Source organism: Paenibacillus sp. FSL P4-0127 (assembly GCF_038007325.1).
Classification (GTDB): Bacteria; Bacillota; Bacilli; order Paenibacillales; family Paenibacillaceae; genus Fontibacillus; species Fontibacillus macerans.
Genome location: NZ_JBBOWY010000001.1, coordinates 2,314,215 through 2,371,885 on the forward strand (window position 1 = coordinate 2,314,215; position 57,671 = coordinate 2,371,885).

General features: G+C 49.4%; 50 protein-coding genes and 1 riboswitch (1 of these 51 only partly in view). Of the genes, 43 read left to right on the plus strand and 7 right to left on the minus strand.

Annotation, left to right across the window (positions count from 1 at the left end; all coding sequences use genetic code 11):
* Positions 1 to 50 precede the first annotated feature (50 nt).
* From sdhA to NYE74_RS10330, 3 genes are all read left to right on the plus strand, one after another.
* Positions 51 to 1,796, plus strand: a complete 1,746-nt coding sequence (gene sdhA, locus NYE74_RS10320) for a succinate dehydrogenase flavoprotein subunit (protein WP_036620146.1) — start codon at positions 51 to 53, stop codon at positions 1,794 to 1,796.
* Positions 1,797 to 1,814: 18 nt separating this feature from the next.
* A complete protein-coding gene (gene sdhB, locus NYE74_RS10325) occupies positions 1,815 to 2,594 on the plus strand; it encodes a succinate dehydrogenase iron-sulfur subunit (protein WP_036627639.1) in 780 nt (259 codons plus the stop codon).
* A gap of 875 nt (positions 2,595 to 3,469) precedes the next feature.
* Positions 3,470 to 9,388: an S-layer homology domain-containing protein gene (locus tag NYE74_RS10330; protein ID WP_341004780.1), complete on the plus strand. Its 5,919-nt coding sequence runs from the start codon at positions 3,470 to 3,472 to the stop codon at positions 9,386 to 9,388.
* 83 nt (positions 9,389 to 9,471) lie between these two features.
* Here the strand turns inward: NYE74_RS10330 and NYE74_RS10335 are convergent, their stop codons facing one another.
* Positions 9,472 to 10,173, minus strand: coding sequence for a response regulator (locus tag NYE74_RS10335; RefSeq protein ID WP_036620148.1), 702 nt, complete (start codon positions 10,171 to 10,173; stop codon positions 9,472 to 9,474).
* A complete protein-coding gene (locus NYE74_RS10340; RefSeq protein WP_341004781.1) occupies positions 10,160 to 11,713 on the minus strand; it encodes an ATP-binding protein in 1,554 nt (517 codons plus the stop codon). The genes NYE74_RS10335 and NYE74_RS10340 overlap by 14 nt, the downstream gene beginning before the upstream one ends.
* Before the next feature lie 444 nt (positions 11,714 to 12,157).
* Positions 12,158 to 12,323, plus strand: a riboswitch (cyclic di-AMP (ydaO/yuaA leader).
* A 107-nt stretch (positions 12,324 to 12,430) separates the two neighbouring features.
* Here NYE74_RS10340 and NYE74_RS10345 point away from each other — a divergent pair.
* From NYE74_RS10345 to NYE74_RS10425, 18 genes are all read left to right on the plus strand, one after another.
* Positions 12,431 to 12,835 (plus strand): hypothetical protein, encoded by a 405-nt coding sequence (locus NYE74_RS10345; protein ID WP_341004782.1) that lies wholly within the window; start codon positions 12,431 to 12,433, stop codon positions 12,833 to 12,835.
* Positions 12,836 to 12,961: 126 nt separating this feature from the next.
* Complete coding sequence (gene kdpF, locus NYE74_RS33315; RefSeq protein WP_082208019.1) at positions 12,962 to 13,039, plus strand: K(+)-transporting ATPase subunit F; 78 nt, start codon at positions 12,962 to 12,964, stop codon at positions 13,037 to 13,039.
* A 76-nt stretch (positions 13,040 to 13,115) separates the two neighbouring features.
* Positions 13,116 to 14,795, plus strand: a complete 1,680-nt coding sequence (gene kdpA / locus NYE74_RS10350; protein ID WP_341004783.1) for a potassium-transporting ATPase subunit KdpA — start codon at positions 13,116 to 13,118, stop codon at positions 14,793 to 14,795.
* Between the two features lie 24 nt (positions 14,796 to 14,819).
* A complete protein-coding gene (kdpB, locus tag NYE74_RS10355; protein WP_341004784.1) occupies positions 14,820 to 16,853 on the plus strand; it encodes a potassium-transporting ATPase subunit KdpB in 2,034 nt (677 codons plus the stop codon).
* Positions 16,854 to 16,900: 47 nt separating this feature from the next.
* Positions 16,901 to 17,515 carry a potassium-transporting ATPase subunit KdpC gene (gene kdpC / locus NYE74_RS10360; RefSeq protein WP_036620153.1) on the plus strand — a complete coding sequence of 205 codons (615 nt, stop codon included), beginning with the start codon at positions 16,901 to 16,903 and terminating at the stop codon, positions 17,513 to 17,515.
* 66 nt (positions 17,516 to 17,581) lie between these two features.
* Positions 17,582 to 19,918 (plus strand): histidine kinase, encoded by a 2,337-nt coding sequence (locus NYE74_RS10365; protein WP_036620154.1) that lies wholly within the window; start codon positions 17,582 to 17,584, stop codon positions 19,916 to 19,918.
* Positions 19,919 to 20,101: 183 nt separating this feature from the next.
* Positions 20,102 to 22,216, plus strand: a complete 2,115-nt coding sequence (locus NYE74_RS10370; protein WP_341004785.1) for a BglG family transcription antiterminator — start codon at positions 20,102 to 20,104, stop codon at positions 22,214 to 22,216.
* A gap of 22 nt (positions 22,217 to 22,238) precedes the next feature.
* On the plus strand, positions 22,239 to 22,547 hold the full coding sequence (locus NYE74_RS10375) for a PTS sugar transporter subunit IIB (protein ID WP_124333064.1): 309 nt from the start codon (positions 22,239 to 22,241) through the stop codon (positions 22,545 to 22,547).
* A 27-nt stretch (positions 22,548 to 22,574) separates the two neighbouring features.
* A complete protein-coding gene (locus tag NYE74_RS10380; protein ID WP_155619609.1) occupies positions 22,575 to 23,864 on the plus strand; it encodes a PTS sugar transporter subunit IIC in 1,290 nt (429 codons plus the stop codon).
* A gap of 33 nt (positions 23,865 to 23,897) precedes the next feature.
* Positions 23,898 to 24,296, plus strand: a complete 399-nt coding sequence (locus NYE74_RS10385; RefSeq protein WP_155619610.1) for a tetratricopeptide repeat protein — start codon at positions 23,898 to 23,900, stop codon at positions 24,294 to 24,296.
* Positions 24,297 to 24,316: 20 nt separating this feature from the next.
* Complete coding sequence (locus tag NYE74_RS10390; RefSeq protein ID WP_036620166.1) at positions 24,317 to 25,183, plus strand: class II fructose-bisphosphate aldolase; 867 nt, start codon at positions 24,317 to 24,319, stop codon at positions 25,181 to 25,183.
* A 5-nt stretch (positions 25,184 to 25,188) separates the two neighbouring features.
* Entirely contained in the window at positions 25,189 to 25,812 is a 624-nt protein-coding gene (locus NYE74_RS10395; protein ID WP_036620167.1) for an AAA family ATPase, read from the plus strand.
* Between the two features lie 277 nt (positions 25,813 to 26,089).
* Complete coding sequence (locus NYE74_RS10400; protein WP_036620169.1) at positions 26,090 to 26,335, plus strand: hypothetical protein; 246 nt, start codon at positions 26,090 to 26,092, stop codon at positions 26,333 to 26,335.
* A 95-nt stretch (positions 26,336 to 26,430) separates the two neighbouring features.
* Positions 26,431 to 26,676 (plus strand): hypothetical protein, encoded by a 246-nt coding sequence (locus NYE74_RS10405; RefSeq protein ID WP_155619612.1) that lies wholly within the window; start codon positions 26,431 to 26,433, stop codon positions 26,674 to 26,676.
* Positions 26,677 to 26,986: 310 nt separating this feature from the next.
* Entirely contained in the window at positions 26,987 to 27,253 is a 267-nt protein-coding gene (locus NYE74_RS10410) for a nucleotidyltransferase family protein (RefSeq protein ID WP_269059074.1), read from the plus strand.
* 73 nt (positions 27,254 to 27,326) lie between these two features.
* Positions 27,327 to 27,452 (plus strand): nucleotidyltransferase family protein, encoded by a 126-nt coding sequence (locus NYE74_RS10415; RefSeq protein ID WP_276323237.1) that lies wholly within the window; start codon positions 27,327 to 27,329, stop codon positions 27,450 to 27,452.
* 315 nt (positions 27,453 to 27,767) lie between these two features.
* Positions 27,768 to 28,106: a DUF3024 domain-containing protein gene (locus tag NYE74_RS10420; protein ID WP_082207687.1), complete on the plus strand. Its 339-nt coding sequence runs from the start codon at positions 27,768 to 27,770 to the stop codon at positions 28,104 to 28,106.
* Complete coding sequence (locus tag NYE74_RS10425; protein WP_196427467.1) at positions 28,103 to 28,255, plus strand: hypothetical protein; 153 nt, start codon at positions 28,103 to 28,105, stop codon at positions 28,253 to 28,255. The genes NYE74_RS10420 and NYE74_RS10425 overlap by 4 nt, the downstream gene beginning before the upstream one ends.
* A gap of 945 nt (positions 28,256 to 29,200) precedes the next feature.
* Here the strand turns inward: NYE74_RS10425 and NYE74_RS10430 are convergent.
* From NYE74_RS10430 to NYE74_RS10440, 3 genes are all read right to left on the minus strand, one after another.
* Positions 29,201 to 30,115 (minus strand): IS1595 family transposase, encoded by a 915-nt coding sequence (locus NYE74_RS10430; RefSeq protein ID WP_341004786.1) that lies wholly within the window; start codon positions 30,113 to 30,115, stop codon positions 29,201 to 29,203.
* A 606-nt stretch (positions 30,116 to 30,721) separates the two neighbouring features.
* Positions 30,722 to 31,987 carry an MFS transporter gene (locus NYE74_RS10435; RefSeq protein WP_316561014.1) on the minus strand — a complete coding sequence of 422 codons (1,266 nt, stop codon included), beginning with the start codon at positions 31,985 to 31,987 and terminating at the stop codon, positions 30,722 to 30,724.
* A gap of 421 nt (positions 31,988 to 32,408) precedes the next feature.
* A complete protein-coding gene (locus tag NYE74_RS10440) occupies positions 32,409 to 32,783 on the minus strand; it encodes a hypothetical protein (protein ID WP_082207688.1) in 375 nt (124 codons plus the stop codon).
* Between the two features lie 338 nt (positions 32,784 to 33,121).
* On the opposite strand from NYE74_RS10440, the gene NYE74_RS10445 reads away from it, so the two are divergent.
* The 19 genes from NYE74_RS10445 (at position 33,122) to NYE74_RS10535 (ending at position 54,700) form a co-directional block, all read left to right on the plus strand.
* Positions 33,122 to 34,924 (plus strand): sensor histidine kinase, encoded by a 1,803-nt coding sequence (locus tag NYE74_RS10445; protein ID WP_036620179.1) that lies wholly within the window; start codon positions 33,122 to 33,124, stop codon positions 34,922 to 34,924.
* On the plus strand, positions 34,917 to 35,672 hold the full coding sequence (locus tag NYE74_RS10450) for a response regulator transcription factor (protein WP_036620180.1): 756 nt from the start codon (positions 34,917 to 34,919) through the stop codon (positions 35,670 to 35,672). The genes NYE74_RS10445 and NYE74_RS10450 overlap by 8 nt, the downstream gene beginning before the upstream one ends.
* 57 nt (positions 35,673 to 35,729) lie before the next feature.
* Positions 35,730 to 36,683, plus strand: a complete 954-nt coding sequence (locus tag NYE74_RS10455; RefSeq protein WP_036620181.1) for an ABC transporter permease — start codon at positions 35,730 to 35,732, stop codon at positions 36,681 to 36,683.
* Positions 36,684 to 36,699: 16 nt separating this feature from the next.
* A complete protein-coding gene (locus tag NYE74_RS10460; RefSeq protein WP_316561015.1) occupies positions 36,700 to 37,554 on the plus strand; it encodes a carbohydrate ABC transporter permease in 855 nt (284 codons plus the stop codon).
* Between the two features lie 257 nt (positions 37,555 to 37,811).
* Positions 37,812 to 39,350 carry an extracellular solute-binding protein gene (locus NYE74_RS10465; RefSeq protein WP_316561016.1) on the plus strand — a complete coding sequence of 513 codons (1,539 nt, stop codon included), beginning with the start codon at positions 37,812 to 37,814 and terminating at the stop codon, positions 39,348 to 39,350.
* 19 nt (positions 39,351 to 39,369) lie between these two features.
* Positions 39,370 to 41,442, plus strand: a complete 2,073-nt coding sequence (locus NYE74_RS10470; protein WP_316561017.1) for an alpha-glucuronidase family glycosyl hydrolase — start codon at positions 39,370 to 39,372, stop codon at positions 41,440 to 41,442.
* A 41-nt stretch (positions 41,443 to 41,483) separates the two neighbouring features.
* Entirely contained in the window at positions 41,484 to 44,939 is a 3,456-nt protein-coding gene (locus tag NYE74_RS10475; protein ID WP_316561018.1) for a glycoside hydrolase family 2 TIM barrel-domain containing protein, read from the plus strand.
* A gap of 24 nt (positions 44,940 to 44,963) precedes the next feature.
* Complete coding sequence (locus NYE74_RS10480) at positions 44,964 to 46,586, plus strand: glycoside hydrolase family 43 protein (RefSeq protein ID WP_316561019.1); 1,623 nt, start codon at positions 44,964 to 44,966, stop codon at positions 46,584 to 46,586.
* 41 nt (positions 46,587 to 46,627) lie between these two features.
* A complete protein-coding gene (locus NYE74_RS10485) occupies positions 46,628 to 47,683 on the plus strand; it encodes an NAD(P)-dependent alcohol dehydrogenase (protein WP_316561020.1) in 1,056 nt (351 codons plus the stop codon).
* 653 nt (positions 47,684 to 48,336) lie between these two features.
* Positions 48,337 to 48,597, plus strand: a complete 261-nt coding sequence (locus NYE74_RS10490) for a hypothetical protein (protein ID WP_124333071.1) — start codon at positions 48,337 to 48,339, stop codon at positions 48,595 to 48,597.
* A gap of 137 nt (positions 48,598 to 48,734) precedes the next feature.
* Positions 48,735 to 49,217: a DUF6933 domain-containing protein gene (locus NYE74_RS10495; RefSeq protein WP_124333072.1), complete on the plus strand. Its 483-nt coding sequence runs from the start codon at positions 48,735 to 48,737 to the stop codon at positions 49,215 to 49,217.
* Positions 49,218 to 49,582: 365 nt separating this feature from the next.
* On the plus strand, positions 49,583 to 50,230 hold the full coding sequence (locus tag NYE74_RS10500) for a FusB/FusC family EF-G-binding protein (protein ID WP_316561021.1): 648 nt from the start codon (positions 49,583 to 49,585) through the stop codon (positions 50,228 to 50,230).
* Positions 50,231 to 50,683: 453 nt separating this feature from the next.
* Entirely contained in the window at positions 50,684 to 51,151 is a 468-nt protein-coding gene (locus tag NYE74_RS10505; RefSeq protein ID WP_124333074.1) for a hypothetical protein, read from the plus strand.
* Between the two features lie 65 nt (positions 51,152 to 51,216).
* Positions 51,217 to 51,822, plus strand: a complete 606-nt coding sequence (locus tag NYE74_RS10510) for a hypothetical protein (RefSeq protein ID WP_316561022.1) — start codon at positions 51,217 to 51,219, stop codon at positions 51,820 to 51,822.
* 29 nt (positions 51,823 to 51,851) lie between these two features.
* On the plus strand, positions 51,852 to 52,592 hold the full coding sequence (locus NYE74_RS10515) for an ATP-grasp domain-containing protein (protein WP_124333076.1): 741 nt from the start codon (positions 51,852 to 51,854) through the stop codon (positions 52,590 to 52,592).
* A 22-nt stretch (positions 52,593 to 52,614) separates the two neighbouring features.
* Entirely contained in the window at positions 52,615 to 52,965 is a 351-nt protein-coding gene (locus tag NYE74_RS10520; protein WP_124333135.1) for a VOC family protein, read from the plus strand.
* A gap of 49 nt (positions 52,966 to 53,014) precedes the next feature.
* On the plus strand, positions 53,015 to 53,542 hold the full coding sequence (locus tag NYE74_RS10525; RefSeq protein WP_124333077.1) for a hypothetical protein: 528 nt from the start codon (positions 53,015 to 53,017) through the stop codon (positions 53,540 to 53,542).
* A 113-nt stretch (positions 53,543 to 53,655) separates the two neighbouring features.
* Complete coding sequence (locus NYE74_RS10530; protein ID WP_124333078.1) at positions 53,656 to 54,093, plus strand: GNAT family N-acetyltransferase; 438 nt, start codon at positions 53,656 to 53,658, stop codon at positions 54,091 to 54,093.
* 52 nt (positions 54,094 to 54,145) lie between these two features.
* On the plus strand, positions 54,146 to 54,700 hold the full coding sequence (locus NYE74_RS10535) for a histidine phosphatase family protein (protein WP_341004787.1): 555 nt from the start codon (positions 54,146 to 54,148) through the stop codon (positions 54,698 to 54,700).
* Between the two features lie 554 nt (positions 54,701 to 55,254).
* On the opposite strand, the gene NYE74_RS10540 is transcribed toward NYE74_RS10535, so the two are convergent.
* Both NYE74_RS10540 and NYE74_RS10545 read right to left on the minus strand, forming a co-directional pair.
* The gene (locus NYE74_RS10540) at positions 55,255 to 55,620 is read right to left on the minus strand and encodes a hypothetical protein (RefSeq protein ID WP_036626027.1); all 366 of its coding nucleotides are present in this window, start codon (positions 55,618 to 55,620) and stop codon (positions 55,255 to 55,257) included.
* A 141-nt stretch (positions 55,621 to 55,761) separates the two neighbouring features.
* Positions 55,762 to 56,181: a helix-turn-helix domain-containing protein gene (locus NYE74_RS10545; protein ID WP_051985701.1), complete on the minus strand. Its 420-nt coding sequence runs from the start codon at positions 56,179 to 56,181 to the stop codon at positions 55,762 to 55,764.
* Between the two features lie 331 nt (positions 56,182 to 56,512).
* On the opposite strand from NYE74_RS10545, the gene NYE74_RS10550 reads away from it, so the two are divergent.
* The 3 genes from NYE74_RS10550 to NYE74_RS10560 form a co-directional block, all read left to right on the plus strand.
* Complete coding sequence (locus tag NYE74_RS10550; RefSeq protein WP_036626025.1) at positions 56,513 to 56,728, plus strand: helix-turn-helix domain-containing protein; 216 nt, start codon at positions 56,513 to 56,515, stop codon at positions 56,726 to 56,728.
* A gap of 13 nt (positions 56,729 to 56,741) precedes the next feature.
* Positions 56,742 to 57,086 carry a hypothetical protein gene (locus tag NYE74_RS10555; RefSeq protein WP_036626023.1) on the plus strand — a complete coding sequence of 115 codons (345 nt, stop codon included), beginning with the start codon at positions 56,742 to 56,744 and terminating at the stop codon, positions 57,084 to 57,086.
* Positions 57,087 to 57,258: 172 nt separating this feature from the next.
* A protein-coding gene (locus tag NYE74_RS10560; protein ID WP_082207936.1) for a Mu transposase C-terminal domain-containing protein crosses the window boundary here: on the plus strand, positions 57,259 to 57,671 show its 5' portion. 1,654 nt of this gene lie beyond the right edge of the window; only the first 413 of its 2,067 coding nucleotides appear in the window; its start codon is at positions 57,259 to 57,261; the stop codon falls past the right edge of the window.

A 57,671-nucleotide genomic window follows, 5' to 3' on the forward strand; every position in this document is an offset into this window, starting at 1 on the left:
GAGCATAGCAAATCGTAACGCTATACAAAACTTTTAGGAGTTGAAATACAATGGCTAAACAAAGCGTAATTGTCGTTGGCGGCGGTCTGGCCGGGCTGATGGCTACGATCAAATCGGCCGAGGCGGGCGTGCCGGTGCATCTGTTTTCGCTTGTGCCGGTGAAACGTTCCCACTCGGTGTGCGCGCAGGGCGGCATTAACGGGGCCGTGAACACGAAAGGCGAAGGCGACTCCCCATGGGAGCATTTCGACGATACGGTATACGGCGGAGACTTTCTGGCCAACCAGCCGCCGGTCAAAGCGATGTGCGAAGCGGCGCCCGGCATCATTCACCTGATGGACCGGATGGGCGTTATGTTCAACCGCACCCCGGAAGGCTTGCTGGATTTCCGCCGGTTCGGCGGGACCAAGCATCACCGGACCGCTTTTGCCGGAGCGACGACGGGACAGCAGTTGCTGTACGCCCTCGACGAGCAGGTGCGCCGTCATGAAGCGGCGGGGCTGGTCACGAAATACGAGAACTGGGAATTCCTTTCGGTCGTGCTGGACGATGATGGCGTATGCCGCGGCATTACCGCGCAAAACCTGCGTTCCATGGAAATCGTAACGTTCGCTTCCGACGCGGTGATTTTGGCGACGGGCGGACCGGGGATTATTTTCGGCAAAACGACCAACTCGGTGATCAACACCGGCACGGCCGCCAGCGCGGTATACCAGCAGGGTGTCCATTACGCCAACGGCGAGTTCATCCAAATTCACCCGACGGCGATTCCGGGGGACGACAAGCTGCGGCTGATGTCGGAGTCGGCGCGGGGCGAAGGCGGACGGATTTGGACGTACAAAGACGGCAAACCGTGGTACTTCCTCGAGGAAAAATACCCGGCTTACGGCAACCTGGTGCCCCGCGACATCGCCACCCGGGAAATTTTCCACGTTTGCGTTGATCAGAAGCTGGGCATTAACGGCGAAAACATGGTGTATCTCGATTTGTCGCATAAGGACCCGAAGGAACTGGACGTCAAGCTCGGCGGCATCATTGAAATCTATGAAAAATTCATGGGCGACGATCCGCGCAAAATTCCGATGAAAATCTTCCCGGCGGTCCATTACTCGATGGGCGGCATGTGGGTCGATTACAATCAAATGACCAACATTCCCGGGTTGTTTGCGGCAGGGGAATGCGAATATCAATACCACGGCGCGAACCGGCTCGGGGCCAATTCGCTGGTCTCCGCCATCTACGGCGGCATGGTGGCCGGACCGAAAGCGGTGGAATATATCCGCGGCTTGAAAAAATCGGCCGACGACATCCGTCCGGACGTGTTCGATCGCTATCGCAAAGCGCAGGAGGACAAATTCGAAGGCCTGCTGAACATGAACGGGTCGGAGAACGCCTACGTTCTTCATAAAGAGCTGGGCGAATGGATGACGGACAACATGACGGTCGTCCGTTACAACGACCGGCTCGAAGCGACGATCAACAAGATTAAGGAACTGAAGGAACGCTACAAGAAAATCAACATCAACGATACGTCTCGCTGGAACAATGCCGGGGCCGCGTTTACCCGTCAGCTGTGGAACATGCTGGAGCTGGCCGAAGCGATGACGCTGGGCGCGCTGCTGCGCAACGAAAGCCGGGGCGCGCATTATAAACCGGATTTCCCGAACCGGAACGACGAGGAATTTTTGAAGACGACGAAAGCGACATGGACGCCGGACGGCCCGCAAATCTCGTATGAGGACGTGGACGTCTCTTTGATCCCGCCGCGGATTCGCGATTACTCGAAGGATAAATAGGAGGGGATAGCCATGGCGATGGCGGAAACGGAAGCAGCCGTAAAACAAAAGTCAGGCAAAAAAGTCAAATTCATCATTACGCGCCAGGACGACCCGAACTCCCAGCCTTATACCGAGGAGTTTGAGCTGGACTATCGGCCGAACATGAACGTGATCAGCGCTTTGATGGAAATTCAGCGCAACCCGGTAAACCAGAAGGGCGAGCACACCGCTCCGGTATGCTGGGAGTCGAACTGTCTGGAGGAGGTTTGCGGCGCCTGCTCGATGGTCATCAACGGCAAACCGCGCCAGGCATGCGCGGCGCTGATCGATCAACTGGAGCAGCCGGTGCGCATCGAACCGATGCGGACGTTCCCGGTCGTGCGCGATTTGGTGATCGACCGCAGCCGGATGTTTAACGCTCTGAAGCGGGTGAAAGCGTGGATTCCGATCGACGGTACGTACGATTTGGGGCCGGGTCCGCGCATGCCGGAGAAAAAACGCCAATGGGCGTATGAGCTGTCGAAGTGCATGACCTGCGGCGTCTGCCTGGAGGCTTGTCCGAACGTCAACGAGAAAACGGACTTCATCGGCCCGGCGGCCATTTCCCAAGTACGCCTGTTCAACGCGCACCCGACCGGCGCCATGAACGCCGACGAGCGCTTGGACGCGCTGATGGAAGACGGCGGCATCGAAGGCTGCGGCAACTCGCAAAACTGCGTTCGCGCCTGCCCGAAAGGCATCCCGCTGACCACTTCGATCGCCGAGATGAACCGGGACACCACGAAGCGTATGTTTAAGCGTTGGCTGACGGAATAGGGGAATTATTTATAGGTATTATAATAAAGCAGGGGAGCCATGAGAGTGGTTCCCCTGCTTTATTATTAATAATATTTCCAAGATTCCGGGAAGCTTTCCCGTAAAAGCATCCCGTAGAAGCTTCCCGTGCAAGCTTCCCGGAAATCTAACGGTTGCAGCAGCGGCTATTTTCCGAAAAAAGGCCCTTTCTAAATTCTAACGGTTATGAGCGTCGTTATTTGCCTGAATCTAAGCAAAAATAGCCGGATTTCAGTGAAATAAGCACGATGGCAACCGTTACAATTTTAAATCCGCGTTTTTGGAACAAATAGCGCTTGTGGCATCCGCTAGATTATTGGTGTGGCTAGAAAATATATCTTGTCAGATCGGATTTGATGCAACGCTAGTGCCGTTAGCGTCCGCAGATTTGGCCGGATGGGTGGTAAAAGTGTGCTTGACCGCTTGGCACTAACCACTAATTGCAAATCATACAACTAACTTTACATTCTTTACTCAATCATTCGTTTAATTGCATTTCATACAATGTTTTCCTCGCTTCTTTGCCTCTTCTGTAAAAGATAGCAGAATAACTGCGGGTTTTACACTTAATCAAGTGCTGTGGCAGCATTTCCGGATAAGTAAATGTACATTTTGCAGCTATTTCATTCAACAATGGACAAAGAAAGCCGGAGCAGGCAGCAGGTACACTCGGGTGGGGAGCCCCCTTTACTATAACTACTGAACGAGATAAATTTTCAGCGTAACTGAACAATTTTATCATAAGGCGTTTTTCGTATTTCAATCTGTATATTTACAAAACCTATGAATACATTTCATATTCAGCTTACCTTTTGCCTTTAGTCTTTATTAGGATAAAGACTAACAAGGAGGAACTCATGAAAAAGAAGGTGATAGCCGCTGTTTTAGCGTGCGGCATGCTGATGTCCAGCTTTAACTTTACCGGTATCATTGTGCCGGCGAAGGCGGATGCATCAGATGAAATGAAAATATTTATCTCCGAGATTTACCCGGATGACAAATCCAATCAGAATGTAATTGAGGGAGCGGGCGGGGCGGACCTGTTCGAGTATGTAGAGATCTACAATCGCTCCGGTCAGCCTCTGGCCTTCAACGAGGAATATGCAATTCGGTATAACTACAACAGCGGCGTCAAAAATCTGACGGTAACCGATACGGTATACGATGATCCGAATACCGTAGTTATTCCGGCAGATAGCCCGGCGGTACTGTGGGTGAAGCGGACAAGCTCCTCCATTACCGGGGCGGCCGCCAATCTGACCGCAGCCGATTTCAGGCAGTATCATTCCGTGCCGGATAACGTGCCGGTTTATGTGCTCAAGGGGCAGGACGGATTAAACAATACGGACCGGGGACTTCTCATTACCCGCAAAGGGGATGCCTCCGTGGTCATCAGTGAGTATTACTACACCGCCGACGATGTCGGTGACGGAAAGAGCGTGCATCTGCAGCTTCCTTCGCGCGGAACGGCGATGGTCCCGTTGGCCCGGGAAGCGGCTCCATCGGCCGGCCGGGTCGAGCCTGCGCAGCTCACGGCAACAAACAATCGCATTCCCCAAATCGATCATACGCCAATCGCAACGGCGGACCGGTCCCGGCCCTTAACCGTGACGGCCGGCGTGTACGATGAGGATGGGGATTCGCTTACCGTCAAGCTGTATTATAAAACGGCGGCGAACGGTTCTTACAGCGAGCTGCCGATGGAAGACCGGGGGAGCGGCTTGTTTGCCGGCGAAATTCCTTCGGCCCGCCTTGGAGGGGACAAGCTGTACTATGTGCTGGAGGCGGGCGACGGCATCGAGTGGGCCAGATCTCCGGAATATGAGACCGTCCTTACCGGAGAAGTGTCCGATGCGGATATTCCCCGCATTTTGATCACCGAGCTTCTGCCGAATCCTGCCGGCGATTACCGGTATGGAAGCGGGAACCAGTACGAGTATCTGGAGTTATACAATAATTCCGCTCAAACTCTTGACTTGAAAGATTACACGATATGGTACCTTTATCCGGGAACGACGGCTCCGAAGAAATGGGTCATTCCGCAGCACACCAGCATTGAGCCCTACAGCGCGGCCGTCATCTGGTTTGCCAAGGAAGCGGTGGCCAACGGCAAAGGCTATACCACAACCGCCGATTTCAACCTGCATTTCAACAGTACGCTGGCGGACAGCGACATTATTTTTTACGACAATTCGCAGCCTTCGGACTTCAATCTTCCGAACGCTACGCACCGCGGGCTGGCCCTGTCATCCCCGGACGCTCCGGACCAGTACATAGTGGAAGCCTGGTATGATTCAACCGCCACCGGCAGCCCGGACCGTCTCGTAAACGATGTCCGCAATGCGGTGATCCGCTATGCGTACCCGCTAACCGGAACGGCTATGGTGAGGTTGGATAACCGGATGTACGCCAATCCCGGCAGCATTGATCCTGGTCAAGTGCCGGCCGTGGACGGTGTGGATATGGTCGCGCCTACGCTGCAGCACGAGCAGACCGTATACAATCTGGGAAAAGGACAGGCCTACAACGCTACGGTAACGAGCGACGAACCGCTGGCTTCCGCCCAAATCTTGTATGGAGCGTCAACGGAGGAGCCGATGCTGTTCACGGGCACGCAGCCTCTTACGCTGACAGGAGAGGACGGAGGCAAGTATATCTATAAAGGCAGTCTGTCGTTCGATGAGCCGGGCGTTTACCGTTATATCATCGATGCGGCGGATGCTGCGGGCAACCGGACAAGAGTGCCTTATAATTCCAGAGGCGGCATGCTGACCGTAAATGAGAGCGGGACAGGCACTGAGCTTCCGGACCCGGGCTTATCCATAGAGGGCGGAAGCATGCTGAAAGGAAAAGCTTCCTTCTATGCGTACGGCCGTCAGGCTGCCGAGAGCATCGAGGTCCTTTTTAACGGCCAGCCGGTGCCCCTGCGCAAAACATTGCCGGGCAAAGCAAGCCTAGGCATGCAGACCCGCGGCGTCGACCAAATCTATCAGGCTTCGGTCAGCGCGCTGGACCCGGCAGGGGAACCGAGCTTCTTCAGCCGCATTCTGCCGAAATACACCAATGACGCCTGGTCCATGTTCGACATGCCGGCGGATCTGTTTGTGACCGGCACCGTCGTTTCGGTGCATACCGGCAACGAAAACGCGCCTTATCAATTAAAGGATCATGACAAGGTGTTCGGCAGCAACAATCATGATGACTTTGAGGTGAAAAATGTTCACCTGGTGCTGCCGGACGGCAGCGTTGTTAAGCCCGATAAGGTATTGAACTATTTGGGGAACCTGACGCAAACCACCGTGGATTACAGAGAAGACACGTATTACGGCTTCGGCGACGCGGATTATGGGAGCAACCCCAACAAACCGATGATCAGCGATTTTCATTTCCCGGTCCCGGACGACAAATTCACGGCCCGGTATGCCGAATTGGACACTGCAGCCGTCCAGGACGGAGTTTATCCGTTGACGATGACGATCGGCGGACAGGAGATCGACGCTGTTCAGGTTATGGTGGACAACACGGCGCCGGTGATTGAGGGGATTTCTTACGGTGACGGACAGCTGCTGGAAAACTCCATGTTTCTCAAAGGGCCGTTTACGCTGAATGTGCTGGCTTCGGACAATTTGAGCGGCGTAGGCAAAATTGAAGCCGAACTTGACGGAAAAGCCGTTGAATTGCCGTATGATTCATCCTCGACTCTGCTGAGCGCAGGCGAGCATCGGCTGAAGGTGACTGTCTACGATGGAGCGGGGAACACGGCCGTCCTGGAAAAATCATTCCAAATCGAGGACGAGAAGCCGCTTGCGCCCGGCGAGGTATCGCCGGTTGACTTTACGGACAAAGTGCCGACGAACGCCAGACTCCGGGCCAATGTCAGCGATCCTGGCGGCGATGCCATGGATGTCCGCTTCCTTCAAGGGGACAAATACGATTTTGCCAGACCGGAGGGAATCAGCGGCTATACCGATGTTGCGGACCGTGAGCCTCCGTTGGTGCTGAACCCGGACGGCGAGACTGAAATCGGAGCGGCCGAGGCCGGTGAGATCGCCTTTGCGGACGGAGAGTATCTCGTAACGGACACCGACTCCGGATTTCCGTACCACCGCTTTGAAATTGAATTGAAGGAAGAGATTCAACCCGCGGACAAGGTGGAGGTCTATTGGAAGGGCCGGACTCTGCCCGGACGCATTGTAACCTTGTATGCCTGGGATTACGATGCGGGCAAGTGGACTGCGCTGAAAGCGGAGACCGGCCAGAACGCCGAGGCCGATATCATCCTGACCGCCGAAATTGAGGCCGGACGGTATGTCCGTGACGGGCGGATTCAGGCCATGGTGCAGGATGAGGTCAAGGGCGCCAACGATCCTTTTACGATGCTGTGGTTTACGGATACGCAGTATTATGCCGAGTCCTACCCCGAAATTTTTGACAGGCTGGGCGACTGGATTTCCGAAGAGTATAAAAAAGGCACTTTTGCTTACGCCATTCATACGGGCGATATCGTCAACGTTGCGAACGATGAGCGGCAGTGGGCGGTAGCCGACCGCAACCTGAAAAAGCTGGATGACGCGGGCGTGCCGTACGGAGTCCTTGCAGGCAATCACGATGTCATCATCGACGGTGTCAATTATTCTTATTACGGCAAATATGCAGGAGCCGACCGGTATAAGGATAATCCTTGGTACGGCGGGGAAATGGACAACAACCGGAATCACTATGACCTGTTTTCGTTCGGCGGCCATGATTTTATTTTCCTTTACATTGGCTTTGGCTTGGAGGATACGCCGGAGACCGTGGCGTGGGCCAACGAAGTACTGCGAAAGCATGCGGACCGGATTGCGGTCGTCGGCATGCATGCTTATCTGGAATCCAACGGTACCTTATCCAATATGGCGCAAAATGTATTCGATCAGGTGATCGCGCCCAATAAAAATGTACAGCTTGTGCTGAGCGGACATTATCATGCGGCTAAACGGGTCGTGAAGACGGTGACGCATCCGGACGGTACAAGCAGACAGGTGATCGAGATGCTGGCGGACTATCAGGGAGGGCCAAACGGCGGCAACGGCTATCTCCGGCTTCTGAAGTTTGATCCGGCAGCGGGTACGCTGGATGTGGATACCTATTCGCCGTATCTGGATGACTATAATTTCTTCGATGATGCGACCGAGGACTTTACGGAGCCATTTGCGTTCAGGGATATCCAAAAACGGGTGGCTACCGATTATTTTGCGGTTAATGTGTACAAAGATGCGCTGATCGGGGAGCAAAAGGGAGTAATCTCCGGCGATGTTGCTTCCGTGCCGTGGAACGGGCTTGCGCCAGGCAAAACCTATTATTGGTACATGGACATTACGGACGAATACGGCGCCTCGACGCGCAGCCCGATTTACCGCTTTACTACAGTCAATAATGGAACTACCCCAACGGTTCCGGGCGGCAACAACGATGATGACGACGACGATGATGACGACAGAGGCAACGGCGGTAGTGGAAACGGAAATCACGGAAAAAGTTCCGGAAGCACGGGCAGCGGTGGGGCCGTTAGCTCAGCGGGCAATGTCAAGCCTGCTCCATCCGGCTCCGGCACGATCATTGCTCAAGCGGCTATCGACGGAAACAAGGCTGTTGTCTCCATCACTGAAGAGGAGCTCAGCGCAGCCTTTTCCAATGCCGGCGCAGACGCAAGAGGGGTTAAAAAGGTGTCCGTTGTACTGAGCGACAGCGGCAACCGTTTCGACGGCGAATTTATCACGCAGCTTCCGTCCGCCTTCTTCAGCGAAACGGATGGACGGAGCCGGATTGAGCTTGTTACGCCGCATGCCCGCGTGACTCTGCCCGCGGGGATGCTGAGCCGTACCGGTACGGCCGGTCCGATCGTGGAACTGGTTGTCCGTCCCGGCGTTCCGGCCGGATTATCGCCGGAAATGCTGGGGCTGATCGGCGGCAGACCGGCCATCGAGCTGGCGCTGCGCATGGACGGCAAGGACATCGACTGGCAAGGGAGCGTGGCGGATGTTGCGGTGTCCGTTCCTTATACTCCTGGTGAACACGAGCAGACCGACGGTCTTGCGGTGTGGGAAATTGACGCAGGAGGCCCGGCAAAAGCGGTGCTGAACAGTCATTACAACAAGGATTTGCAGGCGGCAGTATTTCATACCGGCCGGTTGGGCCATTTTGTCCTTGGGGGCAAGACGGTATCCTATCAGGATGTGAGCCCTTCAAGCTGGTATGCCCAAGCCGTTAATTACCTGTCGGCAAGGGACGTCGTCAAGGGAAGCGGGGAAGGACGTTTTCTGCCGCGAAGCGACATTAGCCGCGCGGAGTTTCTCGTGATGACCATGAACGCTTTCGGAATGGAGCCGGCGGCAGGCGAGGACGCAAGCAATTTCGCGGACGCAGGCAACCGGTATTACAGCCCGTATTTGGCGGCTGCAAAGAGCATGGGACTGGTTAAGGGAACAGGGGATAACCGGTTCAGGCCGGAAGCGAAAATTACCCGCCAGGATATGGCCGTGATTCTTCATTCTATCATGGCAGCGGCGGGAACCGAGCTGCCGGCGGATAACCCAAGTACGGCTCGGAGCTTTAGCGATGCCGGAGATATTGCCGATTATGCGCAATCAGCCATCAACGATATGCTGGGGACCGGCCTGATGCAGGGAACCGGCGACGGCCGTCTTTCTCCGCAGCGCTTTACTAACCGGGCGATGGCGGCGCAGGTCATTTACAATTATCTTATTAAAAGCAGAGAAGCCATTTCATTGGAATAACTCTTTTCCAGTGGAAGAAACGCCCTGCAGGCCAGTAGCTTGCGGGGCGTTTCCTGTTTTTTTCAGGGGCAGATACGGGTGAATTATTCCCCGGAAAGCAGGCGATATCCGATTCCCGGCTCCGTAACGATTAACTTGGGCTGGGTCGAATCTTCTTCTAGTTTCTTGCGCAAATGTCCGATATAGATTCTCAGGTAGTGACTTTCGGACTCATCATGATGGCTGCCCCATACTTCTTGAAGCAGCTGCCGCTGCGTTACGATCCTCCCGGCATTCGAGGCGAGGACTTTCAGCAGGTCATATTCTGTTGGGGTCAATTTTACCCGCTCTCCATTCATTTCCACAATCCGTTGTGCCAAATCGATGGTTAGTCCACCAATCCGAAGCACGGGTTCGTTTGCCGATTTGGCGGCATGGCGCAGCGCCACGCGAATTCTGGCCACCAGTTCTCCCATGCTGAACGGTTTGGTAACATAATCGTCGGCACCGCTGTCCAAGGCCGCGATTTTGTCTTCTTCTCTGTCTTTAGCCGTTAGTACAATGATTGGCACGTTTGACCAGTCTCGTATGCGATGCAACACCTCCATACCGGAGATGTCCGGCAATCCGAGATCCAGCACGATCAGGTCCGAATGAATCAATGAGGCTTGCAGCACTCCTTCCTCCCCCGTGGACGCTTCATAAGTTGAATACTGATGAGCCAGTAAAGTCACCGTCAGCAGCTTGCGAATTTGGGGTTCGTCATCGACAATTAGGATACGAGCTCCAAGCTTACTTATGGTCATCCTCCTCCATTTCTTCAAAATGCCCTTCGCGCGGCTTGCTAAGGGGAAGTGTAATTGTAATGACGGTGCCTTGCGGCTGATTCGGCTTGGCCGTAATGGTTCCATTGTGCAGCTCCACGATTCCCTTGCAAATGGCAAGTCCCAATCCCGTGCCCGTCACTTGCTTGGCGGCGGCCGAACGGTAAAACTTTTCGAAGATCCGGCCGTAATCGTCACCGGCAAGTCCGATTCCCGTATCGGAAACAAGGATAACAAGCTTGTCGTCCTCGGGCCTTACCGTTATGAAAATCTCGCTGTAATCCGGACTGTATTTGATCGCGTTGCTGACCACATTAACCAGCACTTGCTCGAGCAAAACTTCATCCCCCATTACCATAGGAACGGACGCCGGCAGGTTTACCCGCAGTTTTCGATGCTGCTGAAAATCTTTGACCTGAGCCAAGGTGACGCCGATCAGATCTTCCACATCGCACCAATTTTTTCTAAGACGCAGCATGCCGCTTTCCAATTGCACCATGCTGAGCAGGTTTTTGACCAACCGATTCATACGGAGGGCACCGTCCCGAATGGTAAGCAGCAATTCCATGCGATCCTCCGAAGAAAAAAGAGAATTGCCTTCAATAAGGCTGGTCGCCGAGCCGATAATGGCCGCTAACGGAGTACGCAACTCATGAGAAACAGAATCTAGAATCGCGGTGCGAAGCCGTTCCGATTCGGCCGTCAAATGAGCGATTTTGGCTTCCTCCGCCAGCTTCATGCGGGCGATGGCGGTGGCCGCCAGACCGCCCAGTGCGTCCAGCATCCGCTGTTGCTCGGTGGTGAGCCCGCTTTTCCGATCCTGCAGATTGAGCGCCAATACCCCATGCACGCGGTCCTCGGTTCTGAGCGGCAGGTAATGGGCTGGAGAGTCTCTTAAGGTACGGGTTCCATTTCCGACAGCTTCGCCATGATCAAACGCCAGCTTCGCCATCACTTTTTCCGTTTCGCCCTGTCCCCAATCGCTATGAACCGAAGAGCAGTGGGCTAGCACTAAATTATTCCGTTGATCCGGCAAAAAAATCGCAATTTCCGTACCGATGGTTTGCGAAACTTGCCGGGAAACATTATTGAGCAGGGAGTGAATGTCCGCGATATCGCTCATTTGCCGGCTGAGCACGTAGAGCGCGGCGGTATGCTCCTCCCTCTGCTTGGCGTATAGCAACTGCCGTTTCAGCTTTACCGCCAGGCTGGCCGTTAACGCGGCTACCGCCAAAAAAACGCCGAACGAGATCAGATAGCGCAAGTCCGCGATCGTAAAACTCAGAATTGGAGAAACGAAAAAGAAATCAAAGGCCAGGACCCCCATCATTGCTGCATAAAGAGCAGGGCGCAGGCCCCAGACGACGGAACTCCAAAGCACGGGCAGCAGATAGAGAAGTGCTATATTGACCGAATCAAACGCTAGTCCGAACGGGTGCATGGCGGCGGTCATGATTGCGATGAGCAAAGTGATGCTTGCATAAGGCTTCCATAGCATCCACATCGATTTCAACTTATCCATTAAACCACTCCTGTCCGTCTATGCTCCCGTTACTACTATAGTTCAGGGTAATGTAAAAAAGGAATAAAATAAACCGTTTATAGGCGTAAAAATTCCGTAAAAATCCACGAAATGCCATATAATCACGAGTATTTGCGAGGAAAATGAAGCTCTAATATTTTGAGAGCGCTAACTTCATCTTAAAGTTTCTTTTTTTTACGGATATGCCGGCTGCGTCGTTTTACAACCATTTAGCTAAGGAGTAAGATACGATCCATGAATTGAATGGCCATTCGATTCTAAATGGATATGCCGATCGACGAAACCAACGTGCCGAAGCTTGTGTGAGAGCAGAACGATCGGAACGGTTGGAGCGGAATCATCGGTCATGACTCATTCGGCGAAGACGAGGGCGACTCTCACCGCCTGAATCGTCAGCTAACTGTAATATTTATTGAATGATGATTTCATTAAACGCTGAATCCTTGAAAGACACAAGGAACGGGGGAACCAACGGAAGCCGTTAGCCGGCTTCATGGGGTGAATCACCCGGCACTTTCAAATGCCGGGTGTAGGGCGACTCTCACGCCCGAATCCGTCAGCTAACCTCGTAAGCGTGTGGAGAGGCAACATTTTGTCGCGGGCCGGTCAGGATGACTGCAAGAAGCCGCGGAAAAGGTTCCTCTTTTCCAAGGCTTCTTTTTTGTTGCCTTCTTTCTTGATCCGGGGGAGGAGTGTATGGAGAAGAGTCGTATTTTAGTGGCCGCTTCAAATAAAGCGGGGAGAAACTTCGTTCAATTGCTGCTGTACCGAAAAGTCCCGGTAGCTGCCCTAACCAATAACAAAAGGGAAGAAAAGTTGCTGAAGGAACTCGGAGTGGATGAGATTTTACGTGTAAATACCACCCGTAATAAAGTGAGCGGGGTACCTGCATTTCCGATCGGGCGCGTGTTTATTTTTGAGACCAGCTTGCCGCTGAGTTGCCAGTATTTGCAATTCATTGCCCGATGGCCCTGCAAAGCGGTAACTGTCGTGACGACCGCGTGGTACCCCGATGTGATTTATAAAACACTCGGTGCTTCCTACGTGGTACACACAAAAAACGGGGAAGTTGGGTTTCTGCTCAGCCGCCTGACTGATTAACCATTGGAGGAGTGTCGTGATGCTGGATATTTGGATGGTGCTAACGTTGACCGTTGCCTTAGCGCTTATAGTTGGATTTGTCGTTTGGTGCGGTAAAACGGTGGAGGATACGGGAGGCGAACGCGAATGACTATCGTGTTGATTTTTACGTGTGGATTGCTGGTCTATCTAATCTATGCGTTGCTTCATCCGGAAAAGTTTTAACGAGTTTTGTTTATAGTGCGAGTTCAAAAAGGAAAGATGGCTTTTTGAACAACCTCTAATAGTGGGAGGAACAGTCATGGATATACTGCAAATCGTAATTGTGATCGGTATTTTGATGCTGATCGCCAAACCGCTCGGTAATTATTTGTACCACGTTTTCTCTAACGAGCCCAATCGCACGGATAAAATATTCTGTTGGGCCGAGAAACCCATTTATGCGGTCATCGGGCTGAAGCATCGCGCAGGCATGAGCTGGAAGCGGTACGCGATCAGCTTCATCGCAACCAACTTCGTGCTCGCCGCGGTAAGTTACTTGCTGCTGCGGGTGCAGAGCGGCTTGCCGTTGAACCCGAACGGTATCGGCAATATGGAGCCGACGCTGGTGATGAACACGGTGATCAGCTTTATTACGAACACAAATCTGCAGCATTACAGCGGCGAGACGGGGCTTTCGTACTTCTCGCAAATGGCTGTGATCATGATGATGATGTTTACGTCGGCGGCTACGGGTCTTTCGGTCGCGGTCGCGTTTGTCCGGGGCGTTACGAGCAAGGGAAAAAGCTTGGGCAACTTCTTTGAGGATTTCGTCAAGGCGCATACGCGGATTTTCTTTCCGCTGGCGTTGATCGTCACGCTCGTGCTGGTCGCGCTGCAGGTGCCGCAGACGCTTGGGTCTACGCTCTCGGTAACGACCTTGCAAGGGGCGACGCAGCAGATTGCGATCGGGCCTGTCGCTTCGCTGGAGTCGATCAAGCATCTGGGCACCAACGGCGGCGGCTTTTTCGGCGCCAACTCGGCGCATCCGTTTGAGAATCCGAGCCCGCTGACCAATGTGATCGAGATCCTGTCGATGTGGTCATTGTCCGCGGCGCTGCCCTTCATGTACGGCAGATTTGCGAAGAGCCGCAAGCAGGGTTGGGTCATTTTTTCGGCGATGATGGTTTTGTTCCTGGTGTTCCTGACCGTTGTCTATACCGCGGAAAAGAGCGGCAACCCGGTGATAAACGCGCTGGGCATCGACGCTTCGCAGGGCAGCATGGAGGGGAAAGAGGTACGCTTCGGCATCGCGCAATCCGCGCTGTTCACTGCCGTGACGACGGCGGCGACGACCGGCACGGTCAACAATATGCACGATACGCTGACCCCGCTTGGGGGGCTGGTGCCGCTGGCGGAGATGATGCTGAACGTCGTATTCGGCGGAAAAGGCGTCGGGCTGGTCAATATGCTGATGTACGCGATACTCGCCGTATTCATCTGCGGACTGATGGTCGGCCGTACGCCGGAGTTCCTTGGCCGCAAGATCGAGCCGCGCGAGATGAAGCTGATCGCGATTGCGATTCTGGCGCACCCGTTCATAATCCTGGCGCCGGCGGCGATCGCCTTCCTGACCGATCTCGGCAAGGGAGCGATTTCGAATCCCGGCTTCCACGGCATCACGCAGGTGCTGTACGAATATACATCGGCGGCCGCCAACAACGGCTCCGGCTTCGAGGGGCTGGCGGACAATACGCCGTTTTGGAACATAACGACCGGCCTGGTGATGTTTTTCGGGCGGTATATATCGATGATTGCGATGCTCGCCGTCGCCGGATCGTTGACGCGCAAGCAATGGGTGCCGGAGACGATCGGCACGTTCCGTACGGACAATGCGCTGTTCAGCTTCCTGCTGATCGGCACCGTCATTTTGATCGGGGCGCTGACTTTTCTGCCGGTGATTGCCCTAGGGCCAGTCGCTGAGCATCTGACGATTCGTTAAGTAAGAATATGAGGTGAAGCTGCCATGAACGATAAACGTAAAAAAAGCATGTTCTCCGGTCCGCTTGTCGCACAAGCTTTGAAGGCCAGCGTCATCAAGCTGAATCCGGCCGTTATGATGAAAAATCCGGTGATGTTTGTCGTCGAGGCCGGCACGGTCATCGTACTGCTGATGACGGTGTTTCCCGGTTACTTCGACGCGAAGGACCGCACCGGCTTTAATCTCGCCGTGTTCGTGATCTTGTTGTTTACGGTACTGTTCGCCAATTTCGCCGAAGCCTTGGCGGAGGGCAGGGGCAAGGCGCAAGCCGATACGTTGAAGCGGACGAAGAAAGAGATTACCGCGAACAAAGTGGTTGGCAATGGCGTTAAAACGGTGCCTTCGACGGAGCTGCGCAAGGGGGATATCGTCGTCGTTTTCCAAGGGGAGATGATTCCCGGCGACGGCGAAGTGATCGAAGGGCTCGCCTCCGTCGACGAGTCGGCGATTACCGGCGAATCGGCGCCGGTGATCAAGGAAGCGGGCGGCGATTTCAATTCCGTCACCGGCGGAACGCGCGTCATTAGCGACCGGATTAAGGTGAGAATTACCAGCGATCCCGGCGAGACGTTCATCGACCGGATGATTGCGCTTGTCGAAGGCGCGAAACGGCAGAAGACGCCGAATGAAATCGCCCTAAATACGCTGTTGATCAGCCTGACGCTTATTTTTCTGATCGTCGTCGTGACGCTTGGGCCGATCGCTTCTTATGCGGGTATTCATTTGGAGATTCCGGTACTGATCGCCTTGCTTGTTTGTTTGATCCCGACGACGATCGGGGGCCTGCTGTCGGCCATCGGCATTGCCGGCATGGACCGGGTGACGCAGTTCAATGTGCTGGCGTTGTCCGGCAAAGCGGTTGAGGCTGCGGGCGATATCAACACGATGATTCTCGACAAAACCGGAACGATTACCTTCGGGAACCGGATGGCCAGCGAAATCATACCGGTTGGAGGCGCGGGCATCGATGAGGCGGCTGCCTGGGCGGCGGTATCTTCCGTGCAGGACGAAACCCCGGAAGGCCGCTCGGTGCTGGAATGGATGAAGAAAAACGGGAAGTCCTATGACGCCTCGCTTGGCGAGGGGGGCGGCTTTGTTGAATTCAAGGCGGAAACGCGGATGAGCGGCGTCGATCTGAAGGACGGACGCCAAGTGCGCAAAGGGGCGGTTGACGCCATTCGCAAATGGGTGGCTTCCCAAGGCGGATTGATTCCGGAGGAGTTGGAGAGACAGGCCCATCGCATCGCCTCGGAGGGCGGGACCCCACTAGCCGTGGCGGTCGACAAACAGGTGTTCGGCGTCATTTATTTGAAGGACACGGTGAAGCCCGGCATGCGGGAACGGTTCGATCAGCTGCGCGCGATGGGCATCAAGACGATCATGTGCACCGGCGACAATCCGCTGACGGCAGCGACCATCGCCCGGGAGGCGGGCGTCGACGATTTTATCGCCGAGAGCAAGCCGGAGGATAAAATCGCCGTGATCCGCCGCGAGCAGGCCGAAGGCAAGCTGGTCGCAATGACCGGCGACGGCACGAACGATGCGCCGGCATTGGCGCAAGCGGATGTCGGGCTGGCGATGAACAGCGGCACAACCGCGGCTAAGGAAGCGGCCAATATGGTCGATCTCGATTCCGACCCGTCGAAGATTATCGAGGTGGTGGCGATCGGCAAGCAGCTGCTCATGACGCGCGGCGCTTTAACCACGTTCAGCATCGCCAACGACATCGCCAAATATTTTGCGATCATTCCGGCCATGTTCATGCTGGCCATTCCGGAAATGGCCGCCTTGAACATCATGAAGCTTGGCTCGCCGCTTTCGGCGGTGTTATCGGCTTTAATCTTTAACGCCGTTATCATCCCGCTGCTGGTTCCGCTGGCGATGAAGGGCGTCGCCTACCGGCCGATGAGCGCCTCGCGCCTGCTTAGCCGCAACTTGCTCGTATACGGCTGCGGCGGTGTTATTGCCCCGTTCATCGGCATCAAGTTGATTGATTTGCTCGTTCATTTGTGGATTTAAGATGGCTTTTTGAACAATATCTTTAATGAAGAAAGAAGGAACCGGCTATGAATAATATTGCGCAAGAGGGGCGGGACGAGCGCTCCGGGGGAGCGGTTTTCTGGATTGCCCTGCGCGCCAGTCTGTTGTTCATCATCCTTTGCGGTATCGTATATCCGCTTGTCAGCACAGGCCTCGCGCAACTGCTGTTCCCTGATCAGGCGAACGGCAGTTTATTAAAAGATAAGGACGGCAACGTGGTCGGCTCCGAATTGATCGGGCAGCCGTTCACCGACCCAAGTTATTTCCAGGGACGTGTATCGAGCATCGATTACAAGGCGGAGGCGTCCGGTTCAAACAACTACGCGCCTTCCAATCCGGATATGCTTGCGCGGACGCAAGCGTCAATCGAGCAATGGCGCCGGGACAACCCGGATGTACCGATCGATCAATTGCCGATTGCCCTTGTCACCAACTCGGGTTCGGGACTTGATCCGCACATTACACCGCAATCGGCGCTGGTACAGGTGCCGCGGATCAGCAAGCTAACCGGGATTTCTACGGCTGAGCTGGAAACGCTGGTGGGCCAATATACGGAGAATCGCGATCTTGGGGTATTCGGCGATAGACGGGTCAACGTGCTCAAACTAAACTTGGCTTTGAAAGAGATGCTGAAGAAATAACGATACGACAGAGGATTAATTGATGGTGGAGCGGTCGTTGATTCCAGCTCGGGAGGTGGCCAATGAGTGAGCGGGTTTAGGCGAAAATCGCCGGAAGAAATTTTACGATCGATTTCGCAGCTGCGGAAGGGACGGCTCAAAATCATAATCGGTCCGGTTAGCGGTTCGGGCAAAACGTATCATATGCTGAACGAAGGCAAGCTGTTAAAGCAGCAGGGGCTCGATGTGGTTATTTGCGCGATATCGACCATGCAGCGATCGGAAACCGTGCAACAGACGATGGAGCTGGAGCGTGTGCCGAGCATCCACTGGCGGAAGGATGGCAAGGAGTTCAAGGACTTGCCGCTTGAAGCGATCCTGGCCCGCAATCCGGAAGTGCTGCTGGTTGACGGCCTCGCTCATCGCAATCGCAAGGAAGCGAAGTTTAAGACGCGCCTGGAAGACATTCGCTACTTGATGGAGCGCGGGATCAGCATTATTACGACGATTAACGTATATGAGCTGGATGGAGTGGACGAGATTGTTTATAAGCGGACGGGAATTCGGGCGGAAGAAACGGTGCCTGCGGATACGCTGGAACTGGCTGATGAAGTGCGGCTTATCGATGTTTCGCCGGAGACGATGTTGAAGCGGATTGACGAGGGGGTGCTTGGCGATCAAACGCTTCCGGCGCTGGCCCGGCGCGGCAATCTCGGCATCTTGCGGGAAATTTCGCTGCGGCTGATGGCGGAAGGGGTTAACGATTCGCTTGAGAAGCATCGCCAGGAGCTCGGGTTGGTCGGTCCGTCGGGGGCGGCGGAGCGGATCCTTGTTTCGGCGCAATACCACTGGAACGGATCGCTTTATGTGCGCAGAGGGCAGCAAATCGCCAAACGCTTGAATGGCGACTTGCTTGTAGTTACGTTTGTCTTGTCCGGACGGAAATTATCGAAGGATCAGCAAATGTTCAAGCGTTCGATCCGGAAGCTGGCGGAGAAGATAAACGCCGGATGCAAAGAACTTCCCCTGCCGCATCTGCGCAAGCTTCCGTCCATGCTCGTACGCTATGCCATTCAAAATAATGTCACGCGAATTGTGATGGGGCATTCCCAGAAAAGCCGCCGGCAGGAGCGCTGGCAAGGTTCCATCGCAGGCAGGGTGCTGAGAAAGATGCGGAATGTGGACGTGTTTTTAATGGCGGATCGCGCTAAGCATGAGGGAGAGCGGATACTGCCGATCAAAGCGAAATCAAGCGGCGGGGCAGAGCCGTTCCGCAGACTTAGCTCCAAAGAGATAGAGAGGAAAATTGAAACGATCCGCCGCGGAACGTTTAAAATATATATCGGTGCCGCTCCAGGTGCGGGCAAGACCTATAAAATGCTGCAAGAAGGCAACAGTTTGCAATGCAAAGGAATCGACGTTGTCATCGGCTTATTGGAGACGCACGGCCGAAAAGAAACGGCGGAACAGATAGGTGAATTGCCGCTTGTGCCAAGGGCGAAAATCGCCTATCGGTCGGCGCAATTGGAGGAGATGGACACGGAAGCCGTGATCGCCCGCCATCCCGAAGTCGTGCTGGTCGATGAACTCGCGCATACGAACGTGCCGGGCAGCCGGACCAAGAAAAGATACGAGGATGTCATCCGTATATTGGAAAGCGGTATTTCCGTTATTTCTACGCTTAACGTGCAGCACCTGGAAAGCCTGAACGACGCGGTGGAGCAGTTAACCGGCGTCCGCGTGCGGGAGACGGTGCCGGATGCGATACTGAAAATGGCGGATGAGGTCGAACTGATCGATGTGACGCCGCAAATGCTGCAACAACGCATGCGGGACGGGAAAATCTATGCTTTCGAAAAAGTGGGTCTGGCGCTGGGGGCGTTTTTTAAAATCGGCAATTTGATTGCCTTGCGTGAACTGGCGCTCCGGGAAATCGCCGACGATGTAGACGAACGCTTAGAATCATGGGATCGCAACACCACGCAGCGCGGACCGGGGCATAGGCAGGAGGTCATCTTCGTCTGTGTAGACACTGGTCCAAGAGCTGAACGATTAATTCGCCGCGGCTTCCGCATCGCCCATCGGCTCAAGGCGGAATGGTACGTCCATTATGTACATCGCGGCGCGGCCATATCCGATGCCGATGACCGGAGGTTGGAGAAGTTGCGCCATTTATGCGAACGGCTTGGCGGAAGGATGGAGGTGTCCGCGCTCGGGAGGCATAGAAATATCGGTGAAGCGTTGCTGCAACGAATGGGTGAAGTGCGGGCCACCCAACTGATCATCGGGCAATCCCGCAGGCCCCTATGGTATTCGCTGGTTAAGGAAACGGTTGTCCATTTCATGCTTCGCCGGGCCCGCTGGATCGATATGTTGATCGTGGCTGATTTTGAGCGGGCGGTTTCCGAGGAAGGGCTTCAATAACGTGTAGCTGACAAACAGCAGGCGATTACGGCTGCCAAACAAAAGGCGGACGGAGTCGCCTGTGCCCTTATAGCGCATAGAATTTGCAGCGCTTACATTTTTGCGGATTGAAGTTGCAAAAAGATGTACTAAACTTTTTTAATGCAAAAAACTATAATCAAAATACGAAAGGGGTTACATTTCATGAAGGAACGTACACAACGAATATTTGCGAGATTTTTAAGAGTAAATACACCTTTGACTTTTGAGGACTTGAGCAAAGAATTCCGCATTAGTGAACGTACTTTACGAAACGAACTGGCGCTGATTAATGAATTTTTGGCTGAACATCAATATCCAATGGTTACTACTGCCAGAGGCAAAGGGATGAAATTGATCCTGCCTGATCAAGAATCCGAAAAGTTATTGGCGCAAGTCGGCGGCAACAGGGAAAAAGATTATTACCGGCCGGATGAACGTTTCCTTGCCTTGCTTTTGGATATTGCGGATACCGCAAAAACTACACTGTTATACGAAATGGAAGAGAAGCTGCAGGTATCCAAAAGCACGTTGGATGAGGATATGCGCAAACTTCGTCAATATTTAAAACGATATGCCATTTCAGTAGTGAGTTTGCCGAAGCAAGGTATAGTATTGCAAGGGGATGAGCGGTCCGTACGATCTATGCTGTACGATGTGATTAATCGTATGACGGATATTGACCAACTGATGCGGTATAAAGAGACAGATACCGTAAATAAATTCGTATTGGATTATTTGGACAAAAGGGTATTGCGGATTCTTGGGGAGCATTATGATGAAGTGTTGAAAAAGTCCAGAGTGGAGATTAATCATCTGTACCGTAACCAGATCATTTTATTTTTAGGGATATGGGTAAGACGTGTGCGGGAAGGAAGTACCGTTAGTGAATTAACAAAAGCAAGAGCGGAGATCGAAGCAGGTCCGGTAAGAAATTTCGTAGATGCGATTTGTACGGGTTTTTCCTTAAATCCATCGTTAAATGAAATTAAATATATTACATTCACGATCGAATCGTTTAATCCCAAAGATATGAATAGTTCATTGGATTGGGTTGCAGCACAATTGTTAACGATCCAATTAATAGAGCATGTGGAGAAAGTAACGGGCATTCCCTTTTCTCAGGAAGAAGAAGATTTGTATGAAGGGTTGTATAAGCACATCACAGGGTTGTTAAGCCGGGCGAAAAATGATTTACAGGTCGTTAATCCATTAAAAGACACGATTAAAGAGTCTTATGCGGTCATTTATAATGCAGTAGCTTGCTTTAGCAAGCGTATAGAGGATTATACCAAGAAAACATTATCGGAAGACGAGATCGGCTTTTTGACGGTATACTTTTCCACTTCGGCAAGCCGGATGAACCAGGAAGAACAATATGTTTATCAGGCGGTCGTCATTTGCAATCATGGAATTTCAACCGGAAAGTTGTTGGCCGCAAATTTAAAAAAGCAATTCAATATCGAGATTGTAGCGGTTTTGAGTTCGTATGAATTAGCTTTTATTGACAAGTTGGATGTAGATTTGATCTTTACTTCGATTCCGATTGAGTACCCCAAAAAACCGGTTTTGCTGCTGAACCCGATTTTAAGGGAAAGTGACAAGAAAGAAGTGAAAGCGTTTTTATTTGAATATAAGGATAAAAGAAGAACAATTTCCAATAAACTGGATGCTACGAAGCTGATGCAGGATGTTCTGGAGTTGATTGTAGACAGCGGCGGCACGATAACTCCTGAAAGCTATCAGAAAGTAGAAGAAACTTTTAAACAACATTATTTGAAAATTAATACAAGGGAGATACAACCAATGCTGCAGGATGTTTTGAAGGATTCCAACATCTTATTAAATCAAGAAGGCCAAGACTGGAAGGAGGTGATCACGAAGGTTGCATTGCCTCTAGTAAAAGAGGAGGTCATTGAAGAACGATATATAACCGCCATGATCAAGTCTATTGAAGAATTCGGGCCCTATATCGTGGTAGGGAAGCACTTAGCGTTAGCCCACGCGCGGCCGGAAGACGGGGTGAATAAATTAGGCATCAGCGTCATGACGTTAAAGGAACCGGTGAATTTCGGCCATCCGGATAATGACCCTGTGAAAATCGTTTTTTGCTTAGCCGCAGTGAATTCTCATTCGCATATAAAAGTGATGAAAAGTTTGGTTGAGTTGATTGACGATACAGAAAAATTAGACAAGTTATTTGCCGCAAAAGATGTGAAGACATTTAATCAGGCGCTGCATGGGGATACCCCAATTCAGGATATACAGCAGCCAAAATGATTTGAAAAAAGGGGAGAGCGGAATGCAAAAAGTAAATATTTTGTTTGTCTGTGGAGCAGGCTTGGGAAGCAGTTTTGCTTGTCAAATGGCGGCTGAGGACGTTTTAAGAAAGTTGGGGGTTGACGCCAAGCTGGATCATAGCGATATCTCGTCCGCCGTATCGATGAAACCGGATATTATCATGACCGCGCAAAACTTCCAAACTCAATTTGAGAAATTCTCCATTGATCCCAAACAGACGACAATTATTTATTTGAAAAATATTGTATCCAAACAGGAAATTGAAGAAAAAATCACCCCGGTATTACAGGAAAAGGGTGCTATAGCTTAATCCATTCCAAAAAGAAGGAGGGGGAATATGGGAGTAGTCAACTTTATTATCCAGAATATTTTGACACAAGCATCCATCACCGTGGCGTTGATTGCCATGTTAGGGTTGATTTTGCAAAAGAAGTCGGTAGGACAAGTGATTTCAGGTTCGTTAAAGACGTTGTTAGGGTTTATGGTACTGTCGGCGGGTTCCAGCATTATCGTCGTAAGCTTAACCTATTTTGGCAAGATCTTTACCAAAGGCTTCCACATGCAAGGGATAATTCCTTCGATTGAAGCGATTAACGGTCAAGCGATGAATGAATTAGGTCTAGGCCGGGATATCGCATTAACCTTTTTGGCGATCTTTGTATTTAACATTTTAATTGCCCGGTTTACGAAATGGAAATATATCTTTTTAACCGGTCAGGCGATTCTTTGGATGTCGACGATGACAACGGTGTTTGGTTACTTTGCAGGTTTGCGCGGCGCCGCATTGATATTGGTCGGCGGCTTCATTGGGGGCGTCTTTGCCGTAGCTATGCCGGCGATCGCACAACCGTTTGTTCGCAAAATTACCGGGATGGATGAAATTGCTCTGGGGCATTTTTGTACGATTGGTTATGTGCTGGAAGCCGGTGTAGCGAAACTATTCGGTGAAAAAGGCGAAAACAAAAAATCGGTTGAAGATTTGAAATTACCTGCGCAATTCGAGTTTTTGCAAGACACGTATCTGTCATTGATGGTAGTGATGGTTCCTCTTTATATCATTACGGCAGTGTTTGCGGGTCAAGAATTTGGTTCTACCTTATCGGGAAGTACCAACTATCTCATGTTTGCGTTCTTACAGTCCATTCAGTTCGTAGTAGGGGTGTACGTCTTATTAGCCGGGGTTCGCTTATTGCTGGGTGAAATTGTTCCGGCATTTAGAGGGATCGCCATGCGCCTGGTTCCCAATGCGGTGCCTGCGCTGGATTGCCCGGTATTGTTTCCGTACAGCCCTAATGCAGTCATTGTAGGGTTCATTACAACTACGATAGGTTCAATTATTGCCATGTTCGTATTGCCGGTCTTTGGCTGGGCTATGATCTTGCCGGGTATACTAACGAACTTCTTCGCGGGCGGTACCGCCGGGATCTTCGGCAACTTAAGCGGCGGACGCCGCGGGGCGATTATTGGCGGTATTGTCCATGGTTTCTTCATTACGCTGCTGCCGGCGCTGTTGGTTACCATTTTCAATAATATGGGCTTTGTCAATGCAACGGCGACAGATGTGGATACCGTAGCGGCTGCTTTACTATATGCCTGGATCATTGGTCCGATTCTAAAAGCATTTTAGGATTCGAGCAAGAGACAGCGGGAGGTTTGCGTGATGTTTGGATTTGGCAAAAAGAAGGATAAAGAACCGAAAAAGCCAGTGGCGGCAGAAGCGGTATTAACCACAGAACGTAAGGAAGAATTATTTCGCACTATCTCCTTGAAGAAGGAAGAAGTCAATCAAATCACCGGAGAGCAACAAGCAAAAGTTTATGAAGAGATCGGCTTAGCCTTTCATGAGCTTGGTGAAGAGGATCAGGCGGTGGAGGCGTTGGAAAAAAGTCTGCAAGCGAAAAAATCGGTTGGAGCCGGCTATAAGATTTTATTAAAACTATATAACAAGAAACGTGCGGAAGCGGCAAAAATTAATGATGAGGCATCGTTGCAGATCTATTTAAAGAAGATGGATCAAATGATGCAGCTTTCCAAAGATGTTGCGCGCGGTTTGCGATAAGATGGGGAGGAAAACGATTTATGTATATCACATTAAAAGAAGCGACACGCAGAGCGGAAGCATTAAATTACACGGTTGGCGCATTTAACGCCCATAATTTAGAGATGTTGCCCGATATGATCCGTGCGGCCAAAGAGCAAGGGGCCCCTATTATTATTCAAACCAGCATAGATACCGCGAAATATGTCGGTCATGAAAATTTCGTTGCCGTATGCAAGTCCATGGCCACAACAGAAATGGTGGATGTGGTGCTGCACTTGGACCACGCAAGAGATTTCAATGATATTAAAGAGGCCATTGACAAAGGGTATACATCGGTGATGTACGATGGTTCTCATTTGCCCTTTAAAGAGAATATTATGAAAACCAGGGCGGTAGTGGATTATGCGCACCGATATGGTGTGTCGGTAGAGGGTGAATTAGGGACGATTGGCGGTACTGAAGAAGGAATCCATGTAGATGAAGATAAGCAGATTTATACGGATCCCAAAGATGCCGCAGAGTTTGTTAAAGCAACAGGGGTGGATGCCTTGGCCATTGCCATCGGTACTAATCACGGTCAATATAAATCCAAAACCGAAGTAAATATACCGCTGTTAAAAGAGATCCATGCGGCAGTCGATGTGCCTTTGGTTATTCATGGGGGTACGGGGGTTGACGAAAAGGATATTCACGAATTAATCGATAATGGAATCCGTAAATTTAATGTAGGTACCGAGTTGTTGGTAACATGGACGCAAACGGCAAAGGAAACTTTTAGAGACACGAAAGTCAATAAGTCATTGCGTCACAATATTATCCCGTGCAATCAGGCGGTGAAAGAAATTGTAAAACATAAAATAGGTATCTTTATGAATAAAGAGGGTCATCTCAATACAATGAGGTGATCGGTATGGATAGGGTTCTGATCTTATTGGCGGGACTGCCGGGAACGGGAAAAACCTATCTCAGCCATATCTTGCAAAATTTCTTTGGTTCATTTTATCTGCTTTCCCAGGATGGTCTGAAGGAATATTATTCCGATTTGCTTGGCTTTCATAATTTAGAAGAAAAGCGGGAAGTAGAACGGACAGCCTGGGCAAACTACTATGAAATCATGGAACAGCAAATGCAAGCAGGAAGCAATATCATCTCTGATTATCCTTTTAGCCGGAAGCAGAAACCCCATATTCAGAAATTGGCGGAAGGATACGGTTACAGGGTGCTGACCATTCGATTGACTGCCGATCTGGATGTTTTGTATGAACGCCAAAAAAAGCGGGACTTGGACCCGGCCAGGCATTTAAGCCATATTGTAACTTCATACAAAAAGGGGCAGCATCTGGCCGATAGAAGCAAAGCGGATCATTTACTGACTTATGAAGAATTTATAAAAAGATGTACGACAAGAGGATATGACACGTTTGAACTGGGGAAGTTATATGAAGTAGACGTAACGGATTATACGAAAGTGAATTATTCGAAGTTGCTGGAAGATATAAAACGGTGGGAAGAGTCCGAGAGAAGCTTTAATTAAGGCACGTACAAAGGTACGTGTCCTTTTTGTAATTGGCTGGCTGGTTGGCGAAAAAAGCCCGCTGCTTTTTATCGCAACGAGCTAACAGCGGAATCATGATTTTGAGACGTTTGATAGATTGGAAAACGATTGAGAAATATTTTTGTGTCGCAAAATCTCAATTTTGAACTTATTGTTCGAGATTCTACTTAATACGTTTATACGAAAATTCACAAAGAAATAAAGTATAGGAACTATGATATACTTTCATTAAAAGCTCATGAAATGAGGTGTTTTTATGAATTGGGCGACAGTTAGAAACAAGTTTCCGGACCAGTGGGTTTTATTGGAAGCCATAGAAGTTCATTCGACCGATGGAAAAAGAATTGTTGATCGTGTATCGGTAATTAATACCTATGATGAAGGTAAAAAGGCCTTACAAGAATATAAATTAATCCATAAGAAAGAGCCAAATCGAGAACTTTATGTGGCACATACAAGTAAGACAAAGAAGAATATTCAATCAACACACGACCCGACCTAAGATTAGCACTGTCTAAGGCCGGGTCGCGTCGTAGACGCGGGAACTTTATGTTGAAATTCGTGCAAATAATGAGTGCCGGATTTAAGGAGTGAAAAATGAAAAAAATAATCTTTTTATTATCGGCAATCTTTATTATTTCTAATGTCGTTTGGGGTTTTATGTATTTTAAGAGAATTGATGCACCGTCAAATATTAGTGTTCAAGTGTACGATCTTCGTGGTACAGGGGAATTGTGGGACATTACCGATTACAAAATCATAGTCTCGCCCAATAAAGTTTTGCGAGGACATGGAAAATTAACCTACAAAGGTGATCCAAAGAATGTTGAAGTGTATTGTTGACGCATTGTATAGAAATAAAGGTTCGGCCGAATCAAAAGTTCTTTTGAAGTCATTGGAGATGGGGATCCACAGTATTCAAAACACATATGGCAAGAAGTACATAACGATTGAAGAAGTAAGGGAGGAAGAAGGCAGACAAGGCATGTTGAGCAGGCTTTTTGGCAGATGATTTTTTAGCTGATGATTGACTGAATTCGATAATGAGTGGCGGAAGGAGCCAGTAAGTTAACTGTCAGAATGTATGTACCCAAATGAAGAACGAGCGATGCAAGAATGTAAACAATACTGATAAAACTTAGGAGCAATATAAATGACTATGGATTTATCCACTCTCGAAAAGAGGTTAATAGAAATCATCAAATTATCTCCGATTTTAGTCGAGGTATTTGAACTGACTCATAAATTAAATTTAAGGGAGTATTACATAGGTGCCGGCTGTATTGCACAGACAGTATGGAACTATTTGATAGGGAACCCTTTAGAATATGCGATTAAAGATATTGATATTGTATATTTCGATATTGACCTAACCTATCAAAAAGAAGATGGAGTCATAAAATTAGGTCAAGAAAGATAAATTTGGAATTGACCTTAAACCGTATTTAACATTAGAGGACGCTATTGATTCATGGCCAACAACCAGCACTTCTATAGGAGTTAGACTTGATGAGAATGCAGGTTGGAAAGTTTATTCACCTTACGGTCTTGAGGATCTTTTTCAATTAAAAGTAAGAGCTAATAAAAAACTAAATGGAAAAGAAAATGGCCTGAATTAAAAGTTATACCTTGGTAGATACTCAACGATTAGGCAGATTCTATAGCGAAAAGAGGCGTTTAGGTGTGCTGGGGAACAATGTCAGGGAAATTAAGGCAACTGATTATCATGATATTTATTTGCTTAATCAAGATTTTAATCCGAATTTGCACCTATTTTCCGAAGAGAAAGTAAAAAAGAAGATTCAAATCATTATAGAGAATACTTTTACAAAGGATCAAAAAAATTTCATAAAAAAGTTTGCTGACTAAAACCTAATCAAGCAATGCAAAACCAAAAAAATCTAAAACAATCTAAAACAATGGAGCGGATCGATATGGCTGGATTTGATGCTTTTACAAAGAAGAGGCTGGAAAAAATTCTCGATCGATATATTGAGGAAAAAATCCCCCAACACCTCAAGGGTGAATTTAAGATCATTTATAAATTTAGAGGGAACACGGTTACTCTTTCACAAGATAGACCCTCGTTTAGGCCCGGACAACGCATTGAATTACCGATTGCTCAATTTAGATATGAAGAAAACAAGTGGAAGATCTATTGGAAGGACAGTAAAGATAAGTGGCATTTCGTGGAAGATATAAAACCGATTGAAGACTTTGAAAAGCAATTAAAAATGCTTGATAGAAACGAATATGGATATTTTTGGATGTGAATACAACTGTGTCCGAAACTTTATTTTGGTTATTTATTGTTGCCATCATTGTTTTTGGTGCTAGGTTTTCAAGCAATAAGAAGAAAAATTCAGGAGATGATGGAAGGGATGGATATGATGATGATGATGTAGATAGTGGAGATGATTGAGCTCCCACACCCCTATGAGGATGGGATGGCGGAAGAATGGATAGAAACGTATCTTGATCACTTATTTTCATGATAAAGATTTTGAAAGTGTGCTGGTTCATTTCGATCTGCCTGACTACATTCTTCAAGAGCGCGTTCATGCGAGTCAGCGTAGTAAATCTATATTTCGAACTACCTCAAACTTTATAGAAGTACTTAACAGACAAACTGCGGAATCCGAACAAGGAAGCATTTCTGATCCCTGAGAGGGAGAGGCCAATTATTTATTTGTAATCAGAGATTCGAATGAAGTTCAGTCTGTCATACAAAACATAGTGGCGCTGAGTCTATAGAAATCGGAAAAAGAGAGACAAAATGAAATATAGCTGCGGCAATTCACATCTATTAAGCGCTATATTGCAGAAGGCAACCAGTGTGGACACTGATTGTATTTAAATAAAGGAAAACGGAATTCAAGCCAAGTCATCCCCGCTGAATGGATTGAGAAGTCAACAAATGTTGCTACATTAGACGGTCCGGCATATGGATATCATTGGTGGGTGTTGAACTCGGATACTACTGATACGGTAAACATAACATTTTACGCTATGGGTAAGGGGAGCGGCAGGTAAACACTCGTTGTCCGGAGACTTTACACGATTATCTCGTTTGATCAGGTAGCAGAGAGAAAGACAAGCTCGAGAGAAAAAATATTTGGTGGGAAAGCAGATAGGTTCGAGATAATTTAGACGGGCTTAGGAGAAGGAATCAGGTTTAAAGGAGGTGAAACAGACTGGACAGGAGATCAAGACAGGAGATCAAGGACAAGACGCGAAGGAAACGAAAAGACCGTGATTTTGCTGTAGCCTGAACCCTTCCGTCTGCAGCAACGCCCGCACAGTTTATGCTAACCTTTACCCATTAAGTTGATCTGTATCAAACTCCCCCACCGTTCCAGCGTCTCGATCAGGCCGCAGCCGCAAGGGGCTGGTTCGGTTGGCGCGCGATCAGCTTACGGTAAGGGATCGCCGGAATCGCTACACACATGCGCAGTAACTTCTGCCGCATCGTTTCTTCCGCTCCGGGCAGTCCTCCGGACAGGCGCAGCCGGCGGCGTCCGGTGTACTCGTTCAGGTACGCCTGCAGATGTTTCAGTCCCAAGGCTCCATACGTACCCTTCAGCGATTCCCACGCCTCTCTCACCACTCTCCGCAAGGGAGCATACAGCCGAAAGGCCTGAGGGAACAACTGCACCTCCGATGTACAGACATCCACATGCCCATTGATAAACGTGTTTAGATCGTGACGGTTTGCCCTCTTTTCGCCTCCCCGCTTATGCGGCACCAGGCGGATTTTGACCTGCTCCGGCTCGCCCGACTCCGTGACCGTGCAGCCGGCTACGACCGCCGAGGCGTACGGATGCGAAAGCTGACACCGGGACGGATTACGCCCATACTGATCGCTGTTCACCTTCACGTCTCCGGAGAGCAGCTCCCGGGCATCGAACTCCCCCACGGCATGACGTATTTTGTGCAGCATCGACCAGGCGGTCTTGTAGGCGACCCGGATCACTTGGCGCAGCCGCAGCGCCGAGATGCCGTCAGGGAGCAGGAACAACTCTAGGGCCTGGAACCACTTCACTAGGGGCAGATGCGTTCCTTCAAAAATCGTACCGACCAAAGGCGATGTTTGATGCTTGCACTTTCCGCACTCGAACAAGGGGATATGCCGGGAGGTCAGACGGCTGCACCGGGTGTGAGCGCACCGCGGGCAGACAAAGCCATTTGGCCACTTCATCGCAATCAACGCCTCCATACAGTCCTGCTCGCTGTTAAAACGGCTGCTGAATGGCTGAAGTTCCGTTCCCGTATTGACTTCCATGCCCGCTCACCCCCGAATCAAGAATACACGAACATAAGTTCCATTTATTTCATTATACCAAACACACGTTCTCTAATCAAGCTAAAAATCACACCCGAACCGCCTTATTTTTTCCTCATCTTTTTTGTTTTTTTCTTCCCTCTTTTTTTGAATCCTTGCTCTAGCCCCCACCCCTGCTCTCTGCTCCTTAACGAAGGGGATAATCGTGCAAAGGCAGGCAGCAAGCAGGGACACCACGACACAACCTCTTTAGACAACTCCCTCACCTGGCGTCGATTTGGGACACGGATCGAAACGGCTACGGTGTAAAAGGTAGATACGCTGACCCCGCCGGATCGTGGCGCCTCTACATCGTTGACGCTTCCTTAACGAAGCAGCCCAAAAAAGCCGGGAAGACACTGTCCGCCTTTGATTCAGCGTCAACTCCGGCAATGGATTGCTGCTTTCCCCAGCTACATCAAGGCTTGTCTGCCGATTTTTTGCTGCGAAAGTTGAGTTATAAGTGCGAAGAAAAATATTCTTTAGTAATTAAGGAAGATGCCGTTGTTTAGGAATGCACAACATGCGTGAACTGAGCTCCCGCTCTTTTTTTCAGGGCAAGTTTTTTCATATATCAGCGCTGCTAGCAACCGGCGAGCGATGCGGTCTCTCGGATTCAGGAAGCATTAAGGTGAAGACGGCCGCTCCGGCCAAAAGAACGAGCGAAAGATAGAACGACGGACTGTAATTTCCCGTTTCGCTATAAAACAATCCGGGCAAATAAGCTCCCAGGGCAGAGCCGATTTGGTGGCTCAGGAATAACCAGCCAAGAATAAGGCCGACGGAATAATTTTTAAAATACTTCGTGGCCAAGAGTTGCGTCGGTGCGACGGTCGCAAAATCGACCAATCCGAACAAGACGGCAAAGATGAGCAGCAGCACCGTGTTATGGCTAAACAAGAGTATACCAATCGATATTGCCCGCACGGCATATAAGATGAACAGCATTTTGCGGCTGCTCCAGTGATCGGCGACTACGCCGGATATCAAAATACCGATGATGTTAAAGCCTGCAAGTATACTGACGGCAGCGCTTGTAACGGTCGTTGAAAATCCGTGATCATGAGCGATCGGAATCAGATGGGTGTCCATCAAGCCTGTTGTAGTAAAACCGCAGATAGCAAACGGCAAAATCAGCAGCCAAAACTTCCTCATCCGGAAAGCCGTCCATATAGAAAACGTGGCGGAAGGCTTGTTTTCATCGGCTGCGCCTTCTTCTTTCCCCGATCTGCCAAGCGGGGTCATCCCTTTCTCTTGGGGACGGTTCCGCAAGAACAAACCTACGGTAGGGAAGACAACAACGACTAAGAAAGCCCCCAGAATACTGACGGCCGACTTCCAATCCAACCAATGAATCAGCATCAGCGAACCAGGGACAAGCAGCATCTGACCGGCCCCGAAGCCTGCTTCCATCAACCCGAAAGCAAATCCCCGTTTTTCATTGAACCAATTCGTCACGACAACCGTTGCCGCCACATTGGACGCTCCCCCTACACCAACGGAGATCAAGCCGTACAGAATAAACAGCTGCCATGAATATTGGATAAAAGCGGTGAGGAAGATGCAGATTCCAACAAGGAAAGTGCTGACGGACAAAATCATCCGGGCGCCCCAGCGATCGATCAGCTTCCCCGCGATGGGTTGGGATACTCCATAAATAATAAAGCTTAGAGTAGATATAAGCGAAACGGTTCCCCGATCCATTGCAAAATCTTGTTCCCAAGGTTCAATAAAAGCGCCAAAGGACAGGCGGACCCCCTGTACGGCCAATAATGTTAAAAATGTGATCGAGACGATGACCCACGCATAGTGGATTTGTAGTTTCGGCTTCATAGCAAACTCCTTCACGGCAGCGTTTTTATACAAAGTCGGTTCCTGCGCTTTTCGAACTTTTCATGAACTTCCATATGAAGTACCAATCTTTCCACAAATCGCCGACCTATCCATAATATAAAATATATAGTTGACTTGGTCAACTATTATTTCGAAAGTTGAACTTAGAAACTTGATAAAGACTCATTTAACGTCCGTTTCACCGTAATAAGCGCCCCGAAGACGCTTGTTACTTATCGATATGTAATTCGGAGAAAATAACATAGTCGGTTTGAAGAAAGGCTTGGGGCGTAGAAAAAGCAACCCAGGTCCTTTGTTGCATTAAATAAATCCGGCAGCCTTGGACGATAAATAAGTCCTAGGCTGCCGCTGGTTTAGCAGACTATCGTTTCCTTATTTACAAAAGACCATTTTATTTAGCCTATTGTCTAATAATAAGAATGTCGCGAGGCGGTCTTCCAGTTCTTTGAATTTGCGATATTTCGGTGTTAGTAAGATTGCGGCCTACCAAAATTAGAGAAGATGTGACGTTGTTGAAATTGAAATTACCCAAGTTAGCCACATTTTGACTGCCACGGAACACTCGGAATGACCCCTGAAAGTTAATTCCCGAAAACAGTACAAGTGTTACTTGGGTGCTTTGCACAACATTTCTGAGCCGGAAGCTTGAAAGCGCATTGTCAAACCGAAACGCTCCAAGATCACGAACCGCAACCCCTCCACGTCTGAAAAGGATCCGGCGGCCAGAAAAATTGGTACCTGACCAAAGTGCAAGGCGTACATCACTGTTTGCCAACTATATCACTCCTTTTTTAAGGTTGATATAGTGTATTGCAGTTTTTAAGAATGGTATAGACAAATAGAGCAGGGGAGTAGTTTGAATTTTACCAACTCAACGTGAATCTAAATCTAGCCTTTCGTTAATTGCCGCGTGGTAGATGCGTATCGCAGGGGGAGGGAACCTCCCCTTAAAAATGAGGAGTCAAACATTATAAATCATAAGTATCGAATTCGAGAGGGCGCTCCTATAATTAAATTAAGCTTTTGAAAGCGAATACAAAATGCCGATGGCTTCCAAAACAACGTGCTATAATAAATAGCCGAATCCCATTTTGAAGCCTGAAGGTGTGAGCTATGAATTCTATTTTGCGAGCGATTGCAACGCGTCTTCGAAGTCTGCGTCTTGTTCACAAACTGTTTATCGGATATATCCTGCTCATTTGTATTCCTTTTGCCGTGTTTGGGTTCGTCTTCTACAGACAAATGTACATGAACCAGTTGGATCACTTTAAAAGCGGCAAAACGCAAATGATGGAGCAGGCCTACCGGAATCTGGAGGTGGATCTTACCAAAATTGAGGCGATGTACCCGCTGTTTCAAAACAACACCAGTCTCATTGACTATTTGGGAGGCTTCAGCGCCGGGGATTGGGACCAGGCGTACATTTATAAAAAAGAAATCGGCCCTACTTTTTCATTTGCTTATATATCCAATCAGCTAGTCGATAAGATAACGATGTATAAAGCCGATCCCAAAGTGCCTATCCTTGCTCCCGAAGTGGAGGATATCGCCAGATTTTCGGATCAGCAGCACGCGGAAGCGGAGGCCGTGGATGGGCTGCCTCCGAACAAGGGGCTGTGGGTGTACGGAGCGTCCGGCGACCGCGATCTTTTGCCGTCCATTCGCTACTTGCACAAAATGTATAACACCAGCTACACGCGCACCGTCGGCTTGCTGCAATTGACCTTGAACGACGGGCTGATCAAGCAGTTTTTTAATACACAGCAAAGCAAGGATGAGGTATGGCGGATGGTTGCGGACGCCAGCGGCCGTGTACTGTACGAGGACCCGGCTGTGGAGCTTGATGAACAAGCCAAAAGCGAACTTCTGTCCCGGGTTCCCCAGGCCGGCATGGCCAGCTTTTACACCAAGGACCGTCGTTATCTGATCGGCGCGGCGCGAATCGAACGCTTTAACCTTACGCTGGTGGAGGTTTACAAAACGCGGGATGCGCTGAATATCGGAAAAGAAGCCGGGTTAGCCGTCGGTATTGGCCTGCTGCTGCTGACGCTGTTGTCCGTCCTCTATTTTACGATCGCTTCGTCGATCACATTGCGGATTGTGCGTTTTTCGCGCCATATGAGAAGGGTCGATGATCCGAAAAACGCGATTTACCCGGTCGACGAAGGCGGCGCCGATGAAATTGGCTATCTGATTTCGGCATACAACTCAATGATCCGCCGGGTTGACGAATTGAAGCAGGTGGTTACGCAAACGGAGCTGCTTAAGAAAGAAGCCGAGATCAAAATGCTGCAAGCGCAAATCAACCCGCATTTCTTGTACAACACGCTGGAAACGATGTGCATGCTGGCGGCCATGAACGACGACAACGAAGTCGCCGACATCGGCTGGAAGCTGGGGAAGCTGCTCAGGTACAGCTTGTCCAAAACCAAAGATGAAAGCACGCTGGGCGCAGAGCTCGAAAACGTCAGGCATTACCTCGATATCCACCGGGTCCGGATGGGCGATAAGCTGATCGCCGATTTTATGATCCATGAGGAAACGCTGCTGCTTCCTTGCCCGAGGTTTATCCTTCAACCGCTTGTGGAGAACAGCATTCTTCACGGATTCAAGAACGTTCGCGGACCGGCGGAGTTGCGGCTGGAGCTGCTGGCCGAGGAGTCGGGGGTTCTGCTGAGGGTATCCGACAGCGGGTCCGGCATTCCGGCTGAGCGGCTGACCATGATCCGCGAGGTGCTCGAAGGGCGGCTGCCCTTGGCGGAAATCTCAGCCTCCGGGGGGATTGGGTTGCACAATGTGAATGAACGGCTTAAGGCTTTTTTTGGCAGCGAGGCAAAATTGAATGTCCAAAGCATCGAAGGACAGGGAACCGTGATAACGTCTTATCTGGCCAAAGGAGGGCGCCGCCATGCTTAAGCTTATGATCGTTGACGACGAAGCCATCATTGTCAAAGGATTGCAGCATGTCATCCGCAGGATGAAGACGCCGTTTACGGATATCGTCGGGGTCAGCGACAGTGTGGAGGCGCTGCGCATGGCCGAGGAATTCAAGCCGGATCTGTTGATTACGGATATTCAAATGCCGGAGCTGAGCGGACTGGATTTAATCCAATCGGTTTCGGAAAAGAAAGCCGCTTCCAAATTTATTATTTTGACCGGTTACGAAACGTTTGATTATGCGAGGAAGGCGATACGTCTTCAGGTTGCGGATTATTTGCTCAAGCCGGTGGACCCGCAGGAGTTATCCGGCCTGCTGAACCGGTTGTCGATGGAGATTGTAGAGGAGCGAAGCCGGGGGCAAGCGGCAACGGATGCGGAAGAGCCTCCTGAGGATCAAGACAGCAATCATAACATTCGTAGATTCAAAGATTTTATTCACGGCAACTATATGAGAGACATTTCGCTGGAAGATGTGGCCGACTATTTGAACCTGCATCCGAGCTATGTGTGCAGTCTGCTGAAGCGGGAGACCCATCAAACCTTTGTGCAATATTTACGCGGATTTCGGATCAACAAAGGCAAAAAGCTCTTGCGCGAGCTGCCGAATCTTCCGCTGGAACAGGTCGCGAAGGCGATAGGCTTTAGGAGCCAGGCGCATTTCTACAAAGTGTTTAAACAAGAAAGCGGGGTTACCCCCGGAGACTACCGGAATATGAAAGATTGAGCCGAAAACCCGGCTTTATGAACTCGCATTTTATTTAAACCGTAAGGGGTGTGGTTTGTGAACGTAGCGAAAATCGCGGCGAGGGCGGCAAAGCCTGAACTGGGAACACGTCCCCGCTTCGCTGCCGTCTGGAAATACCGCTGGCTGTATGCGTTTATGCTTCCGGGCATCCTCTATTTTATTATTTTTAAGTATGTTCCGCTTTGGGGCTTGATTATGGCCTTCAAAAATTACCAGCCTTACGCGGGGCTTATGGGAAGCGAGTGGGTGGGATTCGCGCATTTCCAGCGTTTCTTCGGCATGGATGAATTCTGGCAATTGTTTCGGAATACGCTCCTGCTCGGGTTATACAACACGATTATCTACTTCCCGATCACGATTGTGCTCGCCCTGCTTTTGAACGAAATAAGAAAAGAGGCCTTCAAAAGAGTCGTGCAAACGCTCGTTTATGTGCCGCATTTCCTGTCATGGGTCGTGATCGCCGGGATCTCCTATGTGCTGCTGTCCACTGAAAACGGTATCATCAACAGCGGAATTACGGCTCTGAGCGGGCAGCCGGTTGAGTTTCTGACCAGCACCGCATGGTTCCGCCCGCTCATTATCCTTCAGCTCATTTGGAAAGATGCCGGATGGGGAACGATTATTTTTCTGGCGGCGCTTGCGGGCGTGAACACGCAGCTGTATGAAGCGGCCAGAATGGACGGCGCCAGCCGGTTCAGGCTGCTGTGGCATATTACGCTCCCGTCCATTCGCAGCGTGATTGTGGTGCTGTTTATTCTCCGGATGGGCACCTTCCTGGATCTTGGCTTTGAACAGATCTTCCTGATGCTGAACGCGATCAACCGCGAGGTCGGCGAGGTGTTTGATACGTATGTGTACCGGGTAGGGCTGCTGCAGGGACAATTCAGCTACAGCACCGCCGTGGGCCTGTTCAAATCCGCGATCGGTTTTATCTTGGTCATTTTCGCCAATAAAATCGCCAAAATGTTTGGCGAAGAGGGGATCTACTAGAAAGGAGGGGCGGCCCATGCATACGCATCCTACCCTATTAAGCCGGCTGTTTGACGCCTTTAACTATGTGCTGCTGAGCCTTGTGGGGTTGGCCATGTTTTTACCGTTTGTTTATGTGGTGATCACTTCATTTTCGAATCAGAACACCGTGTGGCCCACGGAATTTTCCCTGGAGCCCTACCGCTATATTTTCTCCACCCATACTTTCATGCAGAGCATCGGAGTATCCGTATACATTACGCTGGTGGGAACGTTTCTCAGCTTGCTGACAACCGCGCTGATGGCGTATTCGCTGTCCTATAAGGTTCTGCCCGGGCGGAGCGGCATCCTCCTGATGGTCCTGTTCACGATGGTGTTCCAGGGAGGGATGATTCCTACGTATTTCGTCGTCAAGAACCTGCACATGCTGGATACGACCTGGTCCCTGATCATTCCGGGGATGATCAGCGCGTTCTATTTGATCGTGATGCGCGATTTCTTCTCCAGCGTGCCGCCCGAACTGCTCGAATCCGCGAAAATCGACGGCGCCCATGAGCTGACGGTATTGGTCCGGATCGTGTTTCCGCTGTCGCTTCCGGCTCTGGCCGCGTTTGGATTATTTTATGCGGTGGGTATCTGGAACCAATATTTCAATGCGATTCTGTATATCAATAAGCCGGATTTATGGCCGGTCCAGGTGATCCTCAGACAGATCGTAATTCTGGCTTCCGCCGGACTCGGTTCGGGAGACGGTGGAGAGAGCGTGGCCTACTATGGGCAAGGGGTCAAAATGGCCGTGATCGTCGTTTCCACGCTGCCGATTATGATCGTCTATCCGTTTCTGCAAAAGCATTTCGCCAAAGGCGCTTTGATGGGCTCCGTGAAAGGATGACGAGATTATTTTATTTAAAAGTGCGTGTTCAAAAAGTTGAGTTTTCAGGACCGAGAAGGTTGAATGAAGCTAGGGACTGAGTAGCGGAGCGTAGACAGATCTACGTGAGCAACGGAAATGTTTCCGAAGGAAACATGCTTCGAAAGCATATGCTTGGCCCGGCTGAATTCAAGATTCGACGCCCGATCCACTCCCTGAACTACTTCGTCATGGGAAGACGACTTTTTGAACAACCTCTAAAAAGGGAGGCATTAGGTATGACACGTAGAAATAGTATATGGAAAAAGTCGGGAGCCGCAGCGCTCATTTTGGTTCTGGCCGGCTCGCTGCTGGCCGGGTGCGGCTCCGACAAGACAAACCAAGCAGGCTCCGGCGCGGACTCCGGTTCCGGTTCGGCTGATCAGCCGCTCAAAATCAAGATGACCTTGAACTTTGACGGGAAAGAAGTTCCGCAAAAAGATAACGAAGTCGAGCAGGCGATGGAGCAATATACGAACACCGAACTTGATCTTACCCACATTTCCAGCAACGACTTCTGCACCAAGCTGCCGGTCATGATCGCCTCCGGCGAGCTGCCGCAGGTGCTGGCGAGCTGTGGCGCGCCCAACCAGTCCTATCTGATCACGGCCGCCAAAAACGGGGCCTTCTGGGATATTACGGATCTGATCAAAGATTATAAAAATCTGGCCTCCATGCCTCAGCTTGTCTACGACAACGTATCCATCGAAGGTAGGGTTTACGGGATTCCGCGGTTCCGTCCCGTCTCCCGGTATACTTCGGTTTACCGTCAGGACTGGCTCGATCATCTCGGCATGCAGCCGCCTCAAACGCTTGATGATCTATACCAAATGTTAAAAGCGTTTACAGAGCAGGACCCCGACAAAAACGGCAAAAACGATACCGTAGGGGTTACGATCATGATCAGCAACAACAATATCTCCTTTGACCTTAGCTCCGCTTTCGGCGCGCCCAACAATTGGAGCGAAACGGACGGAAAATTCGTGAAAGCGGAGGAGACGCCGGAATACCTGGAATATCTCAAATTTATGAAAAAGCTCTACGATGAAGGGCTGATGAACAAAGATTTTGCCTCGATCGATGTCGGACAAAACGAAGGCAACCTGGAGAACGGCAAAGCCGGCGTGATTAACGCCACGACCAACAACGTGCTCGGCTTTCAAACCCGCGTCGAGAAAGTGAACCCCGCGGCGAAGCTGGATTTCGTCAGCGCCCTGGAAGGGCCGCAGGGACGGCGGGTGGCGGCGGACCGCGGCTCCAACGGCATTCTCATGTTCCCGAAATCGAGCGTGAAAAGCGAAGCGGAGCTGAAGCAGCTGCTGGCTTTCTTTGACAAGCTGGCCGACAAGGAAATGGCGGACCTGCTGGAGTGGGGGATCGCAGGCAAGCACTACGAAATCAAAGACGGGAAGGCGGTTCGCCTCAACCAGGAGCTTTACGATAATGAGGTTTCCTTCCCCTACAACAAACCTCTTGTGACGGTGCCTTTAACTGCGATCAAAACGCCGGGCGACCTTGATCCGATCTCCGAGAAAGTGCTTCAGGTCGAGAAGGAAAACGAGCAATTCGCGGTCAAGGACCCTACGATGAGCCTGGTCTCCGATACATGGGCGGAACGCGGCGCGGAACTGACGCAAATCCTGATTGACGCCAAAGTGAAATTTATCATGGGCAAGTTGGATGAGAACGGCTGGAAGCAGCAGCTGGAGAAATTTAAGCAAGCGGGCGGCGACAAGGTGGCCGAAGAGTATGCCGCCGCATTGGCCAAATCGAAATAGCAAAAGCGGAGGTATTTCCATGCAACGGCTAAGCCATCACAGTGAGGTTTACAAATGCTGGCTGCGGTACCCGGCGGTCAACGATCCGGAAAAACTGAATGAATACCGAAAGTGGTGCGGGGAGCTTGTCTCCCCGGCCGCCGCCGGCATCGTGCTTGAATCGGCAATTGAGGAGCTTCACCTTGGCATTCTCGCGATAACCGGTTCGAGTCCGCAGGATCGACAGTCCCCCACCGCAGCCCATTATATTTTGCTGGGCACCTGGGGGCAGTCGGATGCGATCGACGAAGCTTTATCCTCGCTATCCACTTCATCCGCGGATAGTTACATACTCAAAACTTTGCCTTTGGACGGGCGGAAGTGCCTGCTCGTCGCCGGGCGATCGGACCGCGGAACTTTATACGCGGCTTTTCATCTGCTTAGGCTTATGCAAATGGGAAGCGCGCTCGAGGACCTGGATATTCAGGAAGCTCCCATGGACGGACTAAGGATGATCAACCAGTGGGACAACATGGACGGCAGCATTGAACGCGGGTACGCGGGGCAATCGATTTTTTACGAAAATAACCGCATCGTTAGCGATCTTTCCCGGATCAAGGATTATGCCCGGCTTTTGTCCTCAACGGGAATCAACGCCATCTCCATCAACAATGTCAATGTTCATCATCACGAGACGCTGCTCATCACGCAGCCGCAGTTGTCCGAGGTGGCCCGGGTCGCCGGCGTATTCCGCAAGTATGGCATCGTGACGTTTCTAAGCGTCAATTTCGCAAGCCCGATGCAGGTTGGAGATTTGCTCACAGCCGATCCTCTGGATGAAGAGGTCAGAGCGTGGTGGAAGAATGCGGTGAAGGAAATTTACCGGGCTATTCCCGAATTCGGCGGTTTTTTGGTCAAGGCGGATTCCGAATCCCGCCCCGGGCCGTTCACCTATGGCCGCAACCATGTCGACGGGGCGAACATGCTGGCGGAAGCGCTGCAGCCTTACGGCGGCACCGTGATATGGCGCTGCTTCGTTTACAACTGTCAGCAGGACTGGCGCGACCGCAGCACGGACCGGGCCCGAGCCGCCTACGATCATTTCACGCCGCTCGACGGTCATTTCCACGACAATGTGATTTTGCAGATCAAAAACGGGCCGCTGGATTTTCAGGTCCGCGAGCCGGTATCGCCATTGTTCGGGGCTTTGCCTTCGACGAACCAAGTGCTGGAGCTGCAAATCGCTCAGGAATATACGGGGCAAGCGAGGCATGTCTGCTATCTGGTGCCGCAGTGGAAGGAAGCGCTTGAGTTCGACACGTTTGCCCGCGGCGAAGGCTCCACCGTGGCCAAGGCAGTGTCCGGCTCGCTGTTTGGCCGAAGGCTTGGCGGGATCGCGGCCGTATCCAATATCGGGAACGACGCGAACTGGACGGGACATGTTTTGGCCCAGGCGAATTTATACGGATTTGGCCGTTTGAGCTGGAACCCGCGGCTGACCGCGGAACAGATTGCCAGAGAGTGGATTTATTTAACGTTCGGCACCGAGCCGAGGCTGGTGGAGACCATTCTGAACATCCTCTTAAACTCCTGGCGGGCCTATGAAAACTACACCGCCCCGCTTGGCGTCGGCTGGATGGTGAATCCGGATCATCATTACGGGCCGAACGTGGATGGCTACGAATATTCCAGGTGGGGCACCTATCATTTTGCCGACAGGGACGGCATCGGCGTGGACCGGACCGTGAAGACGGGAACCGGATACGCCGCCCAATATTATAAACCGCATGCGGACCGTTATGAATCGCCGGATACGTGCCCGGACGAATTGCTGCTGTTTTTCCACCATGTTCCGTATACCCATAAGCTGCATTCCGGCAAAACGGTTATTCAACATATTTACGACACGCATTTTGCCGGGGCGGAGCAGGCGGCGGACTTTCTGGAATCGTGGCTGACCCTGGAAGGAAGCATGGACGCCCGGCAGTTCGAGAATGTGCGCGGCCGTCTTCAGCAACAAGCACAGCACGCCTTGGAATGGCGGGATCAAATCAATACGTATTTTTTCCGTAAGTCCGGTATTGCCGACGAACACGGGCGTACGATCTATTAGAGGTCGCACTATTATTAGGAACGGAAAGAGGGCGAGAGGCGATGAATAAGAAGAGACGGTTTAACGACGGTTGGGAATTTGCCAAAAGCGGTCTGGAGACCGCAAGTCCGGGCGAACTGAGCTTTAAACCGGTCGATATTCCTCATGACTGGCTGATCTACAATACGCTGGATCTGTACGAAAACAGCATCGGCTGGTATAGGAAAACGTTCACGTATACAGGCAGCGATGAGCAGGTATTGTTGGCCTTCGACGGGGTTTACATGGACTCTACTTTGTATGTGAACGGGCAGCAGATCGGGGAGTGGAAATACGGCTATTCCTCCTTCGAGCATGAAATCACGGAGGCGCTGGCAGCCGGGGAAAACGAAATTGTGCTCAAGGTTGTGTTTCGAAGTCCCAACAGCAGGTGGTATTCCGGCGCCGGGATTTACCGCAATGTGTGGCTGAAAACGCGGGGCCGCAGCCATATTGTCACGGATGGGATCTATGTTTCAGCCGCGCGGGACGGAGACGAATGGCAGGCGGATATCGAAACCGAGTTAAAGCTTGATCGGGATGCGGTGCTCACTCATACGCTTTTGTACAAAGGGGAGATCATTCAGTCCAGTGCGGAACAGGTCTCGCCAGGGGCAGGACACAACGATTCCGCCGTCATTCTGAACCTGCAAAAGCTGACGGTTCCTGACCCGCAGCTTTGGAGCACGGAAGCGCCGCATTTGTATACGCTCGTGACCGAGCTGCGGCCGGCTGCGGCGGGAGCGGGCGGCTCCGCCGGCGGCCCGGTTATTGAAACCGTTGCCCAATCCGTCGGATTCCGGGAGATCCGCCTTGATCCGAACGCAGGTTTCTTTTTGAACGGGAAACACATGAAATTGAACGGCGTTTGCGAACACCACGATCTCGGCGCTTTGGGAGCGGCGTTCAACAAAGAAGCCTTGCGGCGGAGATTGCGGATTTTGCGGGAGATGGGCGTCAATGCGATCCGGACGGCCCACAATATGCCGGCGCCTGAGCTGATGGATTTGGCGGATGAGATGGGGTTGCTGGTCGTGTCCGAAGCTTTTGACATGTGGGAAAGACCAAAAACCGCTTACGATTACGCACGCTTTTTCAAAGATTGGGCCGCTGTGGACGTAAAGAGCTGGGTCAGGCGGGACCGCAACCACCCCAGCCTTTTGCTGTGGAGCATCGGGAATGAAATCTATGATACTCATGCAGATGAAAGAGGGCAGGAAATCACCAGGCTGCTGATGGCGGAAGTGCGCAAATCCGATCCGAAGCAGAACGCCCGGGTGACGATCGGCTCCAATTACATGCCTTGGGAAAATGCCCGGAAATGCGCGGATCTCGTCAAGGTCGCAGGCTACAATTATGCGGAAAAATACTACCGCCAGCATCATGCCGAGCATCCGGACTGGATCATCTACGGCAGTGAAACGGCTTCGGTCGTGCAGAGCCGGGGCGTGTACCATTTCCCGTTCGAGCAGTCCATTCTGGCCGATGACGATGAGCAGTGCTCGGCGCTCGGGAACAGCTCCACCAGCTGGGGGGCGAAGTCGGCGGAAGCTTGCATTTTGGCGGAAAGGGATACTCCGTTCTCCTTGGGGCAGTTCATTTGGACCGGGTTTGACTATATCGGGGAGCCGACCCCGTATCATACGAAAAACGCCTATTTTGGGCAAATTGACACGGCTACGTTCCCCAAAGACTCGTATTACATCTATCAGGCGGAATGGACGAATTACAAAGAGCGGCCGATGGTGCATCTTTTTCCGTACTGGGATTTCAATCCCGGGCAAATGATCGATGTCCGCGTATGCTCGAACGCTCCTCGGGTGGAGCTGATTTGTAACGGCGTGACCGTCGGAAGCCATGAGATCGATCACAAGCATGGGCAGGAGCTGGCCGGATGGTGGAAGATTCCTTATCGGGAAGGGGAAATCAAAGCCATCGCTTACGACGAGAACGGCCGGGTGATTGCGGCCGATGTCCGCACCTCCTTCAAAGACGCGAGACAAATCAAACTGACGCCGGATAAGGAGTCGCTGATCGCAAACGGCACGGATCTCATCTTCGTGGAAATTTCAATGGAGGATGAGGACGGGCGGCCCGTGGAGAACGCGAATAACCGGGTGTTCGTAGAAGTGACGGGAGCGGGACGGCTGGTGGGGCTCGATAACGGGGACAGCACGGATTACGATCCGTACAAAGGCTTAAGCCGAAGATTGTTCAGCGGAAAATTGATGGCAATCATTGCGGCCGGTACTGAGCCGGGCACGATCCGGATGAAGGTAAGTTCAATCGGCATGGACAGCCGGGAACTGGAATTTGCCGCCCTGCCTTGTGCGGCGGAAGAACTGCAGGGAATCTCCGCTCAACAGAGTAATCGGGAACTGCCTATCGTAATGGGAAACCCGGACGAAATTCCGCTGCGTAAAATCGAATTGCTCAGCCGCTCGGGACAGCATTTGGACGATACGAAATCGATGGTTGAGGTTGAAGCGAAACTGTACCCTCACAACACTACCTATACGGAAGTGGAATGGAGCGTGGTCAACGATGCCGGCATTCCTTCCAATCTGGCGCAAATGGAGGACAATGGCCATATGGCGCGAATTACGGCGTTAGGGGATGGAAATTTTCGCGTTCGGTGCACCAGCAAAAACGGCAGCGACAAAATCAAGCTGATCTCCGAGCTGGAGTTTACGGCCTCCGGACTAGGCATGGCGGGTAAGGACCCTTACGGCTTTATCTCCGCCGGGCTGTACGACTACAGCCAAGGCGAACTCGGCAACGGCAACGAAAGAGGCGTAGCCACCAGCAGGGATGGGGAAACCCGGGTCGGATTCCGGAATCTCGATTTCGGTTCCCATGGCTCGAATGAGATTACCATCCCCATCTTTGCCTTAACCAGCGAACCTTACCCGCTGCAGATTTGGGAAGGCATGCCGGGCGAAGCGGGCAGCGAGCTGCTGGCCGATGCCGTGTACCAAAAAGAAACGAAATGGAACGTGTACCAGGAGGAAACGTTCCGCCTAAACAAGCGGCTCCGCGGCATTACTTCGATTTGTTTTGTGCTCAGGCAGAAGGTTCATATCAAAGGTTTTTATTTTACCCGTCAGAATCGGGCCTTTGCGCAAAACGCCGCCGCGGACTGCGATCACATCTATGGCGATTCCTTCAAGATCGTGGACAGCCGCGTCGAAGGCATCGGCAATAATGTCTCCCTGGAGATCAAGGAGATGGACTTTACGGCGGAAGGCGCCGCAAAGTTGGCCGTTTACGGACATTCGCCGATCGATAAAAATACGCTTCACGTGCGGTTCTCCGGTCAGGACGGCGAAAGCCGGCAGCAGCTGATCGAGTTTGCGCACACCGACGGTTACGAGGTGAAGGAGTTTCCTTTGGACAAGGTGACCGGCGTGCAGAATGTGACGTTTATCTTTTTGCCGGGGAGCCGTTTCGACTTTGGCTGGTTCCGGTTTGAACGGTAATTCGGAGAGGAGAGAGCTCCAAAAATGAAGACGATTGTTAACCCGATCTTGCCCGGTTTTAATCCCGATCCTTCGATCATCCGCGCCGGTGACGATTATTATATCGCCACGTCAACGTTTGAATGGTTTCCCGGCGTTCAGCTTCACCATTCCCGCGATCTCAAGCACTGGCGGTTATTGCCGCATCCGCTGACGCGGACCAGCCAGTTGAACATGCTGGGCAATCCCAGCTCCGGCGGCGTGTGGGCGCCGTGTCTAAGTTACAGCGACGGGATCTTTTATCTCGTATATACCGATGTAAAAAGCCATATCGGACCGTTTAAGGATACGCACAATTATCTGGTGTATGCTTCGGATATTGAGGGACCTTGGTCGGAGCCGGTCTATCTGAACAGCAGCGGCTTTGATCCGTCGTTATTCCACGACACGGACGGCCGGAAATGGCTGCTCAACATGGTGTGGGACCACCGGAAAGGACGAAATCGCTTCGGCGGGATCGTGATCCAGGAGTACGATGAGCGGCAGCGAAAGCTGGTTGGGCCGGTGCATAACATTTTCCGCGGGACTTCGCTTGGCCTGACGGAGGGACCGCATCTTTACCGCCGCGGCCGCTATTATTATCTGCTGACCGCGGAAGGCGGCACCCGCTATGAGCATGCCGTTACGATGGCCCGTTCGGAGTCCATCCTGGGACCGTATGAGATCGATCCGGCCAATCCGGTTCTGACCTCAAAGTTCAATCCCGGGCTCCCGCTGCAGCGGGCGGGACACGCGGATCTGGTGGAAACGGCCGCGGGCGAATGGTATATGGTTCATTTATGCGGCCGGCCCTTAAAGACGTCCCGTATGTGTAATCTGGGCCGGGAGACGGCGATTCAGCAAGTGGAGTGGACGGAGGATGGCTGGCTGCGGCCGGTGAGCGGAGGTTGTGAGCCGGAGCTTACGGCCGCCGCCCCTGCGGATTTGCCGGAGCATCCTTTTCCCGAGCAGCCGCCGCACGGTACGGGCATCGATCATTTTGATGGCGAGACGCTTGCCGTCCATTTCAATACCCTGCGCGTACCGGCGGACGAATCGTGGCTTACGCTGCGGGAGCGACCGGGGTATCTGCGCCTTCGCGGACGAGAGTCCTTCTCTTCCGCCCATGGCCAGAGCCTGGTGGCCCGCCGGCAGCAGGCGTTCACCGCGGAAGCGGAGACAGCGGTAGAGTTCGAGCCCGAGACGTATCAGCAAATGGCCGGGCTGGTCTACTATTATAACGCCCGGAACTGGTATTATTTGCGAATCAGCTGGGACGAAACGTTGGGCAAAAGCCTCGCTATCCTGACGAGCGACCAGGGGGTATACGATGAGCCGCTGGATCAGGAAATATCCGTGGACGGATGCGAACGGGTTTATCTGAAGCTAACGCTTCATTATGAGCAGGCTCAATTTTACTACTCGCTTGACGGTTCCGCTTGGACCGCTGCCGGGCCGGTGCTGGATGCCGGACGCATGTCTGACGAGAACGCGGAGACAAAGCGCGGGGGCGTCTTGCTGGATCAGGGGTTCACCGGCGCGTTTATCGGCGTTTGTGTGCACGATTTAAGCGGGCGCAGGCTCCATGGGGATTTTGATTATTTTGCGTACCGGGAGTTTGGAGATTGAGTTCGGCATATATCCCACTATTGTATAAGAGGTGAGCACTTATGGCGGCAGGTACAATGAAAGCGGCGATCATGGACAAACCGTTGTCCATCGCCGTCAAGGAGATGGAAATTCCCGTTCCCAAGGAAAACGAAGCGCTGATCAAAGTGTATTGCATCGGCATATGCGGATCGGACGTGCATTATTACGAGCACGGCAAAATCGGCCGTTACGTGGTCAAGGAGCCGATCGTGCTGGGCCATGAATTGGCCGGCGAGGTGGTGGAAGTAGGCGTTAACGTAACGAATGTAGCGGTGGGCGACCGGGTGGCGGTGGAGCCGGGGGGGGCCTGCGGCCATTGCGATTATTGCAAAAGCGGGCGCTACAATTTGTGCCCGGATGTCGCTTTCCTGGCGACGCCTCCCGTGAACGGCGCGTGGGCGGAATACATTGTGATGCCCAGCGATTACCTGTTTAAGCTGCCGGATACGATGAGCTACGAGGAGGGCGCGCTGCTTGAGCCGCTGTCCGTCGGCTTTCACGCCTTGCTTCGCGGCCGGGCCAAGCCGTTTGACCGGCTGCTGATCACCGGCCTCGGCCCGATCGGCCTGCTTGCGGGGCAGGCGGCGAAGCTGTTCGGCGTATCCGAAATCTACGGAACGGATATGGTGCCGCTGCGGCGGCAAATGGCCCTCGACCTGGGCTTTACCGCAGCGCTTGATCCGGCCGGCGAGGATGTACGGGAGCGGCTTGCCGAGCTGACGGGAGGAGAGGGGATCACCCTCATCGTCGAATCGTCGGGCAATGCCAAAGCGATGGCCGATACGATCAAGCTGGTCCGGCGCGGCGGAAGAATCGTCTTCGTCGGCTTGCCCGCTTCGGACACGGTGCCGATGGATATGGGCCAACTGATCGACGGCGAGATCGATGCCTATGGCGTTTTCCGCTACGCCAACACGTACAAGCCGGCGATTCAGGCGCTGCAGCATTCCTCCGCCGAGATGGAGAAAATCATCACCCACCGCTATGCGCTTACGGACATTAAAGAAGCGGTGGAAACGGCGCGTACGGCGAAAGAGACCAGTATAAAGGTGATGATCTATCCGAATATGTCTTAAGCAATGTATAATACCCCAGCCTAAGATAAGAGTTTTCTAGGGCTGGGGTGTTTTGTGAATACCGGATCGTCATATGCATGATGCCACCTCTCATTGGAAAAAATCCAATAGATTGACGGTATCAATTGCAATTTGGTACTCTCATTGGAGAATATCCAATAGAATTTGCTCCAATCGCCTATTTTGCACGGTGCAGAGCCAGATCAATTGGAAATTTCCAATCTAACTTCCGTATCTGCCATTGAGTTTCCAATTCAATTGGATATTTCCAATCAGAACGTTGTGTCAGAGTGGGAAACTTCCCGACTTTGACAGCGACTTCATGAATCAGTTTCAATAGTTTGCTCGTTTTTCATGGGAAGAAGGAAGGTTCGATGGGATCAAATGCAAAAGTACATTTGAATTTCCGCAAATTTCTGCTTTTGAGCGGTTGAAGTGCAAAAATACATCTCATTTGCGACTATTGGATAAAAAAAGCAGCTTATAATCGGAAATGAACTGCATATTTTTGCAGTTGAGCCGCTCCTTTCGAGGCATTTCGACGAAAATCGCATGCACTTTTGCATTTCGTGGGATTTCCCCCTCTTCCTCTTTTTGGGCGAAACCGCCCATTACTGCATTTTTTAAGAAAATGAATGGGGGCGAGAACTAAGGTGGAATTTGAAGTGGGAGAAATCAAATTAACAGCGCATCAGTTTGAAGAAATAGTCTTTGCCAGTGAGCATACGGGACATGAAATGAAATATTATTTTGATTTGCAGACCGGGGAAGTAGAGATGTTGGGAGATTACATTGACAATGATCCTGAGCTTGAAGAAAGAATTGAGGAAGAATTTGGAGAGCGCTATATCAGAGTGCCGCAAATTGAATCATGGCAATCGTTCGAGGATTGGAAGAATTCACTGAAATCGTGAGAGAGTATTGAAGATGTTTGAAGAAGAAGAACTCATCAAACTGATTATTGAATGAATGGAATGAACTTATTGATAGATGTATCGGGAATGCAACAACGTTATGGGATACCGGTTCAAAATAACGAGGAGGGAACGTTGTGCTAGCATTTAGATTCACTCAAAAACTATTAAAAGATATGAAGGTAGATCCAGTTGACATAGGTGAGGTTGATCCGCTATTTTGTTGGCATGTTAATATATTGCAGCTAAAAAGAAAACATATCATCTTTGTCAATAACTCAAGTCGATTATGTTTGATCCTCGATGGGATTCGGAGTTCGCAATTAAGCAAACTGCAGGAAAAATTCAAATCCGAACTTAAAGAGTATTTACAGCTAGAGGGGATAAAGAAAAGTGTGGTTGAACAATATTTGTTTGAAGCCGGAGAAGTTAGGATAGGTATTACCAATGATAAAAGTGTTTTGGCAACGATGACAGAAATGTTACGCTATAGTAGAAATGCAGAGTTTGATTACACTTTTGATCTGAGTGCCTGGCTAAACTCATTGATCTACAAGCCCATTGATTATCAAAAACCCATTAAAGTATTCAAGGATGCACTAGAAAGAAAGTATTCATGACACGGCCGGTCAAAATAGTACAGATAAAACCTTGGTTTACCACACTTCTAAAGATCAAGTTATTGTGAAAATTAGGAAGAATGTTGGTCTGAGGAGATACATTTAATCCATCCACCGAAAAAAATTGCGCCTCCCGGGACTTGCTGCTATACTTTGCGTATGATATGTGATTGGGGGTAGGACCGGTGGCAATACTGAATTGCTCATTAGCTAGGGAGTCCTCATGCAAAGCCTGATTTGGGGCGATACTTTGCGTGGGGCGTGATAGGATGAATTGGATCGCCCAAACTTAAACTTTATCGTTTCTAATAACAGGCTTTGCACCTTATTGATTATCTTTCAAAATAAATAAGGGGCTGAAAGCTATGAGTACACCATTTATTAGAAACCACCAATTTAACGTGATTAAGAAACAAGCGGAATTTCTTCAGAAAACTTTGCGGACCGTTGCGGATCGGAGTGTCTTGGAAACCGTAAGGTATAGTGCCGTAGCGAACATTGTTGAAGCATTTCCGGTTCTGACAGAGGATCAAAAGAAGATGCTGGGACAAATCTCGACCTTCGAGACGGCATATGATTTTCAGAGATATCTTAGCGCCTTGGAAGCGTACCTGGAGCCTTTTCCACCGATTACGCCGAAGCAAATTCAGAAGTTATTCCCTAAAAATAAGAAGCTGAAAGTGCCGGATTTACAATCCATCGACTTTCGTTTTGTGACGTATCTGGGTTGGGTGGATATCGCCACGAACAAGTTATTCATTGTATATCCGTTCGAAGGTCGGTTCATCGGCATCGAGGGCAGAATTACGCCGACCAACAAGAAAGGATATTGCCTGTTCTGCAATCGGCATCAAGAGCTTGCCTTTTTCTCGGTCAAGACCAAACCTGCCAATGCCTCACCGGATAATATTTCTATTTTTGGGCATTACGTATGTCTGGATAACCAAGGATGCAATCACAGCATTACCAACACAGGATCACTGGAGAAGTTCATTCTCTCCGCAAGTAAATAAATTGCCATAACCAGAAATAGGCTGCCGTTTAAGGCAGCCTATTGTGTTAGTAATGAGTGAATCTAAGGCATTGGGCTTACAGCGTGCAGAAAGGAAGTGAAGCTTTATGAATAAATTATTCACCAAAGCTGTAATTGTCGAACCGCGTATTGAGTGTCCTACATGGATAAGTGAAAAGATTGAGGCATTATTTATTATGATAATTATATTAGAGTATGTTCGTACGATCCAAGTTCAAATCATCCCGTAATTTTTATCGATTATACTTACGAGGAAATATACAAATGTCTCAAAGAGACCCGTGTAGAATTGTTGGATTTTATTGAAGGACCGCTATTTAGATGGCTTAACCAAAGAGACAGTGATATAGCAAGTGAAATGATAATTAAAATGAAGAATTGGTTTGTACAAGAATAAGATTACGAGAGTTAACCTGAAAGGAGGAATAATTGCATGCCATATCATGAATTTATAGTTGGGGATGAACGAGCAACTTTAGAAAATGTGACATGGGATAAAAAAAGAATTGTTATTAATGGAATTGAAGTTTTGCCTCAGGTTTCAATAAATGATGATTTTATTAATTATATTAGTGATTCTCTGGCATGGATTAAATCTAGGGGACCAAGTGATGCCTTTCATGGATTTGGATTGGATTTATATGGGTATACGATAATCCGGGATAAAGAGAGTCTGAATACTTTTAAGAATATTATTTCATCTTGGAAGGAACTTTTTTTGAACGCTCCTCCAGAGTTTATTATTACCGGAAATTACGGTTGGGAAGCAGGGTCAGATGAAGGGCACTACGAAAAGATATCAGTTACACGAAATGAATTAATCGAATCATTAAGCAAATTAATAGAGGTAATAAACACCGCCTTAGAAACTAATCAATGTGTTATACACTTTGGAATATAATGAAGTAGCACAGTTGCTTTACTAAAGAATATTTTTCCGGCAAATACAACTAAAGGAGGTCTCTTATGAAGAATTTCATAATCTTTGGATTTATGGTAACAGTCATTACATTGACAAGTTGCTCGTCTAATGAAGAAACCTCCAATCGTACTGTACCAACTTCTGAAATTACTGCCCCCTCCAATGACCCGGTGCCTTCTATTCAAGAAGACAATTATTATTCCATTAAGACGGATGAATCTTCTTTAATTCAGTTGCGGAATGATGAAAAATCGGTTCGAGAGGTTTTGGGCAAACCATTAAAGGAAACCACACCAGAGCCGCTCGGAGACGGGGCGGATACTTTTAGCGGGATGTATAGCAAGACCCTTGAATATGATGGGCTAACATTGAAATTGTTGGGAAAATCGGCTGAAGAACTTTGGTTATCTGAAATTGAATTAAGCAGTAACAAATATGCAACGTCGGAAGGAATTAAAGTCGGGGATTCTTTAAATACTTTACTAAATGCTTACCCCAATATTAAATATTTGGATACTACTGTACTGGAAAACAAACCAAATTCGAAGGTATACGGATTTCGCCAAGGCGAGCTTGGATTTTTTGCGGATTTTGTTGTTGATGAGAATGAAAAAATAGAAGCCGTGCATATGTATTTTGTATTTGATTAGTTATATGGAGAATTGAGAGGTATCAATGGATGAGAGCATACATACAGGCAGACAAGAATGGGGACTTCTACAATGTAAATGCATTTATCGCTAATGAAGGCTTCACTTCTTTCGGGTGGGAGACAATTAAGTTTTATGACGTCCAAGAAATTAAAGAACATAATCCTGAAGATATCGTAGTTGGCGGAATTGGCAACGTGAGAAAACGTCTCGAAATTTTGGGATTTGAAAGAAATCATGGGGAGATCGATTATCCAACTTCCTTATCCGGTTATTTTGGCAGAAAAATTTGGACTACAACGATTCAGGAACTTTTTGAGAACAAAGAGAATTGGAATGTTTTTATAAAACCGAAGGACACAACAAAGAAGTTTGCTGGAAAAGTTGTCAAAGAATATAGAGATTTTATAGGATTAATGGAAGAAAACGAGGTTACGAATATTTGGTGTTCGGAAATTGTTGATTTTATAACGGAGTGGCGTTGTTTTATTCGCTACGGCCAAATACTGGATATCAGATATTATAAAGGCGCTTGGGATTCAAAATTAGATTTAAGTGTTGTAAAAAGTGCGGTTAGAGATTTTACCGATGCGCCGGTTGCTTATGGCATGGACTTTGGAATGGATCGGGAAGGAAATATGAAATTGGTCGAGATCAACGACGGGCATTCTCTTGGAACTTATGGCATCAGCCCTTTAAACTATGCAAAATTTCTTTCGGCTAGATGGTCGGAATTAACAAGAACTAAAGACTATTTAAGAAGCTTATAAGTGTAAATGGAGGCTAATGATGATGATCGTCAAAAGGATAGTGACCAACATCCATACAGAGCAGATTGAAAAAGCTAAATACTTTTACCAGGAAGTGTTGGGACTAAATTTATTAATGGATCAGGGTTGGATTGCAACATACGGATCTGATGAAGCAATGAAAGTACAAATCTCTTTTGCTTCAGAGGGAGGTTCTGGGACTCCCACACCTGATTTATCCGTTGAAGTTGATGATGTCGATTTTGCATATAAACGAATGAAGGAATCTGGATTTCCAATAGAGTACGGGCCTGCGGATGAACCTTGGGGGGTTAGGCGATTTTATGTTCGAGACCCATTTGGGAAATTAGTAAATATTCTTGCTCATCGGTGATTTGAGCATTTGAGCATTAAAAATCAAAGAACTAGGGAGGGGGCCTTTCATGAATATTTACTTAGAGTACGGTGATACAAGCTTTATAGGGTTAGTCAACGCTCAGAATTACAAGTCCTTTGTAAATGAAGACTGGGAGTTGGTAGAACTGCTGCAGCATTTTAGTAGTGAAATGATAAACGAAAATATATTAGTGTACCAAATGACAAACGAAGGAATTGAACATTCATGGAATATAGATGTAATCATAGGTCCGGAAACGGAAATAGCCGATGAAGAGTGCTTCAGGAAGGCAGAAGGATACATAAAAGTAACAGACAACAAACTTTATATTGTGGACTATGATTGTTTAACAATGTCCGCGCAATTTGAAGATGAACAGGTCCCGGATCATAATTGCGCGAAAAATCAAATAAATATCAACAACGGGACATATAAAGTAACTTTTTATCAGTATTATAATGTAGATGAAAACAAGTTTATTGGCAGAAACGATACTGACATTAGGATGATTATAACGGAAATTTCTGAAATAAAAGATCAGGCAGATAAGGTTTTTTGGTGCACTTTCTATTAGATTTCTGTTATGATATCAACAAAGAGCAGCTCTCTGATGAGGGCTGCTCTTTGAATTTTTTAAACTAGACCTGCTACTTAGAATGGTATAATCAGGAAGAAGGGACTGATTCAATGATAACAATAAGACAAATCACTAGAGATGACTTAAAGGATTTGTGTATGCTCTACGAGGAACTTATTGATAGACAGACCAATTTTGAGAAATTGGTTGAAGCATTTGAAAGCATTAAAAGTAACGATAATTATTATATACTTGGAGCTTTTAAAAAAAATGAATTAGTAGGGTCAGTTATGGGGATTATTTTCCAGGATATAGCAGGGGAATGCAGACCTTTTATGGTAATTGAGAATGTCGTAGTTTCCAATCGTGTTCGTAAACAAGGAATCGGGAAAAAATTGATGACAAATATTGAAACAATAGCTAAGGAAAGAAGCTGTTATTATATAATTTTTGTGTCTGGTGGACATAGAAAAGAAGCACATGCTTTTTATGAGAAATTAGGATTTAAAGATGAAAAGGTTGAAGGATATAGAAAACATTTTTCTTAAAGGGTACGTTTAAGTGAAGAAGATATTTCAAATATTTCAAGTCGGAGGTTGTATGAAAACATATATTTATATGGTGAGACATGGAGAGTCCCCAAAAACGGAAAATAATGAGAGAACTCGCGGGCTGACGGACAAAGGATGGTCTGATGCAAAAAGAATCACGGAAATACTTAAAAATGAAGGAATAGATGTATTTGTATCGAGTCCTTATAGGAGAGCCGTGTTAACCATCGAGGAATTAGCGAAGTGTTATGATAAAGAAATATTACTTTTTGAAGAGTTAAGGGAATTGGAATTTTCAAACGAAAATCGGATAATGACTGATCAGGAATTATATCCCGAAGTAAAAAAGATGATTGGTGATCCCGACTATTCATTGCCTGGAGGAGAGTCCAGTGCGATGTGTATGAACCGGGCTATTGGTGTTTTGAAGAAGATAATAGAGGAAAACCAAGGAAAAAAGATCGTAATTGGCACACATGGACTGGTCATGACATTAATGATGAGATATTTCAACAGTAAGTACGATTTCGATTTTTTGTTAAGCACAACGAAACCGGATATCTACCGGATGGAGTTTGAAGATGTACGTTATCAGAATAAATGACAAACATGAGATATCCAAAAAAGGCGTGGGAAATGGCGGGAAATCCTGATTCTATGCGGGTTTAGGTGGGATGAAGAACGAATGAGCGTGACAACTATCTTGAGAACATCGAACACGGAAAATAAAAAAAACGGATTTGCCACAAAAACGCCAGAAACCCTTGCTGCATAATGGGATTCGGGCGTTTCGTGATTTCGTCGAGAGTTGATCGAACAGAATTGCTAGATCAAAAACGCCGCCGCGTTAGAACGTTGCGTTATCAAGGGTTAAAAGTCGTTCTTACGATATGTAAAAACTTAAAAAACCGCTATGTCAAAGGGTTTTTGGCGTTACAACATTCAAGGCGTTTAGTAACGTTTTGTCTCCGATCCACTGGAAAAGTTGCAGAAATGAATGGGACAAAACGCCGAATGTTGAAGAATTGGTCCCATTGCAGTAATGACGCGGGTTTTCGGCGTTTTTCACCGCCTAAAATCAGCCTTGAGCAATGGGACACAATTCTGCACAAAAAAACTAACAAATTATCCTGAAAAAAGAAGTTAAAAAAGGCGTTGTTATACGCCCTTTTTTTTGTCCATGTCATCTATCCATTCGAGTGCCCTTATATGTAACCCCCCAGTAACAAGCAGCGCGATTACTCCAATGACAATCGCAGCGGCAATTCCTCCTAGATGCAAGCCTATAACACCACCGATAATTGCCCAAAACAGTGAGAGTAGAACCATAAGAACGACCGCGAGTCGTCGAATTACAGTCAAGACAATCATTCCGATCAAGGAGATTCCGAACAAAACCCACGATCCGGTGAAAATGATGATGGCGACAGATATTACGAATATTTCACCATACAACCAATTTGAAGCAGTATCGTTAAACTTAGCTTGTGTCACGCCGCGTCTAACTTGAACTTCACCTTTCAAAAAAACACCTCCCTCGCATTGACGATTTACTATACTTCTTTGATGCCAATTTTGCTATGTAACTGGAACTATTTTACTACAAAAACAGGGTCTTTGCGACTAAAAAAAAGATTAACAAGTTAATCAAAACAGGCGAAAAAATTAGCCCACATCCTTAGCGGCGGCTTCTTCTCCATTCATCAATTTGGATGACATCCCCACTCTTTGGTGTTGGGGGCTTCCTCCGAGAATAGCGTCAATATACCCTTCGACTTTCAGTTTCTCTTTTTCGGATAGTTGCTGAATTTTATTGATTAGCTGATAATCGACATCGGATGTTTCGATATCGAATCCAGAGGTTTGTTCTGATTTCGAAACACTTTCTTCTCCTGTTAAAAACCAGTCCGAAGAAACGTTAAAGAGTCGGCAGATAGCAATTATTGTTTGTGCGGAAGGCTCGTAGCTATCACTCTCATAATTGCTTATATTCCCTTTCTTTTTACCGATCATCTCCGCGACCTTTTCTTGGGTTAAATTGTGTTTATTTCGCAAAAAACGCAGTCTTTGACCGATTGTTTCCATATCGAACCTCTCCCATATAAAATTACTTAGTCAGTTGCGAAAACGAATCGAAAAAGGTTGACTTGTTTCGATATCGCAACTATAATTAAGTTAGATTAACAAATTAATCATCTAAGAAATTATAGCAGACATCACGATTCCCAAACAGCGCAAGTATGTTCGGCGCTTACTGCTCTTTGAAAACCGAATATCACTGATTGTTTACGCAGCAAGCAAACAGCTTGTTGCTTGACATAGATTTATTCTGCCCTGGAAAGGGGGGGCGCAAACCAGGTAATAGTAGGAGGCGTCATCACATCACGACAATGCAGCATGGAAGGAGTGATAGCAGTTGGAAAAAAGGAAGCTGACTCCACTCGGGGTGATTATCAGAAAACGACTGCTGGATAAAGGAATGACTCAGTTGCAACTTGCGCAAGAGGTCGGAACAACCAAGGTCTATTTGAACTATATTCTTCACGGTGAGCGACCGGGCAAAAAATACCTTCCTCGAATCCTTGCAGTGTTGGATATTGACCCCGAAATTGTCCGTCAGCACATCGCATAAGGAGTGAAAAGCTTTGACGAATAAAGTGAAATTCGTCGAGAATGCTGAAATGTTGAGCGCCTATAAGAATGGATTTCAACAGATCGGCGAGATGGTGAACGGCATTGACCGCTTCACACGTCATTCGACTGGCATCTTCATTGAAACAATTATCAAAGCGAATGAAGAGCAGCTCGGCAACATCCAGCAACAACGGACACAGCTCGAAATCGACATCAAGGAATTCCTGGCTTACGCCAATAGCAAAATGAATTACCTGAATGAAGTGGAGGCGTTCTTGCTGGAGCAGAAGGCGAAAGCGGAACGGATGGCCGAAGAGGCGCGGAAGTCGCTGGAGGAAGAGCAACAGGAGGTTTGACACGATGACGAGCACATCAGTAAGGAGAGGAAGACAAAACGAGGTTTGCGGACATGGAAAAGGGGCGCTCCCACCGCTCAAAGTTGGACGCTCCCCCCGTACCTTGAATAGTTAGAAAACTATTCCCCTCCATTCTAGCATGTGCGCTCAATTCTGGAAAGGAGGGAGAGATTTGGCCGAAACCTTCATCACGTTGGAAGAAGCCGCCGGGCTTGAGGGTGCAAGTTACGAAGCTATAAAGAAGAAAATTCAACGTAACCCCGATGCCTTCAAGACAAAATACGAACAGACTCCAAGCGGTGGAAAGCCTCGAGTCCTTATCTCGCTATCCTCTCTCTCGAAAAAGGCGCGTAGAACCTGCAAGGAAAGGCAAAGCATCGAGGGAGAGGACGTTGTGATCAAGGAACGAACTAGCTCGGAAGATGTGCCATGGTACATCGACGCCGATCTGGATGGCTATATCAAGAAATTTGGCAAAAGGTACTATGAAGCGGTCGAGCTGGCAAAGAACATCCAGGAATTTTTGAACTATGCCGACCGCGACCGGACGGGGTTTTCCGAAGAATTTGCCGCCAAGCTCGGCAT

Coding starts and splice junctions, on each gene's coding strand:
- NYE74_RS10340 (WP_341004781.1), bottom strand. CDS start 11,713: ATGGATAAGTTGAAATCGATGTGGATGCTATGGAAGCCTTATGCAAGC.
- kdpC (WP_036620153.1), top strand. CDS start 16,901: ATGAATAATATTGCGCAAGAGGGGCGGGACGAGCGCTCCGGGGGAGCG.
- NYE74_RS10510 (WP_316561022.1), top strand. CDS start 51,217: ATGAAGAATTTCATAATCTTTGGATTTATGGTAACAGTCATTACATTG.
- NYE74_RS10420 (WP_082207687.1), top strand. CDS start 27,768: ATGGCTGGATTTGATGCTTTTACAAAGAAGAGGCTGGAAAAAATTCTC.
- NYE74_RS10405 (WP_155619612.1), top strand. CDS start 26,431: ATGAAAAAAATAATCTTTTTATTATCGGCAATCTTTATTATTTCTAAT.
- NYE74_RS10515 (WP_124333076.1), top strand. CDS start 51,852: ATGAGAGCATACATACAGGCAGACAAGAATGGGGACTTCTACAATGTA.
- NYE74_RS10500 (WP_316561021.1), top strand. CDS start 49,583: ATGAGTACACCATTTATTAGAAACCACCAATTTAACGTGATTAAGAAA.
- NYE74_RS10545 (WP_051985701.1), bottom strand. CDS start 56,181: ATGGAAACAATCGGTCAAAGACTGCGTTTTTTGCGAAATAAACACAAT.
- sdhB (WP_036627639.1), top strand. CDS start 1,815: ATGGCGGAAACGGAAGCAGCCGTAAAACAAAAGTCAGGCAAAAAAGTC.
- NYE74_RS10330 (WP_341004780.1), top strand. CDS start 3,470: ATGAAAAAGAAGGTGATAGCCGCTGTTTTAGCGTGCGGCATGCTGATG.
- kdpF (WP_082208019.1), top strand. CDS start 12,962: ATGACTATCGTGTTGATTTTTACGTGTGGATTGCTGGTCTATCTAATC.
- NYE74_RS10475 (WP_316561018.1), top strand. CDS start 41,484: ATGAATAAGAAGAGACGGTTTAACGACGGTTGGGAATTTGCCAAAAGC.
- NYE74_RS10465 (WP_316561016.1), top strand. CDS start 37,812: ATGACACGTAGAAATAGTATATGGAAAAAGTCGGGAGCCGCAGCGCTC.
- NYE74_RS10525 (WP_124333077.1), top strand. CDS start 53,015: ATGAATATTTACTTAGAGTACGGTGATACAAGCTTTATAGGGTTAGTC.
- sdhA (WP_036620146.1), top strand. CDS start 51: ATGGCTAAACAAAGCGTAATTGTCGTTGGCGGCGGTCTGGCCGGGCTG.
- NYE74_RS10485 (WP_316561020.1), top strand. CDS start 46,628: ATGGCGGCAGGTACAATGAAAGCGGCGATCATGGACAAACCGTTGTCC.
- NYE74_RS10460 (WP_316561015.1), top strand. CDS start 36,700: ATGCATACGCATCCTACCCTATTAAGCCGGCTGTTTGACGCCTTTAAC.
- NYE74_RS10370 (WP_341004785.1), top strand. CDS start 20,102: ATGAAGGAACGTACACAACGAATATTTGCGAGATTTTTAAGAGTAAAT.
- NYE74_RS10395 (WP_036620167.1), top strand. CDS start 25,189: ATGGATAGGGTTCTGATCTTATTGGCGGGACTGCCGGGAACGGGAAAA.
- NYE74_RS10375 (WP_124333064.1), top strand. CDS start 22,239: ATGCAAAAAGTAAATATTTTGTTTGTCTGTGGAGCAGGCTTGGGAAGC.
- NYE74_RS10335 (WP_036620148.1), bottom strand. CDS start 10,173: ATGACCATAAGTAAGCTTGGAGCTCGTATCCTAATTGTCGATGACGAA.
- NYE74_RS10505 (WP_124333074.1), top strand. CDS start 50,684: ATGCCATATCATGAATTTATAGTTGGGGATGAACGAGCAACTTTAGAA.
- NYE74_RS10535 (WP_341004787.1), top strand. CDS start 54,146: ATGAAAACATATATTTATATGGTGAGACATGGAGAGTCCCCAAAAACG.
- NYE74_RS10445 (WP_036620179.1), top strand. CDS start 33,122: ATGAATTCTATTTTGCGAGCGATTGCAACGCGTCTTCGAAGTCTGCGT.
- NYE74_RS10385 (WP_155619610.1), top strand. CDS start 23,898: ATGTTTGGATTTGGCAAAAAGAAGGATAAAGAACCGAAAAAGCCAGTG.
- NYE74_RS10470 (WP_316561017.1), top strand. CDS start 39,370: ATGCAACGGCTAAGCCATCACAGTGAGGTTTACAAATGCTGGCTGCGG.
- kdpA (WP_341004783.1), top strand. CDS start 13,116: ATGGATATACTGCAAATCGTAATTGTGATCGGTATTTTGATGCTGATC.
- NYE74_RS10390 (WP_036620166.1), top strand. CDS start 24,317: ATGTATATCACATTAAAAGAAGCGACACGCAGAGCGGAAGCATTAAAT.
- NYE74_RS10380 (WP_155619609.1), top strand. CDS start 22,575: ATGGGAGTAGTCAACTTTATTATCCAGAATATTTTGACACAAGCATCC.
- NYE74_RS10450 (WP_036620180.1), top strand. CDS start 34,917: ATGCTTAAGCTTATGATCGTTGACGACGAAGCCATCATTGTCAAAGGA.
- NYE74_RS10430 (WP_341004786.1), bottom strand. CDS start 30,115: ATGGAAGTCAATACGGGAACGGAACTTCAGCCATTCAGCAGCCGTTTT.
- NYE74_RS10410 (WP_269059074.1), top strand. CDS start 26,987: ATGACTATGGATTTATCCACTCTCGAAAAGAGGTTAATAGAAATCATC.
- NYE74_RS10520 (WP_124333135.1), top strand. CDS start 52,615: ATGATCGTCAAAAGGATAGTGACCAACATCCATACAGAGCAGATTGAA.
- NYE74_RS10530 (WP_124333078.1), top strand. CDS start 53,656: ATGATAACAATAAGACAAATCACTAGAGATGACTTAAAGGATTTGTGT.
- NYE74_RS10480 (WP_316561019.1), top strand. CDS start 44,964: ATGAAGACGATTGTTAACCCGATCTTGCCCGGTTTTAATCCCGATCCT.
- NYE74_RS10345 (WP_341004782.1), top strand. CDS start 12,431: ATGGAGAAGAGTCGTATTTTAGTGGCCGCTTCAAATAAAGCGGGGAGA.
- NYE74_RS10400 (WP_036620169.1), top strand. CDS start 26,090: ATGAATTGGGCGACAGTTAGAAACAAGTTTCCGGACCAGTGGGTTTTA.
- NYE74_RS10435 (WP_316561014.1), bottom strand. CDS start 31,987: ATGAAGCCGAAACTACAAATCCACTATGCGTGGGTCATCGTCTCGATC.
- kdpB (WP_341004784.1), top strand. CDS start 14,820: ATGAACGATAAACGTAAAAAAAGCATGTTCTCCGGTCCGCTTGTCGCA.